Genomic DNA, 54,523 nt, shown 5'->3' on the forward strand with positions numbered 1-54,523 from the left:
GGCCGCGATCCCCGCGCCCGCCGCCGCCGCATCGGCGCCGTCGCCCAGCAAGGTCGCGCCGCGATCGTAGCCGCGCTGGTAGCCGGCGCCCGTCGCCGCCAGCCCCGCCTGCATTTCCTCATAGATCGCCGTGTCGTCGGGCGTGGCGAGGCCCGAGACGTTGAAGAAATCCTCATGCTGGCGGATGCGCAGCGCGCGGCTCTCGGCCGGCTCGCCGATGGGGGCGAGCGAGAACATCCGCATCTCGGTGGTGTTCACGTCGATCGGGCGGATCACCCGCAGGATCAGCGATTCACTGTCCGCCAGCTGCACGTTCGGGAACAGCACGAGGTTGCGGAAGTTGAGCATCCACTGCGCCCGGTGCGCGCCGACCCGCGCCACCAGCGCCTCGATATCGTCGTAGAGCGGCTTCTGCTCGGGCGTCATGTTGGTGATCCACACCGCGCCATGGCCGTGACTGAACTGGAGCGCGCCCGCCTCCGCCCCCACGCTGCGGCTGAAATCGCGCGAGCGGATCTTCGACAGGTCGGATGCGCGGGCGTTGCGCTGGGTCACGATCTGCATGAAGCTCTGGTGCGCCGAGGTCAGGTGATAGGGGTCCATCCCGTTCTCGACCTGCATCTTCCAATTGGCGCCATAGGTGTAGACGGTGCGGCCCGGCACCAGCTCCATGCCGTTCGCGCCCTGATCCATCACCAGATCGATCAGCGCGCGCGCCCCGCCCAGATAGTCGGCCAGCGGCGGCACGTCGGCCGAAAGGCTGCCGAAGATCAGCCCGCGATAGCTTTCCAGGCGGGCGAGCGGCGCCAGATCATAATCCTCGCCATCGAACTGCGGCGGCAGGTGGCCGGTGGATTTGTCCTTCACGCTCTTCAGCTTGCCGTCCGGCGCATAGCTCCAGCTGTGATAGGGGCAGACGAACAGGCGGGAATTGCCGCATTCGCGTGTCGTCAGCCGCGCGCCCTTGTGGCGGCAACTGTTGAGGAAACCGTGGAGCGTGCCGGCCTTGTCGCGCGTCACCAGCACCGGCTGGCGGCCGATCCAGCTGGCGATATAATCGTTCGGCCTTGCCACCTGCCCCTCGAAGGCGAGGAACACCCACGTCCGCTCGAAGATGTGGGTCATCTCCAGATCGAAGATTTCGGGCGAGGTGAAAACGTCGCGGTGGACCTTGAACAGCCCGTCCTCGGGGCGATCGACCACCAGTTTGTCGATGATCGCGTTCACCGGGCGTAATCCGATCCGGCGCGGTCGAGCAGGCGCATCTGCGCGGCGAGGTGCATCGTGGCATCCTTCAGGCGATTGCGGTTGATCTGGGCGTGGGTGAGGGCGGCGGTCTCGGGATCGACGAGGCGCACCCGCCCGCCGATCGCGCTCTGGACCGCGAGGGCCTGCGCGGCGCAGGCGACCTCGATATAATGCATGTCGTACAGCGCCTCGGCGACGGTGCGGCCGGTGGTCAGCACGCCGTGGTTGGCCATCATCAAGGTGGTGTTGCCGGCCAGCGCCGCCACCATCCGGTTGCCCTCTTCGGGGGCGAGGGCGAGGCCGCCATATTCGTCGAAATAGCCAAGCCGGCCGATGAAGCGAAGGCAATCCTGGCTGAGCGGCAGCAGGCGATTCTCCTCCGCGCAGGCCAGCGCCGTGGCGTGCGGCGGGTGGAGGTGCATCACGCAGGGCAGATCGGGGAAGGCGGCATGGACCCGCGAGTGGATGGTGAAGGCGGTCGGCTCCCACATCCCCTCGCCCCGGATCAGCGCGCCATCCAGAGCGACGACGATCAGATTGCTGGCGGTCACCTCGCAGAAGAGCAGGCCATGCGGCTTCAGCAGGAAATGATCGGTGCCGGGGATGGCGCAGGACAGGTGGTTCCAGATACCGTCGTCCAGCCCCTCCAGCGCGAGGATGCGATAGGCGGCGGCCAGCTCGACCCGCACCTGCCATTCGCCCGGCAGCATCTCGCGGCGGGCGACGGTCGCGGGGTCGGGGGTGGACATGAGGGCGGGCTCCGGTGGTCGATCGAAACCGATGTGCCGATTTCTCCGCCTAACGGGTAACGCGCCTCCTATTTATCCACCAGATGGATATTCGCGCCAGTCGTGGATGCCGAGTTGAATGGTCGCCCCGAGCAGATCGTCGCGCATGCCGGCTACCAGCTTGACTGGCCCGCCCGGCCCTAGCGCCGCCGCATAGAGCATCGCCTTGCCGACCAGCGCCATCGTCGCCCCCGCCGCCAGCAGCCGCGCGACATCCTCGCCGCTCGTCACGCCGCCATCCGCCAGCAGCGGGAATTCCGGGCCGACGGCGGCGCGGATCGCGGGGAGCATGGTGATCGCGGCGGGCAGGCTGGCCAGCTGCCGGCCGCCATGGTTGGAGACGACCACGCCGTCCACGCCGAGGCCGGCGGCGCGCACCACATCGTCGGGGTCGAGGAGGCCCTTCACCACCAGCGCGCCTTTCCAGCGGCGGCGGAGCGCGGCGATCGTGTCCCAGTCTGTCGTGGCGCTGCTCTGCGCGCGCATCATCTCGATCAGCGATCCGCCGCCGGCCGGGGCGGAGGGGGCGAGGTTGCGGAAGCCCGGCACCCCGCCGCGCGCCATCGTCAGCGCCCAGCGCGGCCGCAGCGCCATGTCGAGCAGCAGGCGCGGCCGGGGGCGGGGCGGGAAGGAAAAGCCGTTGGCCACGTCGCGCGGGCGGCGGCCCGGCACGGGCGTATCGACGGTCACGATCAGCGTCGTGATCCCCAGCGCCTCGGCGCGGCCGATCAGATGTTCGGTGATCGCCGGATCGCGCCCGATATAGAGTTGCAGCCACAGCGATCGGCCGGCGACGGGGGCCAGCGTCTCCATGCTCGTCGTCGCGGCGGTGGAGAGGGCATAGGGGATGCCTGCCGCCGCCGCCGCGCGGGCCAGCGCCGCGTCGGTGCCCGGCCCGACCAGATTGGCGAGCCCCATCGGCGCCACCGCGAACGGCGCGGCATAGGTCTCGCCGAACAGGGTGACGCCCAGGTCGGGCGCGTCGATGCCGGTCAGCGCGCGGGGCAGCAGGGTCGCGGCGTCGAGCGCGGCGCGGTTGCGGCGGATGCCACCCTCGTCGCCGGCGCCGCCGTCGATGAAGTCGAACACGAAGCGGGGCAGGCGGCGGCGGGCGGCCGCGCGCAGGCCCGGTCCGGTCAGGACCACCGCTGGACCCAAGCCTCCGCGATCTCCGGATTGCGCGTGCACGGCGGCAGCTCGCCCGCCAGCACCGCCTGCACATTGGCCAGCAACAGCTTGGGCATCGCCTCGATCGAATCGCGCGTATGGCTCAGCATGTGCTGCGTCAGGATGGCGTTGGGTAGATCGCGCAGCGGGCTGTCGGCGGGCAGCGGCTCCACCTCGAACACGTCGAGCGCGGCGCGCATCTGGGTCCGAGCGGCGAGGATTTCGGCCAGCGCCGCCTCGTCCACCAGCCCCCCGCGCGAGGTGTTGACGAACAGACAGTCGGGTTTCAGCCGCGCCAGACGCGCGGCATGGAACATATGCCGGGTCGAGGGGTTGAGCGCGGCCAGCACCATCAGGATGTCGGCTGCGGCGACCACTTCGTCGAGCGCGGCGAAGCGCACGCCCTCGGGCGCCGTATCCGGCACGGTGCGGGTGTGGATCAGGATATCGACGCCCCAGCCCGCCAGCTTGCGCACGACCGCCTTGGCGATGTCGCCATAGCCGATGATCCCGATCGTCTTGCCCGCCACCATCCGCGCGCGCGGCGGCATGGCGCGGGGAATGTCGCGGCGGAGGACGGCCTCGGTTCCGGACAGGTCGTACCAGGCGGCGAGCATCAGCAAGATCGTCGCCTCGGCCGTGCTTTCGGTGTTTTCGCGCGCCTGCCCGTTGGCGATCAGGATGCCGCGCGCGGTGACGCCGGGCGCGTCGAACCCCTCGAAGCCGGTGAAGGGCGACACCAGCGCGCGCAGCTTCGGCCAGTCGGCCAGATCGTCGCCCGATACCGCCAGATGCCCCGCCGCGATCAGCACGTCGGCCTCCGCCCGCACCGCCGGCTCGATCGCGTCGAGCGCGGCCACGAGATGGACGGTGGCCCCGCCCGCCTCCAGCGCGTCGATCGCGGGGCGGAAGATCGTGCGCAGCAACGGCTTGTCGAACACCACCGCCACCGTGCGGCCCGCCGACGGGTCGAGAGGCGCGGCGCTCATCGATGACACCATCTTCCTCTCTCCCCTTTTCCTGCGAACGCTGAAAGGCGAACGCCCGGATATTATCGGCCGATAAGACGCGCAGCCTTAGGCTGTGGCGAGGCTATCCGCTAGGTGGAGGAGTCTGGGGCACAGCCGTATCCGGCCGGGACATTGCGGCCCTAAGGCATTGAGATGCTATCGCTTGTCAGCGACGTGATGCGCGTTAACACATTCCACGATGCGATATGACACCCCCGCCACGCCCCGGCTCCTGCTGATCGTCGACGATGCCTTGGGCGCGATCGAGGGCGAGGCCCTGGCGGCGGCGGCGCGCGCGGATGTCCAGACCGTCTGGATCGGCGAGCCCTGCCCTGCCTTCGGTGCGGGCAAGTTCGATGCGGTGGCGGCCTACATCACGGAGGACGCCGGGCTGGCGTTGCACACCGTCATCGAGGCGATGGATCGGGCGGCGGAAGAGGGGCAGGGGGGCATCCTCGTTATCCCGCCGCCCCTGTTCGATCTCGCGTTGAGGCTGGCCCCGCATCCCGATATCGCGCTGGTGGCCCAGGGTGATACGCTCGGCCAGGCGGCGGCGCTGGGGCTCGCGCTGGCCCGCCGCCCGGTTGGCCTGGCCCAGGATTCGCCACCCAGCTTTCTGCGCGAGGAACGGCCATCGGCCGATCTGCGCCGGCTGAGCGAGGAGGCGGCGCGTATCGCCCAGATGCTGGCCTCGCTCGCCGGCACCAGCTGGGGGCCGATCGCCGAGCATTACAATCTGTCGGCGAAACCGCTGCCGCCTGATCCGCAGCGCCTGCGCGCCATGATCCACCAACGCCGCCTGCGTGATCGCTTCTTCGCGACCGACCTGTTCGCGGACCCCGCGTGGGACATGCTGCTCGATCTGATGGCAGCGCGGCTGGAGCGGGTGAACGTCTCGGTCTCCAGCCTGTGCATCGCCGCCGCCGTGCCGCCGACCACGGCGCTGCGCTGGATCAAGTCGCTGGAGACCGAGGGGCTGGTCGATCGGGTCGCCGACCCGGAGGACCAGCGTCGCATCTTCATCGTGTTGAGCGACGAGGGCTATGATCGGATGTGCGCCTATCTCTCGGCGGTGGACGCGCGCCGCTGATCGCGGCATGGTCGCAAACGACACGGTTTCAGCGAGGCCCCATGAACCTGCCCCCCTTTCGCACAGCCGCGATCCTCTTCATGATCCCGATCCTCGCTTATGTCGCGCTGGCGCTCTACGTCTGGTGGCCTTGGCCGTGGAGCGTATCGATCGCTGCCTTCTGACGCGAAAAGGGGGTGACCCGTGGCCGCCCGGATGCTACCGGCGCGGTCCCTTCGGGGGCGCTTAGCTCAGTTGGTAGAGCATCTCGTTTACACCGAGAGGGTCGGCGGTTCGAGCCCGTCAGCGCCCACCAGACAACCGGGATGGGTCGCGCCCGGCGTCCAGGCCCGAGGCCGGAAACTTTCCCGATCCTTACGCGGCTTCGCGCGGCCGTACCGTCAGTTTCTCGATCTGCTTCGAATTGATCGTGCACTGGATGATGCGGTTCACATATACGCCCGGCGTGTGGATGCAGTCGGGATCGAAGCTGCCGACCGGCACGATCTCCTCGGCCTCCACGATCGTCACCTTGCCGGCGGTGGCCATCATCGGGTTGAAGTTGCGCGCGGTCTTGCGGAACATAAGGTTGCCGGCCTCGTCGGCCTTCCACGCCTTCACGATCGCAAGATCGGCCTTCAGCCACGTCTCGCGCACATAGTCCTCGCCGTCGAACGTCTCGACCGGCTTGCCCTCGGCCACGACCGTACCCACGCCCGTCTTGGTGTAGAAGGCCGGGATGCCCGCCCCGCCGGCACGGATGCGCTCGGCAAGCGTCCCCTGCGGGGTCAGTTCCAGCTCCAGTTCGCCCGACAGATATTGCTTCTCGAACAATTTGTTCTCGCCGACGTAGGACGAGATCATCTTGGCGACCTGGCGGGTCTCCAGCAGCATCCACAGGCCGAAGCCATCGGCGCCGGCATTGTTGGAGATGACCGTCAGCCCCTTGGTGCCCGCCGCGCGGATCGCGGGGATCAGGCTCTCGGGATTGCCCGACAGGCCGAAGCCGCCCGACATGATCGTCATGCCATCGAACAGCACGCCTTCCAGCGCGGCTTCGGGGCTGTCGTAGATCTTGCTGGCCATGGCGCGTCCTCTCCGGGCGGTGACGATTCGGCAGGTTCCTTAGCGTGCCCCGACGGTGCTGAATATGGGGTGCGTTCAATCCTCCACGGCACGGGGAGGTGGCAGCCCGAAGGGCTGAAAGGGGGGAGGTTCACGCCGAAGCAGAGCGTGTGTGGCAAGCCCCTCCACCATGCTGCGCATGGTTCCCCTCCCCGTGCCGGGGAGGATCATATCGTCATCCCTCGTCGGGCGGGATCGCCGGCACGCCCTTGAAGCCCTGCGCGATCACATACCATTCGGACGAATCCTTGCGGCTCGCCGGCGGCTTGGCGTGCTTCACCGTCGTGAACAGGCGTTTCAGCAGCGCGACCAGATCATTGTCCGCGCCGCCGGCCAGCACCTTGGCCAAGAAGGCGCCGCCCGGCCGCAGCACGTCCGACGCGAAATAGGCGCCCGCCTCGACCAGACCCATCGTGCGGAGGTGATCGGTCTGGGCGTGGCCGACCGTGTTGGCCGCCATGTCCGACATCACCAGATCGGCCTTGCCGCCCATCGTTTCCGCCAGCAGGGCGGGGGCGGCGTCGTCCATGAAGTCCATCTCGAAGATGGTGACCCCGTCGATCGGATCGACCGGCAGCAGATCGATGCCCACGATCGCCGCCTTGGGCACGCGCCGGCGCACCACCTGCGCCCAGCCACCGGGCGCGATGCCGAGATCGATCACGCGGGTGACGCCCTTGAGCAGCGCGAACCGCTCGTCCAGTTCGAGCAACTTATAGGCCGCGCGGCTGCGATAGCCCTCGGCCTTGGCACGGCGGACGTAGGGGTCGTTCAACTGGCGCTCGAGCCACCGGGCGGAGGCGGCGGTACGGTTGCGCGCGGTCTTGACGCGCACATGGCCGCGAGTGGGGGTACGGCTCACCAGACGTGTCCGTCACGCGCCATCAGCAGGCGCAATATGCCCTCGCGGATGCCGCGATCGGCGACGGAGAGGCGTTCGGCAGGCCATATGTCCATGATCGTATCCAATATCGCGCAGCCGGCGACGACGAGGTCGGCGCGTTCGTTGCCGATGCAGGCGAGGGCCGCCCGCTCGGCGATGCTCATTTCCGACAGGCGGGTGGTGATATCGCGCATCGCGGCGGCCGGCACCACCAGCCCGTCGATCGCGCGCCGGTCATAGCTGGCGAGGCCGAGATGCACGCTGGCCAGCGTCGTGACCGTGCCGCTGGTGCCCAGCAGCCGGCCCGGCGTGGCGCCCATCTCGGCCAGCCGCGCGGTGAAGGGGGCGAAGGCGTTCGCCACCACGTCGCGCATCCGGCCATAGGCGGCCAGCCGATCCTCGACCGTGCCGCCGCCGTGCGGCTCCGATTCGGCGAGCGACACCACGCCCCACGGCGCGGAAAACCAGTCGATCACCGCCGGCGGGCCCTCGGCGCCGTCGAGCAGGATCAATTCGGTCGATCCGCCGCCGATGTCGAACACCAGCGCCGGCCCGTCGCCGGGCTCCAGCACCGCATGGCAGCCGGTGACGGCCAGCCGCGCTTCCTGTTCGGCCGAGATGATCTCCAGCGCGATGCCGGTCTCGGCATGGACCCGCGCGGCGAAATCCCGGCCGTTGTCCGCGCGGCGGCAGGCTTCGGTCGCGACCGAGCGGACCAGCGAGACATGACGGCGGACGAGCTTCTCGGCGCAGATCTTCAGGGCGGCGACGGCGCGGTCCATCGCCGCGTCGCTCAGCCGGCCGGTGGCGGACAGGCCCTCGCCCAGCCGCACGATGCGCGAGAAGGCATCGACCACGACGAAGCCGTCGGCCGAGGGCCGCGCGATCAGCAGCCGGCAATTGTTGGTGCCCAGGTCCAGCGCCGCATAGGTCCGCCGGAAAGGGGCCTGTGGGCGCGGTTTCCGCCCCGCCCGTTGCGCCACGCCGCCCGGCTTTCCCGCCGGGGGCGCCGCAGCCTTCGCCGGCCGCTCCGCCATCGTCTCGATACTCTTATGCTCGCCGATCGGCTGATGCCGCCGGTACTTGGGGCCGATGCTACGCGGGGGCGGGAGCGGCGGCAAGGGGGCGGCATCGGAGGCGTTGACAGGCCATGCCCGCTTGCCTATTTGGCGCGCCTCGCAGTTGCCCTGTCGTCTAAAGGTAAGACTACGGACTCTGACTCCGTTAATTGAGGTTCGAATCCTCACGGGGCATCCAGCGACTTTCGGACCATCGTTAAGCTCTTGGGCTCTGCGGCGTTGGTCGCTACGGCCGATGCCATGCCTGCCGTCGACCGTCGTGCCTTTCTCGCCTCCGCCGCCCGTCTGTCGGGTGGCGCGGGGCTGGCCACCTTCCTGCCAGACTGGGCGCGCGCCATATCGCCGGGGCTCGTCACGGCCGGTGGCGGCGTCCTTACCGGCGAGGATATCACCCTCACCGTCGATCAGGGCCATTTCATGGTGGATGGCCGGCATGGCCATGCGATCGCGCTCAACGGCACCTTGCCCGGCCCGTTGATCCGGCTGCGCGAGGGGCAAAGGGCCCGCATCACGATCGACAATCGGCTCGACGAGCCGACCTCGATCCACTGGCACGGCCTGCTGGTGCCGTTCGAGCAGGATGGCGTGCCCGGCGTCAGCTTCCCCGGCGTGCCCGCGCGCGGGCGCTTCACCTATGACTTTCCGCTGATCCAGGCGGGCACCTATTGGTATCATAGCCATTCGGGGATGCAGGAGCCGATGGGCCAATATGGCCCGCTGGTGATCGACCCCGCCGGCCCCGATCCGATCGCGTCGGATCGCGAGCATGTGCTGGTCCTGTCGGACTGGAGCCCCGTCCACCCCCACGTCATCATGACGAAGCTCAAGCAGCAGGGCGGCTATTTCAACTGGCAGAAGCAGACGCTGGCCAGCCTGATCGCCGGGCGCGACCAACGGCTGAAGGACCGGCTCGAATGGGGCCGGATGCGGATGGACCCGACCGACATCTCGGACGTGACGGGCTCCACCTACAGCTTCCTTGTCAACGGCCACGGCACCGGCGGCAATTGGACCGGCCTGTTCCGGCCGGGCGAGCGGCTGCGGCTGCGGATCGTCAATGCGGCGGCGATGACGATCTTCAACGTGAGGATGCCGGGGCTGAAGATGACTGTCGTGGCGGCCGATGGCCTGCCGGTGCGGCCGGTGGTGGTGGATGAATTTCAGATCGCCAATGCCGAAACCTATGATGTGATCGTTGAGCCCGCCGAGGATCGCGCTTATGCCTTCATCGCCGAGGCGGTCGATCGATCGGGCCTTGTCCGCGCGACCCTCGCGCCGCGCGCCAGAATGGTCGCGCCGGTGCCGGCCCTCCGCGCCCGCCCGCTCGCCACGATGCGCGACATGGGCATGGACATGGCGGCGATGGAGGGCATGGAGATGGACATGTCCATGCGCAATCCGGCCAACGCGCCGGGCGTGGCGATGACGCCGGGGGTGCAGACGATCGCCCCCATGCCGGCCGATCGCACCGCCGAGCCGGGGCAGGGGCTCCGCGAGGCCGGGCACAGGACACTCGTCTATGCCGACCTCGCCGCGCTCGATCGCAATCCCGACGTGCGCGTCCCCTCGCGCGAGATGGAGATCCATCTCACCGGCAATATGGAACGCTATATGTGGGCGTTCGACGGCAAGGCCTTCTCGCCGCTGCTGGCGCCGATCCCCTTCCGCCAGGGCGAGCGGGTGCGGGTGACCCTGGTGAACGACACGATGATGGCGCACCCGATCCACCTGCACGGCCATTTCTTCGAGCTGGTGACCGGCCACGGCGACCATGCCCCGCGCAAGCATACGGTCAACGTCGCGCCGGGCGGGGTGGTGGTGTGCGATCTCACCGCCGATGCGCCGGGCGACTGGGCGTTCCACTGCCATATGATGATGCACATGCACGCCGGCATGTTTCAGGTTGTGGCGGTGCGGCCGGAAGGTGCTGCGGCATGAGGCGCTGGTTGCCGGCGCTGGCGGGGCTGGCGGCGAGCCCGCTCGCGGCGCAGACCGACCCGCACGCGCATCACATGATGCCGGGCATGGCGATGCCCGCCGCCCCGGCGGCCCAACCGACCGAGGCGCCGCCGCCGCCCGCGCACGATCATGCGGCGATGGATCACGCGGCCCCCGCCGAGCCCGCCGCCCGCCCCGGCAGCGAACCGGCCCCCGCGCCCCCGACCGACCACGCCGCCGAGCGATTCTACCCCGCTGCCGCCATGGCCGCCGCCCGCCGGCAGCTCGCCCGCGAACATGGCGGCATGACCTATCACATGCTCATCGCCGACATCGCCGAGTGGCAGGTCCGCGACGGCCGCGACGGTTTTCGCTGGGAGGGCGAGGGCTGGTACGGCGGCGACCTGAACCGCCTGGTCGTCAAGACCGAGGGGGAGGGCACGCGCGGCCGCGCGCTGGAGGCGGGCGAGGTGCAGGCGCTCGACAGCCGCGCGATCGACCCATATTGGAATCTACAGGCCGGCATCCGGCAGGATGTCGCGCGCGGCCCGTCCCCCACCTATGCCGTGCTGGCGGTCGAGGGCCTCGCGCCTTTCTGGTTCGAGCTGGAAGGCTCGCTGTTCCTGTCGGACAAGGGCGACCTCACCGGCCGGATCAGCGGGTATGTTGACCAGCGCATCACCCAGGCGCTCGTCCTCCAGCCGAGGATCGAACTGAATCTCGCCGCGCAGGATGTCGCACGGCAGCGGATCGGCTCGGGACTGTCGTCGGCCGATTTCGATCTGCGGCTGCGCTACGAAATCGTCCGCGAATTCGCCCCCTACATCGGCGTCACCCACGAGCGTCGCTTCGGCGACACCGCCCACTTCGCGCGCGCGGCGGGCGATGGCGCGCGATCGACCAGTTTGGTGGTCGGGGTGCGGGCGTGGTTCTGAGTTGAGGCTTCGGCCGATGCGTTGGGCCGGCCGCCAAACCGCCGCTTTCGGTTGACCCGCAGGCCTCATCTGTGTATCGGCGCCGCTTCCCGGAACGGGCCTGCCCGTTGCCGTTTATATTCCAGCGAGATTCGAGGACGAGTAATGGCGAACACGCCGCAAGCAAAGAAGCGCATCCGCCGCAACGACAAGCGCGCCGACATCAACGGTGCGCGCGTCAGCCGCATCCGCACCTTCGTCAAGAAGGTCGAATCGGCCCTGCTGGCGGGCGACAAGTCGGTCGCGGCCGCGGCGCTTGCGGCGGCGCAGCCGGAACTGCAGCGCGGCGTCTCGAAGGGCGTGCTCCACAAGAACACCGTCGCCCGCAAGATCTCGCGCCTCAGCAAGCGGGTCGCCGCCCTCGGCTGATCCGCGCTTCGGCATCGCGCCGAACGAATATGACAGGCCCGTCGGAGGTGTCTCCGGCGGGCCTTTTTCGTGTCATCTTCGCTATCGCGCCTATGTCACGGAAATCATTCCGATTCGGTTTCGATTGTCGGGACCGCGATTTTTTTGTGTAACGAAATCATGACGTTAGCGGTGATTTGAGCCTCCCCTGAGGCGAAGGCCTGTCAAGCGTCTTTATTTCCTTTCAATGACAATTCTACGCCTTGATCGGGATCGCCGCCCGTTCCTAAAGTCCTCCCGTCCCGACGGTGATTCTCCGGCGGGCACCAGCGAAGCGTAAGAGTATCGCGGGCGCACACGGCGGGGACCGGGGGCGTTGTGAGGATTTTTGTGGCCAGTGATCGACCGGAGCGGCTGACCCCGTTTCGGCGACCGGAGGGGTGTGTTTCGAGTGAATGACGTATCGGCCACTGCAATGACGTCCGCCCGCACCGGAGCGCCTGCCATGCTGTGGGGCGAGGTCGCCACCGGCCTGCGCCGGACGATCGGCGCGCGCACGTTCGACGGCTGGCTCAAGCCCTTGTCGTTCGGCTCGTTCGATGCCGAGGAGGGGACGATTCGCCTGATCGCCCCGTCGGACTTCACCGCCGCCTGGGTCCGCACCCATTTTTCCGATCAGCTGCTCGTCGCGTGGCGCGCGACCATGCCCGCCGTCCGCCATGTGCTGATCGAGACCGGCGTGGCGATGCCCAAGGTGGCCGATTTCGCCGCCGTGCCCGCCGCGCCGCCGCCGCCCGCGCCTTTGGTTTCGCAGCCGTCGACCGCCACGGCCGGCGGCGACCGCACCGGCATCTCGCTCGAGGCGCGCTACACGTTCGACGCCTTCGTCGTCGGCAAGCCCAACGAAGTGGCCTATAACGCCGCCAGGACGATGGCCGAGGGCGGCGCGATCGCCTTCAACCCGCTCTTCCTCCATGGCGGCACCGGGCTGGGCAAGACCCACCTGATGCACGCGATCGGCCATGAATATCGGCTGCGCCACCCCAATGCGCGCGTCGTCTACATGTCGGCCGAGCGGTTCATGTTCGAATTCGTCGCCGCGATGCGCGCGAAGGACACGTTCAGCTTCAAGCAGTGGCTGCGCGCGGCCGATCTGCTGCTGATCGACGACGTGCAGTTCATCGCCGGCAAGGATTCGACGCAGGAAGAATTCTTCCACACGATGAACGAGCTGATCTCGGCCGGTCGCCGCCTGGTGATTTCGGCCGACCGCAGCCCGCAGGATCTGGAAGGGATCGAGGGCCGCATCCTCTCGCGCCTGTCGTGGGGCCTCGTCGCCGACGTGAACCCGGCCGATTTCGAGCTGCGCCTGAACATCATCATGAAGAAGATGGAGGCGATGCCGCAGGTGGACCTGCCGCGCGACGTCGTGATGTTCCTCGCCAAGCGGATCAGTGCCAGCGTGCGCGAGCTGGAAGGCGCGCTGACCCGCGTGGTCGCCTATGCCCGCCTGACCGGCAAGCCGATCGATCTGGCCTTCACCGAGGAGACGCTGGCCGATCTGCTGCGCGCCACCCAGCGCCGGGTGACGATCGACGAGATCCAGCGCCGCGTCTCCGATCACTTCCGCATCCGCCCGTCCGAGATGGTCTCGGCCCGCCGCGCGCGCGAAGTGGCCCGTCCGCGCCAGATCGCGATGTACCTCGCCAAGCAGCTGACGCCGCGTTCGCTGCCCGAGATCGGCCGCCGCTTCGGCGGGCGCGATCACACGACGGTGATCCACGCCGTCCGCCAGATCGAGAAGCTGCGCGCGACCGACGCGGAGCTGGACGCCGACGTGCGGCTGCTGCTGCGCCAGTTCGAGGGGTGAGGGCTGGCCGTGCTCCTGCGCAGGCAGGAGCATAGAGGAGCAGGCGCTGCGTTCCGTAACCCTGGGCTTTCGGCCTTGCCGGAGCGCGGTCGCGAGAGGGTAAAATCGCCCCACGCCACACCCCGTCAGCCCTATCTTAACGCCTTCGGTCGCAAAGCCCGTCTCAAGAGAGAAAGGGTTGTGGCCATGTGGCTATCGATTTCCGCGAAGATCGCCTTCTGCATCAGCTTCGGCTGTTTCGTCGCCAGCTGCGTCGTGGCCGATTTCGTGCCCGATCATGCGCTGGTCCTCGCTTACTCGCGGGGGTCGTTCTTCAGTTTCGCGATCGGTGTGGCGCTGGGGCTGGCGGGCCTGCTGGCGCGGCGAATCAGGCGCCCTCGCGCGATGCCGGGCGAGCCGATGCGTCCAGCGCCATGACGGGGGCGGGCGCCGGGCCGGTGGCATGGCGCTCCGCCTTCGATCGGCGGTCGCGCCGCCAGTGGCCGTCGCCGCCTTTTATCAGTGGTGCACCGCAATCGCGGCACGAACTGACATAGGCGCTTCCCGTGTCCCGCACGAGTCGGCCATCACGCTTGTGGCGGCCAAAGATACACTCCAACAACATGGCCGTTTCCTCGCTGCCTGCGCGTTCGGCTTCCGACTGGAGTGTTAACCATAATCTATCGTACCGCATCGCAGCAAGAGAAAATGGCGGTTTTCTGCCAAAATGGAATCTGATGACTGCGCCGCAACTTAGCCGATGATATCTGTAATTTACGGATAAGTGTGCGGGATTGTTGGGTGTGGGGTGCGCCTTTGGATGATCGCCCGCGCACCGATTGCAGATAAAGCAATTGCTGTCGCTGCCTTTCGCACTTGCATCATTTCGTGCTGCGGTGCACAAAGACCGTGCCTTTCAGGCATCCTCTCCTAAAACTTCAGGGCTGCCCTTGGGTGGCCCTTTTTTTTGCGTGCGATTCGGGCTAGGCATGCGCTGCTGCTCGCGACAAAAAATAATCGGAGTGGAGCCGCCGGCCAAACCGGCAAACGGCGAGCAGCGGGGATAGAGCCACCCTCCGGGGTGGCTCTCCCCGCGTCGGGGCGAGGACGGCTTCAACCAATATGGCGCAGGCGGCGATCGAGGACGATCCCGGCAAGGTTTTGCGAGCGGCGGACATGCCGCAGCCGCACGCGCGCCATATCGCCCGTCAGCGCCAGGAAGCGGGCGCGATGCGCCACGAACCGCGCATCGCGACAGGGCTGATCGCCGCCCGCCTGTGCGATCACCTGCGTCGAATCACCCAGGAACTCCACGTCGGGCGCGTCGGGCATGTCGGCCAGCATCGCCCGCGCGACGTCGGCGGCATGGATCAGTGCGAGCCACTCGGCATCGGCATTGTCGCCGATGCCGGCATCGCGTTGGACATGCTCGATCCCCCGTACCACCACTGCGGTCTCGATCGCGCCGGGATTGGGGCGGCAACCGCCGTCGAAATAGAGGCGCAGGCGTCTGGGCGGCATCGATACACGTCTAACACGGGAATGGCCCTGCGCCTTGCTCTGGCGAGGTCGGGCAGAGCGGGGGAGGCAATGCCGCGGCGCCGTCGTGACAAACGCCAAGCCTATGCGGTAGCGGTGGGCACATGGCCGAGATCGTCAACCTTCGCAGCGCCCGCAAGGCAAGGGCCACAGCCGAAGCGGAAAGCGCCGCCGCCGCCAATCGTGCGCGGTTCGGCCGAACGAAGAACGAGAAACGGCGGGACGATCTGGAGCAGGCGAGGGCCGAGCGGACACTCGACGGGGCGAAGCGGGAGGACTGAGCCTCTCCACCGCCGTCGTGAGCCGCGCGGGAGTTCACCGAATTCCCACGCGACGCCCGCCGGTTCGTCGCATCAATGCACGAAGCGCGCCACGACCTCGCGGTAGGAGCGGCTCACCTTCACCTGCGCGCCGGAATTCAGCACCAGGAAGCATTCGCCGTTGGTGTGCGGCTTCACCTGCTTGACCAGATCGAGGTTCACGATGGTCGAGCGGTGGACGCGCTGGAAGCGGCGCGGATCGAGGCGGCGTTCCAGATCCTTCATCGTCTCGCGCAGGATCAGCGTGTTGTCGCCGGTATAGATGCACATGTAATCGCCGGCCGCGTCGATCCGCTCGATCGTGTCGACGTCCACGCGGAAGATCTGGCCGCGATCCTTGATGTTGATGAGTTTCTCGTAGCGGCTGGCGGCGAGCTGGTCGGTCGCCTCGGGCATCGCCTCGGCCGCTTCCGGGGCATGTTCGGCCAGCACTTCCTTCAGCCGCTCGGCTTCCTCGCCCGCGCGCTTGGCGGCGAGGCGCTGGCGCACCCGCTCCAGCGTGTCGGCGAGGCGATCGGTATCGACCGGCTTCATCAGATAATCGACGGCGTCCGCCTCGAACGCGCGCAGGGCGTGATCCGAATAGGCCGTCACGAACACGAACAGCGGCGGCTCCACATCCATCAGCCCCTGCACCACCGAAAACCCGTCGAAACCGGGCATCTGGATGTCGAGGAAAACGAGGTCGGGCTTGTGAGTCTTGATCGCGCGGATCGCCTCGCGGCCGTTCATGCAGCGCTCGACGATCTCGACATCCTCATGGGATTGCAGGCGAAGTTCCAGGCCCTGGATGGCGAGCGTCTCGTCGTCGACCAGGATGGTGCGAATGCTCATTCGTGTTCCTTACGCTTACTCGGTCTGAAAGGGAATTTCGATCGTCACCACGAACCCTCCCTCGGCCCGCGCCTGAGCATCGAACCGCTGGTCCGCGCCATAGGCCTGCGCCAGCCTGTCGCGGATATTCGGCAGGCCGACGCCGGTGGAGGAGGTGGGTCGCGGAACGGCGTCGTTCAAGCCCGGCCCCGTATCGGATACGGTAATCACCACCCGCGCCGCCTCATAGCCGCCGCCCAGCAGCCGCGCCTCGACGGCGATATCGGCGCCGTCCTCCTTGGGCGTGACGGCATATTTGATCGCATTTTCGACCAGGGGCTGGAGCAGCAGCGAGGGCAGGCGCGCGGTGGAGACGCGCGGGTCGATCTCGAAAATGGTGCGCAGCCGCTCCTCGAAGCGCATCTTCTCGATATCGAGATACAGTTTGAGCGTTTCCACCTCCTGCGCGAGCGTCACCGATCCGGTCGGCTCGTTCACCAGCGTATACCGCAGGAAGGAGGACAGGCGCGACAGCATCGCATTGGCCCGGTCGGTCTGCTTGAGCAGCACCAGGGTCGAGATCGAATTGAGCGTGTTGAACAGGAAATGCGGGTTGATCTGGTAGCGCAGCATCGCGAGCTGAGCGGAGGCGGCCTGCACCTCCAGCGCCTGCATCCGATCGGCCTGTTCCTCGGCCAGCAGGTAGAAATTGATGCCGTAATAGAGCGCCGACCACGCCGCGAGCAGCGCGAAATCGAGCAGGATCGCCGAGAAATACTGGATACCCTCGGGCGCCGCGCCCTGGCGGTAGAAGGTGAATTGCGCCCAGGTCTCGATCGTGGAGAAGGTGGCCGAGGCCAGCACCGTCACGATGATCGAGCAGCTCCAGGTGATCGCCGGGCTCATCTTGAAGAGCTTGCGGTACATCGCCGACATCAGGAGCGTCAGCGAATAGCCCGTCGCCGTGGTCAGCGCGGTGGGCACGATGAACAGAAAGCCCATCGAATTGGCGATGCCGCCGAGCGAGCGAAGCACGAAATAGCCCGCCCAGCCGACCGACTGGAGGATCCAGAAGGCGCGATTCTTGTCGCCGAAGAAGGGCCGCGCGGGGACGGAGGGGGTCGCCATCGGCATATCCCCTACAGGATAGCGACATCATCGTGCAATTTCAGTTGGGGATAGTTGCTTCGCGCCCGCTTGTGTGATTCAGCGGAGCGGTTAGGGATTTAGAAAGCGCCGAGGAGCCGAGACGATGAAAAGCCCCTTTTCCGCCCCCGCGATCGGCCTGCTCGCCTCCTGCCTCATGCTCTCCGCCTGTGGCGGCACGAGCGACAGCGGCGACGTCAATTCGATCCTGACGCCCTCCACGGGCGCCAGCGGCACCAACAGCACGCTGACCGGCACGCTCGTGTCGGAGCGCTTCCCCGCCGTCGCCAACCGGCTGCAGGTGAGCACCAACACCGCCGGCGGCATCATCAACGCCAACACGCAGACCACCAGCTACGGCACGATGGCGATCTCGTATAATTCGGCGTCCAACAGCTACACCGTCTCGGATTCGGGATCGTCGAAGGTGACGGTGTTCACGCCGGCCGACCAGACCGCCTCCACCGCCGCCTTCCGCCACTTCCGCGTCGGCAACGAGGATCTGAGCATCCTCGCCAACCAGACCGGCAACCCGCGCGTAAACCTCAGCTACGTCACCTACGGCGTCTGGGCACAGGTCGCGGCGGCGGGCGGCACCTCCAACTATCGCACCCTCGTGGCGGGCGTGCAGACGCCCTACGGCAACGTGCCGCGCACCGGCACCGGCACCTATGTCGGCGCGGTCGACGGCTATTGGGTGGCGGGCGGCACGCAGCAGCGGCTGTTGGGCTCGGTCGGCTCGATGACGGCCAATTTCACCAGCGGCGTGGTCAATACCACCCTGTCGATCAGTGGCACCACCGACCTGAGCGACAATGGCGCGGGCCAGCGCAACATCCTCGGAACCTATTCGGGCGCCGGCACGATCCAGAGCGGCACCAACCAGTTCGGCGGCGTCCTCAACCCGGTCAACCAGGGCGATACCCGCTCCGACGCGAGCTATACCGGCAATTACACCGGCGCCTTCTACGGCCCCAACGCCAACGAGGCGGGGCTGAGCTTCAACCTGAACAGCTCGGCGCAGGATGGCGGCACGCTCTCCGGTGTGCTGGTCGGGCGCGGCACGATCGTCGCCGATCCGCCGGCCACCACCACGCCCGCGACCACTACCACCGGCCGCTGACCCACCGGGACCGACCTCGCTGACGATCGCCCTGTTCATCCTGGCCGCCGCAGCGAGCCCGTCCCCGGCGGCGGTGCAGCCGCTCGACTATTCGGTGCCCGATCATCAGGATCCGTGCCTCGCGGGCCAGGCCTGCGCCGAGGGGCTGTCGGCCGCCGGCGTGCTGGCGGTGGCCGAGGATCTGGTGCGCGACGGGCGGCGCGGCGAGGCCGAGGCGCTGCTGGGCGCCGTCACGGCCGACAAGGACGTGGATCTGCGCAATGAGGCCCGCTTCCGCCTCGCGGCGCTGCGCACCGCCGATGGCGCCTATGCGCCGGCCATCGCCCTGCTCCGCGCGATCCTCGACGAGAAGCCCGACGCGCATCGCGTGCGGCTGGAGCTGGCGCGCGTGCTGGCGCTGGACGGGCAGGAGACCGCCGCCCGCCGCCAGTTCGCCCGCGCGCAGGCCGCCGGCCTCCCCGACGACGTCGCCGCCAATGTCGATCGCTTCCAGACGGCGCTGCGCTCGCGCCGCCGGCTGGGCGCCACCGCCGAAGTCGGCATCGCGCCCGACAGCAACATCAACCGCGCCAATGGCGACGCGACCGTGCAGGTCGGCAACCAGATCATCTCGCTCGACGCCAACGCCACCGCGAAATCGGGCGTCGGCGTCACCGCCAAGGGGCAGGCCTTCTGGCGACCGCAGCTGGCCACCGATCTCGATGCGCTGGCGACCGTCTCGGTCAACGCCGACATCTACGGGCGCGGCCAGTTCAACGACATCGCCACCACCGTCGCGCTCGGCCCGGAATATACCAACGGCCGCTCGCGCTATCGCGCGCAGGCGATCGTCGGGCGGCGCTGGTTCGGTGGGGATCGCTATTCGGACACGCTGGGCGGCAGCGTATCGTGGCAGCGGCGCATGGGCCCCGGCCAACTCCAGATCGATCTCTCCGCGCTCGACGTGGATTATGCCCAGAATCCGGCGATGGACGGGATGAGCTATGCCGGCTCGATCCGCTACGAACGCGCGCTCGGCGCCCGCAGCTATGCGCGCGTGACGACGACGGCGCAGCGGCAGGACGCCAGGGCCGAGGCCTTCGCCACCTGGACTTATGGCGGCGAGCTGCTGGTGTCGCGCGACGTGGGCCGCATCGGCCTCTACGGCGCGGTCGGCTATTATCACACCAAGGCCGACGCCGCCTTCGTCTTCCCCGGCGTCGGCCGCGACGACGATCTGTGGACCCTGGAAGGCGGCATCGTGATGCGCCGCTTCGCCGTGGCCGGGATCGCGCCGGTGCTGAGGGTCCGCCGCATCCGCAACAGCAGCCCGGTTTTCTTCTACGATTTCACCCAGACGCGCGTGGAAATGGCCCTGACGCGGGATTTCTGAGACCCCCGACCCAAAAAAGAAGTCCGTTCATCCCGAGCGAAGTCGAGGGATCGGCCAGCATCGAGCGGAGCCGAGATGCGGATGTTCGGAGAGCCGCCCCTCGGCTTGGCTCGATCTTTTATGGTCCCTCGACTTCGCTCGGGATGAACGGGAAGGGATGGAGACCGGATTGGACATGACGGACGGTTGACGCCAGCCCCCCACCCGGAAACAACCACCCCATGCCCGACATCGCCACCATCGTCCGCGAGATCGCCGAGGAGATGGCGGCGGCGCCCGATCGCGGGCAGGTGGCGACCTATATCCCGCCGCTCGCCGCCGTCAGCCCGCGCCGCTTCGGCATGGCGGTGATCGAGGCGGACGGCACCGCGCATCTGGCGGGCGATGCCGAGGCGCCCTTCTCTATCCAGAGCGTCTCCAAGGTGTTCGCCCTCACCCTCGCGCTCGGCAAGGTCGGCGACCAGCTCTGGCAGCGGGTGGGGCGCGAGCCATCGGGCAGCGCCTTCAACTCGATCGTCCAGCTCGAGACCGAGAGCGGCATCCCGCGCAACCCCTTCATCAACGCCGGCGCGATCGTCGTGGCGGACATGCTGCTCGCCGGCCACGCCCCGCGCGAGGCGATCGGCGAGATCCTCCGCTTCGTCCGCGCGCTGGCGGGCGACGACACGATCTTCATCGACGAGGCCGTCGCCCGCGCCGAGCAGGAGACCGGCTATCGCAACGCCGCGCTCGCCAATTACATGCACGCTTTCGGCAATCTGGCGCATCCGATCGAGCGCACCTTGGGCGTCTATTTCCACCAATGCGCGCTGGCGATGAGCTGCCGCCAGCTGGCGCTGGCCGGCCGTTATCTGATGGCGCGCGGGCGCAATCCCGACACCGGCTTCTCGATCGTCTCGCCCCAGCGCGCGCGGCGGATCAACGCGCTGATGATGACGTGCGGCCATTATGACGGATCGGGGGAGTTCGCCTATCGCGTCGGCCTGCCCGGCAAGTCGGGCGTGGGCGGCGGCATCCTCGCGGTGGCGCCGGGCAAGGCGTCGATCGCGGTCTGGTCGCCGGGCCTGAACGAGCGCGGCAATTCGCTGCTCGGCACGCTCGCCCTGGAGCGGCTGGTGCAGCGCACCGGCTGGTCGGTGTTCGATCCCGGCGCGGACCTCGGCCGATGATCGAGCCATGGGTCGATTTCGCCGGCCCCGCGCTGGCGGCGGGCGAGCCGGTGGCGCTGGTGAGCGTGCTAGCGACCGAGGGCTCGGCCCCGCGCGGGCCCGGCACGCGCATGGCGGTCACCCGTGCGGGCATCGGCGGCACGATCGGCGGCGGCGCGCTGGAGCATCAGGCGATCGATCAGGCGCGCGCGCTGCTCGGCCTGCCCGCCGGCCAGTGGCGGGTGCAGGATTATCCGCTGGGGCCGCTGCTCGGCCAATGCTGCGGCGGGCGGGTGCGGCTGCTGGTGGAACATCTCGATGCCGCCGCCGCCGGCTGGATCGGCGCCACGGGGCTGCTGGAAACGCATTTCGCCGCCGACGGCCTTTCCCGCGCCCTGCTCGATGATCGCACCCCCGTGGCGCCCCTGCCGGCGCGCGGCCCCCGGCCGGAGGCGGGCGAGCGGATCGTCGAGCGGCTGGGGCAGCCGTTGCTGCCGGTCCATCTGTTCGGCGCGGGCCATGTCGGGCAGGCGATCGCCCGCGCGCTGTCCGGCCTGCCGATCGCATTGGCCTGGTTCGACAGCCGGCCCGAGATGGCCGCCATCCCCGGTGTCGTGGTGGACGAGGCCGCCGCGCTGGCCGAATGCGCCGCCGGCATCCCGCCCGGCGGCGTGGCGCTGATCCTCACCCACGATCACGCGCTCGATTACGACCTCACCCGCGCGGCCCTAGCCTCCCCCGCCTGCTTCGTCGGCCTGATCGGCTCGGCCACCAAGCGCGCCCGCTTCCTCGCCCGTCTGGCGCGAGACGGCGCGGACGCCACGCGGCTGACGTGTCCGATCGGCATCGCGGGCATCGCCGGCAAGGAACCGGCCGTGATCGCCGTCGCGGTGGCTGCCCAACTGCTGCAACTGCATCAGGCATTGGTATGAGCGCGATGGCCGGGCAGGGGGCCATTCGACTCACCGCGCCCTTAACCGCCCGGTAACCGAGCGGCCGTTAACCACCGTCCACCACCTAAGGACAGGTCAACGGACGTGGAACAACCCTGCAAGATCAAAGCCGAGGCGGCGCTGGACGGCGCCGCGCTGCGCGCCGAGGCGCGCGACAGCATCTTCGTGATGGCGACGATCGGTCGCCCCGGGGAGGACAAGGTCGCCGCCAAGGTACGCGACGTTTCGGCCGGCGGGCTGATGGCCGATTGCGCGGCGAGCTATTCCAAGGGCGAGCATCTCGAAGTCGATCTGCGCGGTGTGGGGATGGTCGCGGGCGTGGTCGCCTGGGTCGAGCCCGGCGGGCGAATCGGCATGGCGTTCGACCGGCGGATCGACGCGACGATGGTCCGCAAGCCCGTCGTCGCCCCCCCGGCGGCGCAACCCTCGCTCATCAAGACGGCGACGCGGATGCACCGGCCGGGACTCGGCGGCGGCGTGAGCGGACTTCCGCCCAGGCGCTTTCGGTAACAATATCCGGCGCCCCGGCGCGGGCCGGGGGCCTCGGGAGGTACGGGGACGGGTCGGGTGTGGCAGTCGCTCTAGTCTGGCCGATAGCGGCGGTTCACCGGGTATGGCGCTTCACTTCATGAGGCCCCGGCCTTCGCCGGGGCGACGGATGGGGTCGGGCCGTCAATCAATCAGGTCACCCACCATCGGGCCGCCGGGCGCATCGCACCCGGCTCGCCACATATCAGAGGCGCGAGAGCGCCTCCTTGATTCGCAATTTCTGTTTCTTCAGCGTGGCGATCAGCGTTCCGTCCGGCGAAGGCCGTGACCGCTCGGCGATGATTCGCTCGTCGAGCCCGGCATGTTTCGCCTGAAGGGCGGAAAAGTGGGAGGTCTGCATCAACTGCGCTCCTTTCTCTCTGCTCGGTATTTTGTGACTAAACCATGAAAGGCGAGTCGAGTCTCCGCCCGAATCATCCGCTTTCGACGGAATGAAATCCACAGCGGATGGACCGTTCGGCGCATCGCCCAAGCGTGCCGCTTGAGCGGCCGGGGGCTTGGCCTTAGAGACTGATCCGGCAAAGCCAGATAGGGCGGCACCGGCCCGCTCCTCCATTGGCCACCCGTAAGATACTGCCGTTGGGTGGCCGGGTAGGGGAAGCGGGCCGGTGCCGACGTCCGCCGTGAGGCGGACGGACAATCTGGCCAGCGTAGATCGCGGGGCGGGGGAAGTGCGTTGGACGAGGCCGAGCTGATCCACCGGATCGCGCTGCTGCGACAGGAACATCGCGATCTGGACGCCGCGATCGACGCCATGCTCTTCTCCGCCTCGCCGGACCAGTTGCAGGTCGCCCGGCTGAAGAAGCGCAAGCTGCTGCTCAAGGACGAGATCGCCCAGCTTCAGGATCAGCTGGTGCCGGATATCATCGCGTAACGACCCGACGCCATCTTTTCGTCTGCGAGCGCAGCGAGGCAATCCAGCGGCGGAACCTGGATGCTTCGCTGCGCCCGCAATGACGGTAAAACGCAAAAAGGCCCTCCCCGGGGGTGGGGGAGGGCCTCCTGCATTCATCCGCCGTTGCGCCGCACCGCTACTAGGGGGGGCACGCCACGGCGCGGCGGATGAAACCTTATGCGGCCTGGGGAACGGCCTCGATGGTCTGCGCGGCGGGCTCGGCACCGCCGATGGCGATGCGGCGCGGCTTCTTGTGCTCGGGCACCTCGCGGACCAGCTCGATGTTGAGCAGGCCCTTGTCGTATCCGGCGCCGGTCACCTTGATGGTGTCGGCCAGCTGGAAGCGGCGCTCGAAGGCGCGCTTGGCGATGCCGCGATGGATGAACTCGCGCTTCTCGCTCTCGGCCTCGCCCGCGCGGCCGACGACGATCAGCATATTGTCCTGCACGGTCAGATCGAGTTCGTCCTGGGCGAAGCCGGCGACCGCCATCGAGATGCGGTAGGCGCCGTCGCCCAGCTTCTCGATATTGTAGGGCGGGAAGGCATCGCCTTCGCCGCGGGTCGCGAAATCGACCAGCCGATTGAGGTTCTCGAACCCGATCGACGAACGGAGCAGGGGGGCAAAATCCAGAGTACGCATGTCTTCAATCCTCGAAAAATAAGCGATCGAACCATGGCCCGCAGGCAACCCGCCGGGCCGTGACGGCAAGCCCCGAACGGGCACCTGCCATCGATCCGGGAGATGGGCGGGGGGCGGGGGATTTCAAGGGTGGGTGCGGGCTCGTTAAGCATGTTTTGCGATGGTCGCCGGCCCGCCGCTGTGGCATCCATCGGCCGTGACCGATGGGGACGGACGATGGACGCGGGGCTGACGGGACGGCTGATCGATGCGCTCTATGGCGAGGCGATGCTGCTCGCCGACGAGGCGCGCAGCTGGTTCGACGCGCACAGCCGCGAGGTGCGCGAGCAGCTGCCGCCGCTCGCCCAGATCGGCCTGTCGTGCGAGGCGCTGAAGGTGACGACCCGGCTGATGCACGTCATCGCCTGGCTGTTCGATCGCCGCGCGGTCGCGCGGGGGGAGCTGGAATCGGGCGTCGTCCGCTTCCCGCCCGCCGCGTTGGCCGGCGTGGCGGATGGCGACGCGGACATCCTGGCGCAGTTGCCGTTCGAGGCGCTGACCCTGATCGAGGCGAGCCGCGACCTGTATGAGCGCGTCTCGCGGCTGGCGGGCGGGATCGAGCAGGCGGCGGCGGCGGAGAGCCCGGCGCGCGGGCTCTTTCAGCGGCTCGAGGACGCGTTCTGATTTCTTGACGTCGGGATGACGGCTTTGCTTCCCCGATGACAGCGCGCTTCGGCGGGCTTAGGACGGCACCATTCGCGCGGGGCGCTCGCTCCCGTGCACAGGGAGCCCGACACTTGATCCTCAACCGCACCCGCCGCGCCGCCGTCGCGGCCCTGCTCGCCACCGTCGCCGCCACGCCCGCCCTCGCCGACGAGGGCAAGTGGCTGCCGAGCCAGACGCCGCAGATCGCCGCCAAGATGAAGGCCGCCGGCCTCAAGCTTGATCCCGCGAAGCTGGGCGACCTCAATCTCGCGCCGCTGACCGCCATCGCGTCGCTCGGCGGCTGCTCGGCCTCGTTCGTCAGTTCGGAGGGGCTGCTGGTGACCAACCATCACTGCGTCTACGGATCGGTGCAGTATAATTCCAAGCCGGGGCAGGATTATCTGGCCGACGGCTTCCTCGCCCCGTCCTTCGCCGAGGAACTGCCCGGCGCGCCCGGCACGCGCATCTTCGTGATCGAGAGCCTCAAGGACGTCACCGCCGACGTAACCAGGGGCCTCAGCGACAAGATGTCGGGCCTGCTGCGCGCCGAGCGGATCGAGGCCAGTCGCAAGGCGCTGATCTCGGCGTGCGAGAAGCAGCCGAGCCGCCGCTGCGACGTGCGCGCCTATTATGGCGGCGCGACCTACTTCCTCCAGCAGCAGCTGGAGATCAAGGATGTGCGGCTGGTCTATGCGCCGCCCAGCTCGGTCGGCAATTTCGGCGGCGAGATCGACAATTGGCAGTGGCCGCGCCACACCGGCGACTGGGGTTTCTATCGCGCCTATGTCGCCAAGGACGGCTCGTCGGCGACCTATGCGAAGGACAATGTGCCCTTCCACCCCAAGGCGCATCTGACGATCGCGACCGATCCGCTGAAGGACGGCGATTTCGTGATGGTCGCTGGCTTCCCCGGCTACACCAACCGCCTCGCGACGGCGGCGGAGGCGAAGTTCCAGTATGGAACCTATTATCCGGCGTTCCAGAAGTTCCTGAGCGACTATTCGGACGCGATCATGGCGGCGACCGCCGGCAACAAGGCGACGACGATCGCTTACGCATCGATCGTGCGCGGCGCGGACAATTACAAGAAGAACGCGCTCGGCCAGATCGCCGGCGCCGAGGCGATCGGCCTCAACGAGAAGAAGGCCGCCGACGAGAAGGCCTATCGCGACTGGATCGCCGCCAGCCCCGCCAATGCGAAATATGGCTATGCCGCGCAGGCGCTCGACCGGATCGTCGCCGAGGAGGAGCAGCGCCAGATCGCCGACATGCGCCGCAGCGCGCTCAACCGCGCGCAGTTGCTGATGGCGGCGCGTACCGCGCTGCGCTGGGCGCAGGAGCGGGCCAAGCCCGATGCCGAGCGAGACATCGGCTTCCAGGATCGCGATCGCCAGTCGATCGTGGAGCGGCTGACCCAGATCGAGCGGCGCTACGATCCGAAGGTGGACCGCATCCTGTTCGAGCAGGCGATGCGCGAATATGCCGCCATCCCCGCCGACAAGCAGGACCCGGCGTTCCTGGCGGCGGTGAAGGCGGCGGGGATCGATACGCTCTATTCCGGCACCAAACTGGCCGACACGCCGACCCGCATCGGCTGGCTCGACAAGCCGGTGGCGGCGTTCGAGGGATCGGACGATCCCTTCATCAAGCTGGCCGTCGCGATGGCGCCGGGCGACGCCAAGGCGCGCGCCGAGGGCAAGGATCTGGAAGGGCGCGACCAGATGGCCCGCTCGGTCTACCTCAAGGGCCTGATCGCCTTCGCCGCCAGCAAGGGCGAGGCGGTGGCGCCCGACGCCAACAGCTCGCTGCGCTTCAGCTATGGCAACATCACCGGCAAGAGCCGCGACGGGATGCGCTGGATGCCCTTCACCACCGTGGAAGGCGTGGTGGAAAAGACCACCGGCCGCGAACCCTTCATCTCGCCTGACAAGCTGGTCGCGGCCGTGAAGGCCAAGGATTACGGCCGCTACGCCGATCCGATCCTCGGCACCGTGCCGGTCGATTTCCTCTCCACGCTGGACATCACCGGCGGCAATTCGGGTTCGGCGACCCTGAATGCCAAGGGCGAGCTGGTCGGCCTCGCGTTCGACGGCACGATCGAGGGCGTGGTGTCCGACTGGTATTACGAACCCTCGATCAACCGCTCGATCTCGGTCGACCAGCGCTACATGCGCTGGGTGATGGAAAAGGTGGACGGCGCGGGCCGCCTGCTGGCCGAGATGGGGGTGAAGTGACGGCTTTCCGGGCTTGATTACGGGCCAAGGCTTGTTTCAAGGCTGAAATACCGGAACAACGGGGCGTCGCTATGGGCGGCGCCCTGACCAATCGAGGTGTGTCGACTTGCATCTGCCCTTCCGCCGGAGCTTCGCTGCGCTCACCGCGCTTGCGCTCGTGTCGGGCTGCGCGGTCGGCCCGACCTACAAGCCGCTGACGCCGGCCGAGCTGAAGGTGCCGACCACCTTCACCGCGCAGACCCCGCGCACCCTGGGCGAGGCGGATATCTCGCGCTGGTGGGATTCGTTCGGCGATCCGTTGCTGGGCGATCTCGTCCGGCGTGGCCTCGCCGCCAATCTCGATATCGCGCAGGCCGGCGCCCGGCTGCGGCAGGCGCGGGCGACCTTGCGGCAGGCGCGCGCCGATCTGTTCCCCACGATCACCGCCAGTGGCGCCGTCTCGCGCACGATCGGGCAGGATTCGACGACCAGCACGATCAGCACCGGCGGGGCGGGCGGCACCGGCGTCACCACGGTCACGCGCGGCGGCGACGTGACGATCTATCGCGGCAATTTCGATGCCGCTTACGAAGCCGATCTGTTCGGCGGCATCCGCCGATCGATCGAACAGGCACGCGCCAACGCGCAATCGAGCGAGGCGCAGCTCCACAACACCCAGCTCTCGATCGCGTCGGAGATCGCGCTGGCGTACGTCAGCGCGCGGCTGGCGCAGGCGCAGGTCCAGGTCGCCGAGGAGACGCTGAACGCGCAGGACGAGACGCTGGATATCGTCGGCTGGCGGGTGAAGGCGGGGCTCGTCTCCTCGCTCGATCTGGAGCAATCGCGCGTGCTGCGCGCGCAGACGGCGGCGAGCATCCCCACCTTCCGCACCAATTATGTCTCGGCGGTCAACAGCCTGGCGGTGCTGCTGGGCGAGGCGCCGGGCGCGGTGACCGACGAGGTGGATGCGTTCAAGGACGTGCCGGTCGCCCCCGTCGCCATCGCCGCCGCCATCCCCGCCGACGTGATCCAGCGCCGCCCCGACGTGTCGGCGGCCGAGCGCACCGCCGCCGCGCAGACCGCCGGGATCGGCGTGGCCGAGGCGCAGCTCTATCCGGCGCTCCGCCTGTCGGGCTCGTTCGGCGGATCGGGCACGTCGGTCGGCGACGTTTTCTCCACCGCGATCGGATCGTTGCTGGGCAGCCTGTCCGCCCCGATCTTCCAGGGCGGGCGGCTGCGCGCGCAGGTCGATGCGCAGCGCGGGGCCGCCGCCGCCTCGCTCGCCGCCTATCGCCAGACGGTGCTGGTGGCGTTGCAGGAGGTGGAGAATGCGCTGACCGCGCTTTCCGCCGCCGAGCAGCGCGAGCAGCAGCAGATCGCCGCCGACGAAGCCTCGCGCGCGGCGCTGATCTATGCCGAAAGCCAGTATCGCGCCGGCCTGATCGATTTCCAGACCTTGCTCGAAAGCCAGCGCAGCCGGCTGTCCGCGCGCAACAGCCGCGTGTCGGCCCGCGCCGATCGCGCCACCGCCACCGTCCAGCTCTACAAGGCGCTGGGCGGCGGCTGGGAAAACGCCCCAATCCCCGAGACCGTGTCGGCGGCCGCCCGCGCCCCCGCGACCGAGAGGCCATGATGGACCAGCACAGCACGCAGCCCGATCAGGCCGAGCTCGATGAATTTCTCGGCGTGCAGCCGCCCTCGGCGCGCAGCCGCTACATCCGTTTCGCGCTGATCCTGCTGGGCGCGATCATCGCGATCATCCTGATCTTCCATTTCGCCAGCGGCGGAAAGGCGGAGGCGGATTATGTCTCCAGGCCGGTCGAGCGCGGCAGCCTGACGGTCACGGTATCGGCCACGGGCAACCTCCAGCCGACCAATCAGGTCGATGTGGGCTCCGAACTGTCGGGTCTGGTCGCGCAGGTGCTGGCCGACAACAATGATCGCGTCCGCAAGGGGCAGGTGCTGGCCCGGATCGACACGACCCGCTTCGCCGACACGCTGGCGCAGAGCGAGGCGGCGGTGCTGGCGGCGCGGGCGGCGGTCGGCACGGCGCAGGCGACCGAGGCGCAGTCGCTGGCGACCCTGGCGCGCTACCAGCAGGTCTACAAACTCTCCGGCGGCAAGGTGCCCTCGGGCACCGAACTGGATACCGCCCGCGCCGATTATGCCCGCGCGCTGGCGCAGGTGAAATCGGCCGAGGCGCAGGTCGCGCAGGCGCAGGCGCAGGCGCGGGTGGACAGTTTCCAGCTGAGCCGCGCCTCGATCCTGTCGCCGGTCAACGGCGTGGTGCTGTCGCGCCAGGTCGAGCCCGGCCAGACGGTCGCCTCGTCGTTCAACGCGCCGGTGCTGTTCACCATCGCCGAGGATCTCTCGCGCATGAAGCTGGAGGCCAAGGTGGACGAGGCCGACGTGGGCGAGGTGAAGCGCGGCCAGCGAGCCACCTTCACCGTCGATGCCTTCCCCGGCCGCCGCTTTCCGGCGCGGATCAACCGGGTCGACGTGGGCGCCAACGCCTCCACCACGGCGACCTCGACCAGCAGCACGACGACCACGGCCAGCTCGGTCGTGTCCTACACGGCCGAGCTTTCGGTGGTGAACAGCGACCTCCAGCTGCGCCCCGGCATGACCGCGACGGCCGATATCGTGACGACCGAGAAGCATGACGTGCTGCTCGTGCCGAACGCCGCGCTGCGCTTCACGCCGGGCAGCGGCGCGCGCGGCGGATCGTCGGGCGGGATGGCCAGCATGATGATGCCGCGCGGCGGCCGTCGCGGTGGCGGCGGGGCGCAGGAAGTGACGATCGGGCGGGGCAGCAAGCAGACCGTCTATATCGTCGGCAGCGGCGGCAAGCCCAGCCCCGTGTCGGTCACGGTGGGCGACACCAATGGCACGCTGACCGAGGTGACCGGCCAGCTCAAGCCGGGCGATCAGGTGATCGTCGGCCAGAAGGCGGCCAATGGCCAGTGAGGCGCGGCCTCTGATTCAACTGCGCGGCGTCACCAAGACGTTCGGGCAGGGTCCGGCGGCGTTCCAGGCGCTGAAGGGGGTCGATCTCGATATCGCGCAGGGCGATTTCGTCGCGGTGATGGGGCCTTCCGGATCGGGCAAGTCGACCACGATGAACATCCTTGGCTGCCTCGACATACCGACGGCGGGCAGCTTCACCTTCCGGGGCTTCCACGTCGAGACGCTCGATCGCGACCAGCGCGCGCTGATGCGGCGGCGCTATCTCGGCTTCGTGTTCCAGGGCTTCAACCTGCTCGCCCGCACCAGCGCGCTGGAGAATGTCGAACTGCCCCTGCTCTATCGCGGCGAGGAGAAGGGCGAGCGGCGGCGCTTGGCGATGGCCGCGCTGGAAAAGGTCGGGCTCGACAAATGGTGGGATCATACGCCGGCGGAACTGTCCGGCGGGCAGCAGCAGCGCGTGGCGATCGCGCGGGCGATCGTGACCTCGCCGGATGTGCTGCTCGCGGACGAGCCGACCGGCAATCTCGACAGCGAACGATCGGTCGAGATCATGGAATTGCTCACCGATCTCAACCGGGTGAGCGGCATCACCGTGCTGATGGTGACCCACGAACCCGACATGGCCGCCTTCGCGCGGACGGTGATCCATTTCAAGGACGGGCTGGTGGACCGGATCGAGGCGCAGCACCGCCAGGGCGAGGCTGTTCAATGATCGCCGCATCCTTCTACCGTCATTGCGAGCGCAGCGAAGCAATCCAGCCTATCGACCGGACACCAATGTCGGAACTGGATTGCTTCGCTGCGCTCGCAATGACGAGGCAAGGCTGAGATGCTCGGCACCACCATCCTGCTCGCCATCCGGGAAATCCGGCGGCACCTGCTCCGCTCGTTCCTCACGATCCTCGGCATCGTCATCGGCGTGGCGGCGGTGGTGACGATGGTGACGCTCGGCAACGGCACCACCGCCGCCGTGCAGAAATCGATCGCGAGCCTGGGCTCCAACATCCTCCAGATCCGCCCCGGACAGGGCTTCGGGCGGGGCGGCGGCGGGCCGATGCCGCCCGATTTCAAGCCGGAGGACGTGCAGGCCATCAAGGATCAGATCGGCGGCGTGCTGGCCGTCGCCCCGCAGGCGCAGTCGACCGGCACCGTCGTCCACAACGCCGCCAATTGGTCGACCACGATCAATGGTACGACGGCGGACTATTTCGTCGCCCAGCAATGGGAGCTGTCGTCGGGCCGCATCTTCACGGGTGCGGAGGAGCAGGCCGGCAAGACGGTGTGCGTGATCGGCAACACGATCGTCACCAACCTGTTTCGCGGCGAAAATCCGGTCGGCCAGCGCTTTCGCGTGAAGGATCTCTCCTGCGAGGTGATCGGCGTGCTGGTGCCGCGCGGGCAGGGCGGGTTCGGCAACGATCAGGACGATGTCGTCATCATGCCGATCAAGGCGGTGCAGCGCCGCTTCACCGGCAATCGCGACATTCGCGCGATCATGGTGGCGGTGGATGCCGGCTACGAGACGTCGGCGGTGCAGGCATCGATCAGCCAGCTGCTGCGCGAGCGGCGCAAGCTGGGCGACAAGCCGGATGATTTCAACATCTTCGATACCAAGCAGATCGCCGACACGCTTTCGGGCACGACGCAGATGCTCACCTCGATCGTGGCGGCGGTGGCGGGCATCTCGCTGCTGGTGGGCGGCATCGGCATCATGAACATCATGCTCGTCTCGGTGACGGAGCGGACCCGCGAGATCGGCATCCGCCTGGCGATCGGCGCGGTCGCGCGTGAGGTGCTGCTGCAATTCCTGGTGGAAGCGGTGGCGCTGTCCTGCCTCGGCGGGCTGATCGGGCTGTTGCTGGCGCTGGCGGCGACGTTAGCGATAGCGCCGGCCATGCAGATACCCTTCCTGTTCGACGTGAAGATCAACCTGATCGCCTTCGCTTTCTCCGCGCTGATCGGGGTGGTGTTCGGTTTCTTCCCGGCGCGGCGGGCGGCCTCGCTCAACCCGATCGACGCGCTGAGGCACGAATGACGCCGATCCTGCTGCTGCTGGCGCTCGCGGCCCCGGCCGCCAAGCCCGTGAAGCTGCCCAAGGACGCGCCTTTCTGCGCTGCGCCCGACGCGCCGCAGACCTTCGTGTCGCCGCTCGGCGAACCGTTCCGGGCGAAGGGTGGCGAGCCATACCCCTCGGCCACATGGTTCGCTCGCGCCGACACCAATGCGGACGGGCGGCTGAGTTCGGCCGAGTTCGTGGCCGACGCGGCGGGCTGGTTCAGGAAGCTCGACAAGGACAATGACGCCGCGCTGATCCCCGACGAGATCGCCGCCTATGAACGCGATACGCCCGAGATCGCGCTTTACCGCGTTCGCGAGCGCGGCCCGCGTCAGGAGAAGGATGCCGCGCGCGAGGAGCGGCGGCAGGAGCGTCGTAGCAGCGGCGGACCCCCGCGCGACACCACCTATGGCGGGGCGATGGGGGCGGGGCGCTACGGCTGGCTCAACATCCCGCATCCCTTGTGGGGTGCCGACACCGATCTCGACCGCGCCGTCACCGCCGCCGAATTCGCCGCCGCCGCGCGCAAACGCTTCGTGCTGCTCGACAAGGGCGGGCGCGGCTTCCTCACCCTCGCCGATCTCGGGCCGACCGCCGAACAGGCCGATCGCGCCGCGCCCTGCCGCCCGCGCCCGAGCATCACGGTCACGCCCGGCGAACCCGGCGCGAAGGACGCCCCTCGCCGATGAGCAATCCGCCCCGCATCCTCGTCGTCGATGACGACGCCGATCTGCGCTCGCTCGTGTCGGATTTCCTCGCCGCCAACCATATGGCGGTGGAGAGCGCCGCCAACGGCCGCGAGATGGACGAGAAGCTGGCCGTCGCGCGCTTCGATCTGGTCGTGCTCGATCTGATGATGCCCGGCGAGGATGGGCTGTCGATTCTGCGGCGGCTGCGCAAGCCCGGCGGGCCGGCGGTCATCATGCTCTCGGCGATGGGGGACGATACCGATCGCATCATCGGGCTGGAGGTGGGCGCCGACGATTATGTCGCCAAGCCCTGCAACCCGCGCGAACTGCTCGCCCGCGTCCGCGCCGTGCTGCGGCGGGGCGAGGAGAGCGGCGGCGAGGGTAGCGGCCCGCAGCGCCGCTTCGGCCAGTGGACGCTCGATCTGGTCAACCGCGAACTGAAGCGCGCCGGCGTGCCCAACGCGCCGCTCACCGACGCCGAATTCCGCGTGCTGGTCACCCTGCTCGATCGGCCGCAGCGGGTTCTGACCCGCGACCAGCTGATCGAGCATGGCAAGGGGCTCGACAGCGAGGTGTTCGATCGCGCGATCGACGTGACGATCAGCCGCCTGCGCAAGAAGATGGGGCCGGACGATCCCATCCGCACCGTGCGCAACGAAGGCTATATGTTCACGCTCAAGGTGGACGGATGACCGCCACGCGCGCCCGCCTCGGCGGTCTCTCGATCTTCACGCGCAGCCTGCTCGTGCTGCTGGCGGGCCTCGTCATCGCGCAGATGGTGGCGTTCGGGCTGATCTACAGCTTCGGCGCGCCCCGGCCCGATTTCACCCGCATGTCGGAGATCGCCGATACGCTCGGCGATCGCCCGCATGATCCGCTGCCCCGCCCGCTGATCGTGACCAGGGCCGCCGTCCCGCCGGTTCGCAATGGCGCGCTGACCGCCGATCCGGCCTTCACCGCGATGCTGGCGCGCCGGCTGGAGGTGCCGACGACGCGCGTGCGCCTGTTCTTCGAGCCCGAGCAGCATAGCGCCTTCTCCCCCTTCGCCGGCCGCCGCCGCGACGAGAAGCCGCGCCGCAAGCGCGAGCCGATCTTCTTCGATCGGGTGGTGGCCGCGATCGAGCAGGACGGGCGCTGGACCATCGCCGAAACCCCGCCGCCGCCGATGCTGGCGCCGTGGCAGAAGCGCCTGATCCTGTGGCTCAGCCTGTCCGCGCTAGCGATGGTGCCGCTCGCCTGGTGGTTCGCCCGCGCCATCACCAAGCCGATGCTGAGCTTCGCCGAGGCGGCCGACCGGATCGGCGCCGACCCGTCCGCGCCCTCCGTCCCCGAAAGCGGCCCGGCGGAGCTGCGCTCGACCGCGCAGGCGCTCAACCGGATGCAGGGGCGGCTGGCGGATTATGTCGCCGAGCGGACGGCGATGATCGGCGCCATCGCCCACGATCTGCGCACGCCGCTGGCGCGTATCGCCTTCCGCATCGAGACCGCGCCCGATCCGATGCGCGAGAAGGTGCAGTCCGATATCGAGCAGATGCGGGCGATGATCGCCGCCACCATCGGCTTCGTGAAATCCACCGCGCGCAGCGACGAGCGCAAGCCGGTCGATCTGCGGCTGCTGCTCGGCCGTCTCGTCGCGCAGGAGCAGGAAGTCGGCCGGCCGGTCACGATGCACGGCGAAGGGCCGCTGATGATCTCGGGCGACGCGCTGGCGCTGGCGCGGCTGTTTCAGAATCTGATCGACAATGGGATCGCCTATGGCGGCGCGGTCGCCATTTCCGCCGCGCACGAGGCGGGCGGGGTGGCGGTGCTGGTGCAGGACGACGGGCCGGGCATGGCGCCCGACTTCATCGCCCGCGCCTTCGTGCCGTTCGAGCGCGGCGATCCTTCGCGCAGCCGCGAGACCGGCGGCCTGGGCCTCGGCCTCAGCATCGCACGCACCATCGCCGAGGACCATGGCGGCACGATCGCGCTCGCCAATCGCAGTGTCGGCGGCCTCGAAGTGCGCTGCGTCTTTCCGGCGGCCTGATCGGGACCGAAACGAACCGGCGTGCGTTGCGGAAGCATGGACATGCTGCCTGCAAAGCAACCGGGTGCCGCACACCCCCTCGACCTTCTCGTCCGCAAGCTATCGCTGTCGGTGCCGCTGGACGAGGATGTCACGGCGGCGCTGCTGGCGCTGCCCCATGTCGTCCGCCCGATCGCGCCCGGCGATTATGTGATCCGCGAGGGCGAGCGGCCGACGCACAGCTGCATCCTCGTCTCGGGCTTCCTCTTCCGCCAGAAGATCGCGACCGACGGCGGGCGGCAGATCATCGGCGTCAACGTGCCGGGCGAGGCGGTCGATTTCCAGCATCTCTATCTCGATGTCGCCGATCACAATATCCAGGCGCTCACCCGCGCCGAGATCGCCTGCATCCCCCGCGCGGCGCTCCAGGCGCTGATCGAGGCGCATCCGCCGGTGGCGCGCGCGGCGATCGTGGCGACGTTGGTGGAGGCGTCGATCTTTCGCGAATGGCTGCTCAACATCGGCCGCCGCGATGCCCGCGCGCGCATCGCCCACCTGCTGTGCGAATTCGCCACCCGGCTGGAGGCGCTGCACCTGACCGGCACCTACGGCTACGAACTGCCGATGACGCAGGAGCAATTGGGCGACGCGCTGGGTCTCACCCCGGTCCACATCAACCGCACGCTGAAGGGGCTGGAAGCGGACGGCCTCATCACCCGCACCCGCCGCCACATCGCCTTCCCCGATTGGGCGCGGCTGCGCGAAGTGGGCGATTTCGACGAACGCTATCTGCACGTCGGGGTGCAGGGCGGGCAGCCCAATTGAGGCTCAGCCTTCGCGATCGAGGATGGTGACGACGCGGGCGGCCAGCGCGTCGATTGCTGCGCGTATGTCGGCCGTATCGACGATATGCGGGGTCGGATCGATGGCGCACAGCGTGCCGAAGAAGCCGCCGTCCGCCCGGATCAGCGGGACCGAGACATAGCTCTGGAAGCCGTAGAGGATCGGCGTCGGGTGCGTCCGCCAGGCCGGCGCGTTCGACACGCAATCGATGAACACCGCCTCGCGGCTCTCGCGGATCTCGTCGCAGATGGTGGTCTTGATGCGCAGTTCGTCGCCGGGCTTCAGGCCGAATTCGATGCGGTCGAGCAGGTGGCAGGCGATCCACCGTTCCTCGGTGACGCGGGCGACGGCGGAGAAGCCCATGCCGGTGAGGTCGCACATCTCGCGCAGGATCGCGTCCACCTCCGGGTTGCCCGACAGGCTGTCGATGTCTTGCTGGAAATCCACCTGTGCCCTCGTGCGCGATCGTGGGGATGCCTTGCGCCAACCGAGGCCGGTTCGCAACGGCAACAGAATCCTCCCTGAGCTTGCTCGGGGAGGGGGACCGCCGGCGAAGCCGGTGGTGGAGGGGCCTGCCCCACCCCGCAACCGTCGCTGACCCCTCCACTGCCTTCGGCGGTCCCCCTCCCCATGCGCGATGGGGAGGAACACTTTGCCTTTCCCGCTCCGCCCGGCCTAGAACGGCCCATCGCCGGTCTCGCAACAGGGGGCCGCGCACCCCATCTATCGGGAGTCCGATGTGCGTCATTTCCTTCTTGCCGCGAGTGCCTTGACCATGGCCACCCAGTCGATCGCCGCCGCCGCGCCGGCCCCCGCCAATCCGCTGCTGGCGCCGTGGCCGGGTGAATATGGCGGCCTGCCGCCGTTCGATACCGCCAGGCCCGAGATGTTCGGCCCGGCCTTCACGCAGGCGCTGGCCGAGCGGCAGGCGGAGATGGACGCGATCGCCAACGATCCCAAGCCCGCGACCTTCGCCAATGTGATCGAGCCGATGCAGCGATCGGGCCAGACGCTCCAGCGCATCTACGCGATCTACGGCGTCGAAACGAGCAACATGAACACGCCGGCCTATCAGAAGATCGACCGCGAATGGTCGCCCAAGTTCGCCGCCGCGCAGGATCGCATCACGCTCGATCCCAAGCTCTTCGCCCGTATCGCGGCGGTGTATGACAAGCGCGCCGGCCTCAACCCGATGCAGCAGCGGCTCGTGACCCGCACCTACGACAGCTATGTCCGCCAGGGCGCCAAGCTGGACGCGGCCGGCAAGGCGAAACTGTCGCAGCTCAACCAGCAGCTCGCCAGCCTGTTCAGCGATTTCTCGTCCAAGCTGCTCGCCGACGAGGGCAAGGCGATCTTCTTCGCCAGCGCCGATGATCTGGCCGGGCTGCCCGCCTCCACCATCGCGGGCGCCAAGGCGGCCGCCACGTCGCGCGGGCAGGCGGACAAATGGGCGATCGTCAACACCCGCTCGGCGGTCGATCCCTTCCTCACCTTCGCCACCAATCGCGCCAATCGCGAGAAGGTATGGCGCGCGTTCGTCAGCCGGGGTGACAATGGCGACGCCAACGACACCAATGCGATCATCACCCAGATCGTGAAGCTGCGCGCCGATCGCGCCCACCTGCTCGGCTACCCCACCCATGCCGCGTGGCGGATGCAGGACACGATGGCCAAGACGCCGCAGGCCGCGATGGACCTGATGATGCGCGTCTGGACCCCCGCTGTGAAGCGCGTCCACGAGGAGGTCGCCGACCAGCAGGCGATCGCCGACAAGGAAAAGACGAAGATCACGATCGAGCCGTGGGACTATCGCTTCTATCAGGAGAAGGTCCGCAAGGCGCGCTACGACATCGACCAGTCCGAGCTGAAGCCCTATTTCGAGCTGGACAACATGATCCAGGGCGCCTTCTACGCCGCCGGCCGCCTTTACGGCTTCACCTTCAAGGAGGTGACGCCCAAGGTGCCGGTGTTCGAGAAATCGGTGCGGGTGTGGGAAGTGTCGCGCGCCGGCAAGGTGATCGGCCTGTTCTACGGCGACTATTTCGCGCGGGACATCAAGCGTTCGGGCGCGTGGGCGACGGGCTACAAGAGCCGCTCGCGCTTCCTCAAGACCGAATATACCCTCTCGTCCAACAACAACAATTTCGCGCCCGTGGCAGAGGGTGAGAAGGTGCTCATCAGCGTCGACGACGCGCAGACGCTCTTCCATGAATTCGGCCATGCGATCCATGGCCTGGCGAGCGACGTGGCCTATCCGGGCCTCGGCGGCACGCCGCGCGACTTCGTGGAATATCCCAGCCAGGTGAACGAATATTGGTCGCTCAACCGCGACGTGCTCGATCGCTATGCCAAGCATTACCAGACGGGCGCGCCGATGCCGGCGGCGCTGGTGGACAAGGTGATCGCCAGCCAGAAGTTCAACCAGGGCTTCGCCACGGTCGAATATCTCGCCTGCGCGATCCTCGACATGGACCTGCATACGATCCCCGATGGCGCGTTCGATCCCAAGGCGTTCGAGAAGGCCGAACTGGCCAGGATCGGCATGCCGAAGGAGATCGCGATGCGGCACCGCCTGCCGCAGTTCAACCACCTCTTCTCGTCGGACAGCTATTCGGCGGGCTATTACAGCTACCTCTGGTCGGACACGATGGTCGCCGACACGATCGCCGCCTTCACCGAGGGCAAGGGGCCGTGGGACAAGGCGGTGGCCGACCGCTTCTATTCGGTGCTGCTGGCGACGGGCAACGAGACCGACCGGGCGGAAGCCTATCGCGCGTTCCGGGGGCGTGACCCCGATGTGCGGGCGCTGCTGGAGAAGCGCGGCTTCCCGGAGAAGTGAGGCGATCCGTCATTGCGAGCGCAAGCGAGGCAATCCAGCCTTTCGGCCTGATGCCGACGTTGGAACTGGATTGCTTCGCTGCGCTCGCAATGACGAGCACGGGGTAGGCGGCGCCCGGCACCCAAGAATCGCTTTGAAATAATATAACAGCCGCTTATAACGATTCTCGTCGGCCCCACCCGGCGCAGCCCAGCCCGGAACGATACCGGCAGGCAAGGATTGGAAGCCCATGGACGAGGATGCACGCCGCAATATGCGGCCGTTGAGCCTGCACGTACCGGAGCCCCGCTTCCGGCCGGGCGACGCGGTCGATTTCGCCGATTTCGACATTCCCGATGTCGCGGCCGCCCCCCGGCCCGACATCGGCGCCATGCCGGAAGAGATGCGCTCGCTGGCCTATGGGCTGGTGCGCGTGCTCGATCTGGATGGCGCGTCCGGTGGCGCCTGGGCGCCGCGCCTGTCGCCCGAACGCCTCGTCGCGATGCTGCGCCACATGGCGCTGGTGCGCGCGTTCGACGATCGGATGTACCGGGTCCAGCGGCAGGGCAAGACCAGCTTCTACATGAAGTGCACCGGCGAGGAGGCGACCTCGATCGCGGCGGCCTATGCGCTCGACCGCGATGACATGTGCTTCCCCAGCTACCGCCAGCAGGGCCTGCTGATCGCGCGCGACTGGTCGCTGGTCGACATGATGTGCCAGATCTATTCCAATCGGGGCGATCGGCTGAAGGGCCGCCAGATGCCGATCATGTATTCGGCCAAAGAGGCGAGCTTCTTCTCCATCTCGGGCAATCTCGCCACGCAGATGCCGCAGGCGGTGGGCTTCGCCATGGCCTCGGCCTCTCGCGGCGACACGCGCATCGCGGCCTGCTGGTGCGGCGAGGGATCGACCGCCGAGGGCGATTTCCACTCCGCCTGCACCTTCGCCAGCGTCTACCGAGCGCCGGTCATCATCAACGTCATCAACAACCAGTGGGCGATCTCCAGCTTCTCGGGCTTCGCCGGCGCCGAATCGACCACCTTCGCGGCGCGCGCGGTGGGCTACGGCATCGCCGGGCTGCGGGTGGACGGCAACGACGCGCTCGCCGTCTACGCCGCGACCGAATGGGCCGCCGAACGCGCCCGCAACAATTTCGGCCCGACCCTGATCGAACATTTCACCTACCGCGCCGAGGGCCATTCCACCTCGGACGACCCGACCAAATATCGCTCCGCCGAGGAGCGCTCCGCCTGGCCGCTGGGCGATCCGATCGCGCGGCTGAAGCAGCATCTCATCGCCATCGGCGCGTGGGACGAGGAACGCCATGCCGCGATGGACCGCGAGGTGGCGGAGGAGGTCAAGGCGGCGGGCAAGGAAGCCGAGAAACAGGGCGTGCTGGGCGACGGCCTGCACCAGCCCTTCACCACCATGTTCGAGGACGTGTTCGAGGAACTGCCCTGGCACCTCGAGGAGCAATCCCGCCAGATGGTGGAAGAGCGCAAGGCGGCGGGGATATGATGGCCTTCCAGCCCAATACACCGTTCGTCCTGAGCATAGTCGAAGGGCGTGCCCCAAGCGCGTGGCTCTCCCCGTGCTTCGACGCCGCTCAGCACGAACGGGTTCTCGGGGGGCGGGCGCGATGACCGACGACACCCCCACCAAGACCATGAACATGATCCAGGCGATCAATTCCGCGCTCGATATCTGCATGGAGCGCGACAAGGATATCGTCGTGCTGGGCGAGGACGTCGGCTATTTCGGCGGCGTCTTCAAGGCGACCGAGCATCTCCAGAAGAAACATGGCAAGACCCGCGTGTTCGATACGCCGATCACCGAATGCGGCATCATCGGCGTCGCGGTCGGCATGTGCACCTACGGCCTCAGGCCCGTGCCCGAAATCCAGTTCGCCGATTACATCTATCCCGCGCTCGACCAGCTCGTGTCGGAGGCGGCGCGGCTGCGCTACCGGTCGGCGGGGGAATATACCGCGCCGATGACGGTGCGCTCGCCCTTCGGCGGCGGCATCTTCGGCGGGCAGACGCACAGCCAGAGCCCCGAGGCGATCTTCACCCATGTAGCGGGCCTCAAGACGGTGATCCCGTCCAACCCCTATGACGCCAAGGGGCTCCTGATCGCCGCGATCGAGGACAATGATCCGGTGATCTTCTTCGAGCCCAAGCGCATCTACAACGGCCCGTTCGACGGCCATTACGGCAAGCCCGTCACCCCCTGGGCCAAGCATCCGTCGAGCGCCGTGCCCGAGGGCTATTACCGCATCCCGCTGGGCAAGGCCGCGACGGTACGCGAGGGCAATGACGTGACGATCCTGTGCTACGGCACGATGGTCCACGTCACCGCCGGCGTCGTCGCGGAAAGCGGGATCGACGCCGAGATCATCGACCTGCGCACGCTCGTGCCGCTCGATATCGAGGCGATCGAGGCGTCCGTGAAGAAGACCGGGCGCTGCGTGATCGTCCACGAGGCGACCCGCACCAGCGGCTTCGGCGCGGAGCTGTCGGCGCTGGTGCAGGAACGCTGCTTCCATTCGCTGGAGGCGCCGATCGAGCGCGTCACCGGCTGGGACACGCCTTACCCCCATTCGCTCGAATGGGCCTATTTCCCCGGCCCCGTGCGGCTGGGTCAGGCGCTCAAGCGCGTGATGGAGAGCTGAGATGGCGCGCATTTCCTTCAAGCTGCCGGACATCGGCGAAGGCATCGCCGAGGCCGAGATCGTGGCGTGGCACGTCAAGGTCGGCGATCGCATCGAGGAAGATGATCCACTGGCCGACATGATGACCGACAAGGCCACGGTCGAGATGACCTCGCCGGTGTCGGGCGTGGTCGTCGAACTGAACGGCGCGGTCGGCGACCAGGTCGCCATCGGATCGGTGCTGGCGGTGTTCGAGGCCGAGGGCGAGGCGGATGCGGAACCGACGGTGCAGGTGGCGCCGCCGGAAGCGGGGCAGGTGGCCTTGCCGGATCCCTTGCCCCAGCCGGTGGCCGAGCCCATTCCAGAACCGTTCATCCCGAGCGTAGTCGAGGGACCATCCCCGACCCCCGCGCCAGGTGCCTCGACTTCGCTCGGCACGAACGGTTCGGAGAAGGCTGGCGCGCCCGACCGCAAAGTCCTCGCCTCCCCCGCCGTGCGCGATCGCGCCAGGGCGCTTGGCGTGAACCTCGCGGACGTGAAGCCCGCGCAGGGTGATCGCGTCCGCCACGCCGATCTCGATGCCTTCCTGTCCTACAGCGACGGCTATCGCCCCGCCGGTGCTGCCCGCGCCGACGAGCAGATCAGGGTGATCGGCCTGCGCCGCCGCATCGCCGAGAACATGGCCGCCTCCAAGCGCCACATCCCGCACTTCACCTATGTCGACGAGATCGACGTGACCAAGCTGGAGGCGCTGCGCGAAGACCTCAACGCCACGCGCGGCGACAAGCCCAAGCTCACCATGCTGCCGCTGCTGATCGTCGCGATCGTGCGGGCGCTACCCGATTTCCCGATGCTCAACGCCCGCTACGATGACGAGGCGGGGGTGGTGACCCGCTTCGGCGCGATCCACCTGGGCCTCGCCACGCAGACCGATACCGGCCTGATGGTGCCGGTGATCCGCGACGCGCAGAGCCGCAACATCTGGCAGCTGGCGGGCGAAATCCGCCGCCTCGCCGAAGCCGCCCGCACCGGCAAGGCCAGGATCGAGGAACTGTCCGGCTCCACCCTCACGCTCACCTCGCTCGGCCCGCTCGGCGGCATCGCCACCACGCCGGTCATCAACCGGCCGGAAGTGGCGATCATCGGCCCGAACAAGATCGTCGAACGCCCGGTGTTCCGCGACGGGCAGGTGGTGGCCGCCAAGCTGATGAACCTCTCCATCTCGTGCGACCATCGCGTGGTGGACGGCTGGGATGCGGCGAGCTTCGTGCAGGCGGTGAAGCGGCTGGTCGAGACCCCCGCGCTGCTGTTCGTCGACTGATTTAAGCCCTTCCGTCCAACCCCTCTCCCATCAAGGGAGAGGGGTTGGACTTATTCCTCCTCCTTCCGCCGCTCCATCTCGATCAGCGTGCCCAGCCCCCGGCGCATCGCCGCGACATCCGCTTCGCCGATCCGCCCGGCCAGCGCCGCGTCGATTTCCTCCCGCACCCCCGCCTGCACCGCCGCCGCCGCCGCGCCACGCTCGGTGAGGGTGACGATCACCTGTCGGCGGTCGGCCGGATCGGGATCGCGGGCGAGATAGCCGCGCAGCACCAGCGTATCGACCAGCTGCCCCGCACCCTGCTTGGTGATGCCCAGATCGCGCACCAGCTGGCCGATCGGGATGCCGCCGTCGCCCAGCGCCAGCCCGCCGATCACGTAGAGGCCGTTGCCCGGAATATCGTCATAACCCTCCCGCGCCAGCGCCCGCCGCATCGCCGCGCCATAGGTGGTGCGGGCGTGGCGGAGCAGGGCGGGGAGGGTGACGCGATCGTACCAGCATTCGTCGGGCATCGGGAAATTTCCTTGATAGTCAATTATATTGACAGTCAATCTATGTGAGTGGCCATTTGATCGCAAGCGGCCACTTTCCCCATCCCGATCATCCTAAATTTTAACCCCTTCCGTCGTTAATCATCCCGACACGGCAAGGGGTTTCGGAATGTTCGCTGGTATTGGTTTGGTGATCCTGCTGCTGATGGTGTTCGGCGGCTTCGCGATCACCGGCGGCAGCCTCGGCCCCGTGCTGCACGCCATCCCGCACGAGATGCTCATCATCGGCGGCGCCGCGATCGGCGCTGTCGTGGCGGGCAATTCGATGAAGGAGATCAAGCAGCTGTTCGGCGGCTTCGCCAAGGTCTTCAAGGGCCCGAAGTACAAGAAGCAGGATTTCCTCGACGTGATCTTCCTGGTCTCGTCGCTGATGAAGATGCTGCGTACCGACGGCCCGGTCGCGCTGGAGCCGCATATCGAGGATCCGAACAGCTCGACCGTGATCGGCCAATATCCCAAGCTCCTGAAAGACAAGACCCTCATCCACCTCATCACCGACACGCTCAGGCTGGTGGTGATCTCGTCGGGCAATCTCGACGTGCATGCGGTGGAGGAGGTGATGGACCACAGCCTCAAGACCCACCACCACGACGACATCCGCCCGGCCGACATGATCCAGGGCTTGGCCGACGCGCTGCCCGCGCTCGGCATCGTCGCGGCCGTGCTGGGCGTGGTCAAGACGATGGGCTCGATCGATCAGCCGCCGTCCATCCTGGGCGAGATGATCGGTTCCGCGCTCGTCGGCACCTTCCTCGGCATTCTGCTGGCCTATGGCGTGATGGCGCCCTTCGCCCAGCGCGCCAAGCAGGTGATCGAAAGCGACGCGGCGATCTACGACGTGGTCAAGCAGATCATCATCGCCTCGCTCCACGGCCACCCGATCCCGCTGGTGATCGAGGCGGCGCGCGCCGGCATCACCCATTCGCTCCAGCCCGCCTTCGCCGACGTGTTCGACGGGATGCGCGGCCGGTGATCGCGCAGACCGCCCCGATCGTCCACCCGCGCCCGCTGACCCTGTCGGCCGAGGCGCGGACCCTGCTGGCCGACGACCATGCCGCCCCGCGCCTGTCGCTGCGGCTGAGCGGGCGCGGCCTGTTCGTACCCCTGAAGGGCTGAGACCATGGCCGCCGCACCGCCGAAGAAGGGCAAGAACGAGCCCGTCGCGCCGATCATCATCGTCAAGAAGATCATCGATGGCGGCCACGGCGGCCATCACGGTGGTGCGTGGAAGGTCGCCTATGCCGATTTCGTGACGGCGATGATGGCCTTCTTCCTGCTGCTGTGGATTCTCGGCGCCACGACCGAGAAGCAGCGCAAGGGCATCGCCGATTATTTCACGCCGACGCTGGTGGAGATGAAGCAGAAGAGCGCCGGCTCGTCCGGGCCATTCGGCGGCGATTCGATCATCAGCAAGGAGGATTACGCCCACAAATCCGCCCAGACTGGATCGCGCAGCCTGACCATCCCCAAGGATGCGACCGGCGGCGAGAAGGAAGGCGGGGCGGACGCCAAGCTGCGCGATCGCAAGCGTTTCCAGATCGCCAAGGCGAAGCTGGAGGAGATGCTGAAGAAGGATCCCGCGCTCAAGAACCTGCTGAAGAACGTGCGCTTCACCGAAACGCGCGAGGGGCTGCGCATCGACATCGTCGACGAGAGCGACTTCTCGATGTTCACGGTGGGCACCGATCGGCTGCTGCCCTCGGCCCGCGACCTGATGGGGCAGGTGGCCCATCTGATCCAGACGCTGCCCAACGGCCTCATCATCCGCGGCCATACCGATGCCCTGCCCTATGCGGGCGGGCGGACGGCGAACAACTGGACGCTCTCGGCCGCGCGCGCCGAGGCGACCCGGCGCGCGCTGGCGGAAAACGGCGTCTCGCCCGATCGCTTCGCCCGCATCGAGGGCGTGGCCGATCGCGAGCCCTATGTGCCGGCCGACCGCTACGACCCGCGCAACCGCCGCATGTCGATCACGCTCAGCTGGTCGAGCGTGGGGGACGAGGCGGTCGCCGGCGCGGGGCAGGATAATGCGCCGAAGGAGGGTGCGGAGGCCGTGCCTGCGCACCCGCACGGCTGACCCGAACCCCGCGATCCGCAATATCGGGAGTGCGACCCTGGCTGCGCGGCGATGCCCCCATCTGCCGCAGCGCCATCCCCCCTAGGCAACCCCCGACCACACGCTACATTGCCCCGCATGAGCGACTTCCCCTCGCTTGCCGGCCAGCTCCTGCTGGCGATGCCGGGCATCGGCGATCCCCGCTTCGATCATGCGGTGATCGCGATGTGCGCGCATGACGAGCAGGGCGCGCTCGGCATCGGCATCGGCGACACGCTGGAGGGCGTCGGCCTCCATGCGCTGATGCAGCAGCTCGATATCGATCCGGGCGCGGTGGCCGATGCGCCGGTGCATATCGGCGGGCCGGTGGAGATGCAGCGCGGCTTCGTGCTGCACAGCCTCGACTGGGCCGGTGAGGATACGCTTAAGGTGCAACCCACCTGGGGCCTCACCTCCACGCTCGACGTGCTGCGCGCGATCGCAGCGGGGGAGGGGCCGAGGGACTGGCTCGTGGCGCTCGGCTATGCCGGGTGGAGCGCCGGCCAGCTCGACGACGAAATGTGCCGCCACGGCTGGTTCTCGGCCCCCGCCAGCGAGGCTTTGCTGTTCCGCACCGGCCCGCGCCAGCGGTGGCGCGCGGCGTTCGAGGGGGTCGGAATCGATCCCGCCCTGCTCGCCGCCGGGGCGGGCACGGCCTGAGCCGGAACGCGACGTTGCATCCACGCAACGACTTGATCGCAAATGGTTTATTTTTACACAGCCACTTGACGGCAAGACTTTTTTAACCTCGATATACGATCTGTCGGTTGCGCCCGTGGGGGGCGTGCAACCGGCTGGGGGCTTCGAGTACTTATGCGCAAACTGTGGGGGGCGGCGTGCGTCGCCGCGGCGTTGGCGACCGCGCCGGTTCAGGCCGCGTGCTGGAACACGCAGGATGTGGCGGCGGCCCGCGTGCGCGATCTGCAGTCGATGCTGATGGTCGCCACCTTGCGCTGCCAGGCGGCCGGCATCGCCATCGCGGCGGACTACAATGGCTTCGTCGGCGCCAACAAGCAGGCGCTGCAGATGATGAACGACCTGCTCAAGCGCCACTTCTCCCGTGAAAAGGGCGTGCTTCAGGGCCAGAAGGAATATGATTCCTTCACCACCCGCCTCGCCAACACCTATGGCGCGGGCGGCACCTCCTCCTACGATTGCGAGACCTCCAGCCTTATCGCCCGCGACGCGCGGATGATGAACGGCAATGTCGATGGCCTCCTCCTGATCGCCGACCGCGCGGGCATCCGCACCGAGGTTCCCGGCGGCATGTGCGGCCCGATGGTGCTGGCGCAGGCGAGCGGCCCGCAGGAATAAGCCGACCCTCTACCAGCCAGCGAAGGGCGTCCCGACCAGGCCGGTCGGGGCGCCCTTCGCGTTTTCGGCGGGTGCGGTTGCCCGCTCTCCAGTGTGGCATGGCCCATGGCGGTGTGGAGTTGAAGTGCCTCCACCGACCTGTCATCCCCACCCGATGTCCGACCTCTACGAGCCAGAGTCCGACTTTCTGAAAGCCATCGTTGCCGAAGAGGTGCCGCTGTCCGGAAGTGAATGGGCAGAGGTGAATTTGTCTCGGCTCATCGCGATGACCGCTGACGGGGAAAAGGCCGATCGCGACTGGGCGACCTTCCTGCTCGCTCAGGAGGAATTGGACACGCAGGGCGTCAGAGATGCCCTGCTTCGGGCCGCGAGGGACGAAGATAATGTCGTCCGAGCGGAAGCTATCCTCGGGCTGGCGAGGCGTGACGTGCGTCTCGCTCTTCCACTCGTCCAGGCCGGATTGCGCGAGGATGTCGTTTCGATCCCCCTGCTGGAAGCCGCCGCGCTTTGCGCCCATCCGTCGCTTATCGCGGACCTGCGAGTGTGGGCGCAGCCTTCGGACGAATCCTATGTCGATGCGATCGCGGCGGAGGCTCTGGCGGCATGTGAGGCCGTGGCTACCGCCGATCCGTAAGACTCGCGCCACGCCGGCGCGAAGGACATAAAGATATCTTTATGTTTGCAATCCGATCGGACGGCGGCTAGGTCGCGGCCATGCGTTCGCCCCGAAAAGGCGGATGCCTCGACATCCAAGGAGACCATCGTGGCCACCGCCTTCAACGATTATGTCATCAGCGATATCGCGCTTGCCGATTTCGGCCGCGCCGAGATCCGCATCGCCGAGACCGAAATGCCCGGCCTGATGGCGCTGCGCGAGGAATTCGGCGCGTCGCAGCCGCTGAAGGGCGCGCGCATCACCGGTTCGCTGCACATGACGATCCAGACCGCCGTGCTGATCGAGACGCTGGTGGCGCTCGGCGCCGACGTGCGCTGGGCGACGTGCAACATCTATTCGACGCAGGATCATGCCGCCGCCGCCATCGCCGCCGCGGGCATCCCCGTGTTCGCGATCAAGGGCGAGAGCCTGGCCGATTATTGGGATTATGTCGGCGACATCTTCAACTGGGGCGCCGGCACCGACGGCACCACCGCCAACATCATCCTCGATGACGGCGGCGACGCGACGATGTTCGCGCTGTGGGGCGCCAAGCTCGAGGCCGGCGCCACGCTCGGCGAGCCCGAGAATGAGGAAGAGATCGAGTTCCAGCGCGCGCTGAAGGCGTTCATCGCAAAATATCCCGGCTACCTGACCGAGACGGTGAAGAACCTGCGCGGCGTGTCGGAAGAGACCACCACCGGCGTCCACCGCCTGTACGAGATCGCCAAGAAGGGCGAACTGCCCTTCCCCGCGATCAACGTGAACGACAGCGTCACTAAGTCGAAGTTCGACAACCTCTACGGCTGCAAGGAATCGCTGGTCGACGCGATTCGCCGCGCCACCGACGTGATGCTCGCCGGCAAGGTCGCCTGCGTCGCCGGCTTCGGTGACGTCGGCAAGGGCTCGGCCCAGTCGCTCCGCAACGGCGGCGCCCGCGTGATGGTGACCGAAGTCGATCCGATCTGCGCGCTTCAGGCCGCGATGGAGGGCTTCGAGGTCGTCACCATGGAAGAGGCCGTCACCCGCGCCGACATCTTCTGCACCGCGACCGGCAATGCCGACGTCATCACCGCCGAGCATATGGCGGCGATGAAGCCGATGAGCATCGTGTGCAACATCGGCCACTTCGACAGCGAGATCCAGATCGCCGCTCTGTCGAACTACAAGTGGACCGAAGTGAAGCCCGGCACCGACCTGGTCGAATTCCCGGACGGCAAGCAGATCATCGTGCTGGCCAAGGGCCGCCTGGTGAACCTCGGCTGCGCCACCGGCCACCCGAGCTTCGTGATGTCGGCCAGCTTCACCAACCAGACGCTGGCGCAGATCGAGCTGTTCACCAAGCCCGGCCACTACGCCAACGAAGTGTTCGTCCTGCCGAAGCACCTCGACGAGAAGGTCGCGGCGCTCCACCTCGAAAAGCTGGGCGTGAAGCTCACCAAGCTCAGCGAGAAGCAGGCGTCCTACATCGGCGTCAGCACCGAAGGGCCGTTCAAGCCGGATCACTACCGCTACTGAGCGAAGCCCGCCCGCTCTTGTGCTCCTGCGAAGGCAGGAGCCCAAAGGGGGCAGGCGCTACGCTTGGCAACTCTGGCCTCCTGCCTGCGCAGGAGCACGGATCGAAAAGAGGGGCCGTCGGTGCGAACCGGCGGCCCTTTCTGTGTCACCCGTCATTGCGAGCGAGGCGAAGCAATCCGGCGGCGGAACGTGGATTGCGTCGCTCCGCTCGCAATGAAGATTACCTCCTGTTGCCGCCCTGCCACGATCGCCGCACGTTCCGCCGCCGTATCATGGATCAAGGTTGGCGATCCTTAACCCTGTTGCGGTAGCGAAGGGCCACACGAGTCGGTCGGGGGATCGGAAGATGGTTGGTGCGGCGGTTTTCGCTTACGGGATGCTGGCGACGTTCGTTCACGCGTCGGCGGCGCGCAATCGCAAGCTGGGCATGAACCATTCGCCCACGCTGGAGGCGGCCGGCTGGACCCTGCTGTCGGGCTCGGCGGCGGGCGGTCTCCTCGCCATCGGCTATGGCGCCTGGATGGCGCTCAGCCCCACCTTCTGATCGATCCGGTCAGCCCGGCAGGCCGATCAGCGCGATCTGGCGGCCGTAGCCGGACTCGCTGCGGTGGGTTGCGCGGCGGAAGCTGAAGAAGCGGCTTTCGTTAGCATAGGTGTCGAGGCCGAGCGCCTCGACCCGGCCGATACCCGCGCCGGCCAGCCGCGCCGCGACATAGGCCTCGATATCGAACTGGTGGCGGCCGGGGCGCACGCCATCGGCGAAGAAGCGTTCGTTGGCGGGATCGTCCTCGGCGAAGCGGCGGAAGAAGCCGTCGTCCACCTCGTAGCTCGGCCGGGCGATGCACGGGCCGATCGCGGCGGCGATCCGCTCGCGCCGCGCGCCCAGCCCCTCCATCGTCGCGATCACCGCATCGGTCACGCCGCCGATCGCGCCCTTCCACCCGGCATGGGCCGCGCCGACCACGCCCGCCTCCGCATCCGCCAGCAGCACCGGCACGCAATCGGCGGTGAGGATGCCGATGAGCAGGTCGGGCCGGTCGGTCGCCAGCGCGTCGGCGTGGGGGCGGGCGTCGTCCGCGCCGGGTGTGGCGACCACGGCGATCGCGGAATGGACCTGATGCAACGTCACGAGCGTCGCGCCGGGCTTCACCGCCGCGACGGCGCGCCGGCGGTTCTCGGCGATGGCGTCGCGATCGTCATCCGATCCCAGCCCGACGTTGAGCCCGGCATGGATGCCGGTCGAAACGCCGCCCTCGCGGCCGAGGAAGCCGTGAGGCAGGGGGGCGAGGGCGGTGGCGCGGATCGGCTGGATCATGCGCTCGTCCTAGTCGGTGGGCGCGTCGGCGGAAAGGATAGTCCGTGGCTCATCCGATCGGCCTTGCCAGCACGACATCATCGTAATCGCGATCACCCACGCGGAAAGTACGTTCGGCGATCTGGACGAAGCCGCTATGCAGGTAGAAGGCCCGCGCCCGGACGTTTCCGGCGTACACGCCCAGCAGCAACCGCTGCCGCCCCTGCGCGGCCGCATGATCCACCGCCTGCCGCATCAGCGCGCCACCGACCCCGCCGCCGTGAAAGCGTGACAGGATGTAGATGCGCTTCAGCTCGATATCGCTGCCATCGGGCGCCGCGCCGGGCAGGTCGGGTTCGCCCACCAGCGCGAAGCCGATCGGCGCCCGCCCGGCGCGCGTCTCGACCAGCCACGCCGCACCACCCTCGTCGAGCGCCTCCCGATAGGCCGCCGCGCTATGCCGGCGCTGGCAATGGGCCACGATCGCATCGCCATCGAGGATGCCCGCGAACGTCTCGAGAAAGGTCGCGGCGCCGATCAGCGCCAGCCGGTCGACGTCCGCATGGGAGGCTGGGCGGATGATCCAATCCGATTCGTCCGCCATACCTGCGCCACCCTCAGCCGTTGACGATGGTGCCGCCGTTCGGATGCAGCACCTGCCCCGACATATAGCTCGAATCCGCGCAGGCGAGGAACAGGAAGGCGGGCGCCACCTCGTTGGGCTGGCCGGGGCGGCCCATCGGGGTCGTCTCGCCGAAGCCTTCCAGTTTCTCCGGGCTGGCCCCGCCCGAGGGGTTGAGCGGCGTCCAGATCGGCCCCGGCGCCACGGCGTTCACCCGGATGCCATGCTCGACGAGATTTTCGGAGAGCGAGCGGGTGAAGGCGGTGATGGCGCCCTTGGTGCTGGAATAGTCGAGCAGCTCCTTCGAGCCCTGATACATGGTCACGCTGGTGCAGTTCACGATCGCCGCGCCCGATTTCAGATGCGGCCGCGCCGCCTGCGTCAGGAAGAACATGCCGAAGATGTTGGTCTGGAAGGTGCGGCGAAGCTGATCCTCGGTTATATCGACGATATCCTTGTCGGGATGCTGCTCGCCGGCGTTGTTGACGAGGATGTCGAGCCGGCCGAACGCGCCGATCACCTGCTCGACGGCCGCGTCGCACCAATCCTTGTCGCCGACATCGCCCGCGATCGCGATGGCCAACCGGCCTTCGCTCTCGACGATCTCGACGGTCTTCGCGGCATCCTCATGTTCGCAGAGATACAGCACCGCGACATCGGCACCCTCGCGCGCATAGAGTGCGGCCACCGCCCGCCCGATCCCGCTGTCAGCCCCGGTCACGATCGCGACCTTGCCGGCGAGTCGCCCCGAACCCGGATAGCGCGGCGCCCAATCCGGCTTGGGCTCTAGCGTGGCTTCGGATCCGGGTAGCCCGTCCTGATGGATCATGGGATCGATATCGGCCATCCTGCTACGCTCCTCGACAGTTCGGGGAGCATAACGGGCGGGGCGGGCGAAGGTTCGCGGGTGCCCCGGTCGGTCAGACCCGCTCGACGGCGAGCGCCAACCCCATGCCGACGCCGATGCACAAGGTCGTCAGACCGCGCCTGCCGCCCGATTTCTCGAGCTGATGCACCAAGGTCATCGCGATCCGCGCGCCGGACATGCCGAGGGGGTGGCCGAGCGCGATCGCGCCGCCGTTGGCGTTGACGTGCGCGGCATCGTCGGGGAGGCCCAGCGCGCGCAGCGAGGCGAGCGACTGGCTGGCGAAGGCCTCGTTGAGTTCGATCGCGTCGAAATCGCCGATGGTAAGGCCGAGGCGCGCCATCAGTTTCTGGCTGGCCGGCACCGGGCCGATGCCCATCACGCGCGGCTCGACGCCGGCCGAGGCGAGACCGAGGATGCGGGCGCGCGGGGTCAGCCCATGCGCCTTCACCGCCGCCTCGCTGGCGACGATCATCGCCGCCGCGCCATCGTTGATACCCGAGGCGTTGCCTGCCGTGACGGTGCCGTCCGGGCCGAACAGCGGCTTCAGCTTGGCCAGCGTCTCGATCGTGGTGTCGGCGCGGGGATGTTCGTCGACCGACACCTCCACCGTCTCGCCCTTCTTCCGGCCGGGCACGCTGACGGCGACGATCTCCTCGGCGTGGAAGCCGCTCTGCTGCGCAGCGATGGCGCGCTGCTGGCTGCGGACGGCGAAGGCATCCTGGTCGGCGCGGCTGATGCCATGATCCTGCGCGACATTCTCGCCGGTGCGGGGCATCGTCTCGGTGCCGTAGAGGGCGTCGAGCGCGGGGTTGACGAAGCGCCAGCCCATCGTCGTGTCCTCGATCTTCTGGTTGCGGCCGAACGGCGCGTCGGCCTTGCCCATCACGAAGGGCGCGCGCGTCATGCTCTCGACCCCGCCGGCGATGGCGAGCGCCATCTCGTCGGCCTTGATCGCCCGCGCCGCCGCGCCGACCGCTTCCAGCCCCGACGCGCACAGCCGGTTGAGCGTCACCCCCGGCACGACATGCGGCACGCCCGCCAGCAGCAGGCTCATCCGCGCGACGTTGCGATTGTCCTCGCCCGACTGGTTGGCGCAACCGTAGAACACCTCCTCGATCGCCGAGGGATCGAGCGACGGATTGCGCGCCAGCAGCGCCCGCATGGGCAAGGCGCCGAGATCGTCGGCGCGGACCTTGGCGAGGATGCCGCCGTAGCGGCCGACGGGGGTGCGGATCGCATCGCAGATGAAGGCTTCGCTCATGGGTATATCCTCTCTCGTTCGGGCGATCAGGCGGCTTGCAGGGCGTTCGGCGCGTCGAGCGGCACGCCGGTCAGCCGGCGGAGTTCGTCGAGGCTGAGGCCATCGACCATCTCGACGACGCTGGCGCCCTCTGGCCCGACATCGAACACCGCCATATCGGTATAGACACGGCTCACGCAGCCGAGGCCGGTAAGCGGATAGGTGCAGGCCTCGACCAGCTTGCTCTCGCCCTGCTTGGTCAGCAGGTCCATCATCACGAAGGTCTGCTTGGCGCCGATGGCGAGGTCCATCGCCCCGCCCACCGCCGGGATCGCGCCCGGCTCGCCGGTGTGCCAGTTCGCCAGATCGCCCGTCACCGATACCTGGAAGGCGCCCAGCACGCAGATGTCGAGATGCCCGCCGCGCATCATCGCGAAGCTGTCGGCATGGTGGAAGAAACAGCCGCCCGCCAGCAGGGTCACCGCCTGCTTGCCGGCGTTGATGAGTTCCCAATCCTCCTCGCCGGCGGCCGGGGCCGGCCCCATGCCGAGCAGGCCGTTCTCGCTCTGGAGGAACACTTCGCGATCGACGGGCAGGTAATTGGCCACCTTGGTCGGCAGGCCGATGCCGAGGTTCACATAGGCGCCCTCGGGAATGTCGCGGGCGACGCGGGCGGCCATCTGGTCGCGGTTCAGGCGGTTCATCGGGCTTCCTCCGGGGTCAGGCGGCGAGGGCGGCGGGCGGAGCGGGGGCGATCTCGACGACGCGCTGGACGAAGATACCGGGGGTCACCACCCCCTCCGGGTCCAGCTCGCCGAGCGGCACGATGCCGCTCACCTGCGCGATCGTCGTCCTGGCCGCCATTGCCATGATCGGGCCGAAATTGCGCGCGGTCTTGCGGAAGGTGAGATTGCCCCAGCGATCGCCGCGATGCGCCTTGATGAGCGCGAAATCGGCGTGGATCGGCTCTTCCAGCACATAATGTTTGCCGCCGAATTCGCGGACTTCCTTGCCCGCCGCCAGCAGCGTGCCGTAGCCGGTCGGCGTGAAGATCGCGCCGAGGCCGGCACCCGCCGCCTGGATGCGCGCCGCCAGATTGCCCTGCGGCACCAGTTCCAGCTCGATCCGGCCGGCGCGATAGGCGGCGTCGAAATGGTGTGAGTCCGCCTGGCGCGGGAAGGAACAGATGATCTTGCGCACCCGGCCCTCGCGGATCAGCGCGGCGACGCCCTGTTCGCCGTTGCCGGCATTGTTGTTGATGATCGTCAGGTTGCCGACGCCGCGGGTGATGAGCGCGTCGATCAGCTGATCGGGCATCCCGGCCGTGCCGAAACCGCCGATCATCACCGCCGCCCCCTCGAAGATATCCGCGACCGCCGCCTCCGCACTGGCCACCGCCTTGTCGATCATCCTGCTCCCCCTCACGTTCCGGGCGTGTCGGGCGATCAAATTCTCCAGCGCCGATCTTGCGTCAATCGATAAACGGCATATTGTCCGATAATCGTTTGATGGAGTAGGCCCCGTGCAGGATCTCGCGCTGCTGGATGCCAATGGCGACCCGGATTTCATGACCTCGCTGGCGCGCGGGTTGGCGGTGCTGCGCTGCTTTTCGGATGAGCGGCGCCCGATGACGATCGCGCAGGCGAGCAGGCTCACGGGGCTCAGCCGCCCGGCGGTGAAACGCTGCCTGCACACGCTCGTAAGGCTCGGCTATGCCGCGCAGGAGGGGGTGCATTATGCGCTGCGCCCCAAGGTGCTGTCGCTCGGCTACGCCTATCTGTCGTCGAGCACGCTCGCGATGCGCGCCCAGCCGCTGCTCGATGAGCTGCGCGACGAACTGCACGAATCCTGCTCGCTCGGCGTGATCGAGGAGGACGAGGTCTATTATGTCGCCCGCGCGGAGGTTTCGCGCATCATGTCGATCGCATTGCGCGCCGGCAGCCGCCTCCCACTCTACTGCACCTCGATGGGCCGCACCCTGCTGGCCGGCCAGCCGCGCGCCACGCAGGAAGCCTATCTGCGCCGCACCGATCTCAAGCCGCTGACGGCGAATACGGAGACCGATCCTGCGATGCTTCTCGGCGTGCTTCGTCATGTCGCGGACGAAGGCTATGCGATCATCGACCAGGAACTCGAACTGGGC

General features: G+C 68.0%; 57 protein-coding genes and 2 tRNA genes (2 of these 59 cut by a window edge). 39 read left to right on the top strand and 20 right to left on the bottom strand.

The window, feature by feature from the left end:
* From PQ455_RS03745 to PQ455_RS03760, 4 genes are all read right to left on the bottom strand, one after another.
* On the bottom strand, nt 1-1,227 hold the 5' portion of the coding sequence (locus PQ455_RS03745) for an aromatic ring-hydroxylating oxygenase subunit alpha (RefSeq protein ID WP_273689331.1). 111 nt of this gene lie to the left of the window's left edge; only the first 1,227 of its 1,338 coding nucleotides appear in the window; its start codon is at nt 1,225-1,227; the stop codon falls past the left edge of the window.
* Nucleotides 1,224-1,997 carry a class II aldolase/adducin family protein gene (locus PQ455_RS03750; protein WP_273689333.1) on the bottom strand — a complete coding sequence of 258 codons (774 nt, stop codon included), beginning with the start codon at nt 1,995-1,997 and terminating at the stop codon, nt 1,224-1,226. The genes PQ455_RS03745 and PQ455_RS03750 overlap by 4 nt, the downstream gene beginning before the upstream one ends.
* Nucleotides 1,998-2,069: 72 nt before the next feature.
* Nucleotides 2,070-3,182, bottom strand: coding sequence for an alpha-hydroxy acid oxidase (locus PQ455_RS03755; protein WP_273689335.1), 1,113 nt, complete (start codon nt 3,180-3,182; stop codon nt 2,070-2,072).
* Nucleotides 3,173-4,192 carry an NAD(P)-dependent oxidoreductase gene (locus tag PQ455_RS03760; RefSeq protein WP_273689337.1) on the bottom strand — a complete coding sequence of 340 codons (1,020 nt, stop codon included), beginning with the start codon at nt 4,190-4,192 and terminating at the stop codon, nt 3,173-3,175. The genes PQ455_RS03755 and PQ455_RS03760 overlap by 10 nt, the downstream gene beginning before the upstream one ends.
* 220 nt (nt 4,193-4,412) lie before the next feature.
* Here PQ455_RS03760 and PQ455_RS03765 point away from each other — a divergent pair, with 220 nt between their 5' ends.
* From PQ455_RS03765 to PQ455_RS03775, 3 genes are all read left to right on the top strand, one after another.
* Entirely contained in the window at nt 4,413-5,303 is an 891-nt protein-coding gene (locus PQ455_RS03765; RefSeq protein ID WP_273689339.1) for a helix-turn-helix domain-containing protein, read from the top strand.
* Between the two features lie 41 nt (nt 5,304-5,344).
* Nucleotides 5,345-5,467, top strand: a complete 123-nt coding sequence (locus PQ455_RS03770) for a hypothetical protein (protein ID WP_273689341.1) — start codon at nt 5,345-5,347, stop codon at nt 5,465-5,467.
* A 55-nt stretch (nt 5,468-5,522) separates the two neighbouring features.
* A tRNA-Val gene (locus tag PQ455_RS03775) sits at nt 5,523-5,598 on the top strand.
* 59 nt (nt 5,599-5,657) lie between these two features.
* Here the strand turns inward: PQ455_RS03775 and PQ455_RS03780 are convergent.
* From PQ455_RS03780 to PQ455_RS03790, 3 genes are all read right to left on the bottom strand, one after another.
* Entirely contained in the window at nt 5,658-6,368 is a 711-nt protein-coding gene (locus tag PQ455_RS03780; protein ID WP_273689342.1) for a CoA transferase subunit A, read from the bottom strand.
* Between the two features lie 214 nt (nt 6,369-6,582).
* Nucleotides 6,583-7,269 (bottom strand): RlmE family RNA methyltransferase, encoded by a 687-nt coding sequence (locus tag PQ455_RS03785; protein ID WP_273689343.1) that lies wholly within the window; start codon nt 7,267-7,269, stop codon nt 6,583-6,585.
* On the bottom strand, nt 7,266-8,327 hold the full coding sequence (locus PQ455_RS03790) for a Ppx/GppA phosphatase family protein (protein WP_273689344.1): 1,062 nt from the start codon (nt 8,325-8,327) through the stop codon (nt 7,266-7,268). Before PQ455_RS03790 ends, PQ455_RS03785 begins: the two co-directional genes overlap by 4 nt.
* Nucleotides 8,328-8,473: 146 nt before the next feature.
* Between PQ455_RS03790 and PQ455_RS03795 the strand changes: the two genes are divergently transcribed.
* The 6 genes from PQ455_RS03795 to PQ455_RS03820 all read left to right on the top strand — a co-directional run bounded on the left by PQ455_RS03795 (nt 8,474) and on the right by PQ455_RS03820 (nt 13,916).
* Nucleotides 8,474-8,547: transfer RNA gene (locus PQ455_RS03795), tRNA-Gln, on the top strand.
* Nucleotides 8,548-8,609: 62 nt separating this feature from the next.
* Nucleotides 8,610-10,307 carry a copper resistance system multicopper oxidase gene (locus tag PQ455_RS03800; RefSeq protein WP_273689346.1) on the top strand — a complete coding sequence of 566 codons (1,698 nt, stop codon included), beginning with the start codon at nt 8,610-8,612 and terminating at the stop codon, nt 10,305-10,307.
* Complete coding sequence (locus PQ455_RS03805; protein ID WP_273689347.1) at nt 10,304-11,242, top strand: copper resistance protein B; 939 nt, start codon at nt 10,304-10,306, stop codon at nt 11,240-11,242. Before PQ455_RS03800 ends, PQ455_RS03805 begins: the two co-directional genes overlap by 4 nt.
* 144 nt (nt 11,243-11,386) lie before the next feature.
* On the top strand, nt 11,387-11,650 hold the full coding sequence (gene rpsT / locus PQ455_RS03810) for a 30S ribosomal protein S20 (protein ID WP_273689348.1): 264 nt from the start codon (nt 11,387-11,389) through the stop codon (nt 11,648-11,650).
* Between the two features lie 454 nt (nt 11,651-12,104).
* Nucleotides 12,105-13,499, top strand: a complete 1,395-nt coding sequence (gene dnaA / locus PQ455_RS03815; RefSeq protein ID WP_273689350.1) for a chromosomal replication initiator protein DnaA — start codon at nt 12,105-12,107, stop codon at nt 13,497-13,499.
* Nucleotides 13,500-13,685: 186 nt separating this feature from the next.
* Nucleotides 13,686-13,916 carry a hypothetical protein gene (locus PQ455_RS03820; RefSeq protein ID WP_273689351.1) on the top strand — a complete coding sequence of 77 codons (231 nt, stop codon included), beginning with the start codon at nt 13,686-13,688 and terminating at the stop codon, nt 13,914-13,916.
* Nucleotides 13,917-14,591: 675 nt separating this feature from the next.
* Here PQ455_RS03820 and PQ455_RS03825 read toward each other — a convergent pair.
* Nucleotides 14,592-14,999: a ribonuclease H family protein gene (locus PQ455_RS03825; protein ID WP_273689353.1), complete on the bottom strand. Its 408-nt coding sequence runs from the start codon at nt 14,997-14,999 to the stop codon at nt 14,592-14,594.
* Nucleotides 15,000-15,121: 122 nt separating this feature from the next.
* Here PQ455_RS03825 and PQ455_RS03830 point away from each other — a divergent pair, with 122 nt between their 5' ends.
* The gene (locus tag PQ455_RS03830; protein ID WP_273689355.1) at nt 15,122-15,298 is read left to right on the top strand and encodes a DUF4169 family protein; all 177 of its coding nucleotides are present in this window, start codon (nt 15,122-15,124) and stop codon (nt 15,296-15,298) included.
* Nucleotides 15,299-15,370: 72 nt separating this feature from the next.
* Here PQ455_RS03830 and PQ455_RS03835 read toward each other — a convergent pair whose 3' ends face one another.
* Together PQ455_RS03835 and PQ455_RS03840 are read right to left on the bottom strand one after the other, a co-directional pair.
* On the bottom strand, nt 15,371-16,171 hold the full coding sequence (locus PQ455_RS03835) for a LytR/AlgR family response regulator transcription factor (protein ID WP_273689356.1): 801 nt from the start codon (nt 16,169-16,171) through the stop codon (nt 15,371-15,373).
* 15 nt (nt 16,172-16,186) lie between these two features.
* Entirely contained in the window at nt 16,187-17,278 is a 1,092-nt protein-coding gene (locus PQ455_RS03840) for a sensor histidine kinase (RefSeq protein WP_273689357.1), read from the bottom strand.
* A 124-nt stretch (nt 17,279-17,402) separates the two neighbouring features.
* Between PQ455_RS03840 and PQ455_RS03845 the strand changes: the two genes are divergently transcribed.
* The 5 genes from PQ455_RS03845 to PQ455_RS03865 all read left to right on the top strand — a co-directional run bounded on the left by PQ455_RS03845 (nt 17,403) and on the right by PQ455_RS03865 (nt 22,402).
* The gene (locus tag PQ455_RS03845) at nt 17,403-18,419 is read left to right on the top strand and encodes a HupA family protein (RefSeq protein WP_273689360.1); all 1,017 of its coding nucleotides are present in this window, start codon (nt 17,403-17,405) and stop codon (nt 18,417-18,419) included.
* A 73-nt stretch (nt 18,420-18,492) separates the two neighbouring features.
* Nucleotides 18,493-19,791: a surface lipoprotein assembly modifier gene (locus tag PQ455_RS03850; RefSeq protein WP_273689361.1), complete on the top strand. Its 1,299-nt coding sequence runs from the start codon at nt 18,493-18,495 to the stop codon at nt 19,789-19,791.
* 221 nt (nt 19,792-20,012) lie between these two features.
* Nucleotides 20,013-20,960 (top strand): glutaminase, encoded by a 948-nt coding sequence (locus PQ455_RS03855; RefSeq protein WP_273689362.1) that lies wholly within the window; start codon nt 20,013-20,015, stop codon nt 20,958-20,960.
* On the top strand, nt 20,957-21,871 hold the full coding sequence (gene xdhC, locus PQ455_RS03860; RefSeq protein ID WP_273689365.1) for a xanthine dehydrogenase accessory protein XdhC: 915 nt from the start codon (nt 20,957-20,959) through the stop codon (nt 21,869-21,871). Before PQ455_RS03855 ends, xdhC begins: the two co-directional genes overlap by 4 nt.
* A 105-nt stretch (nt 21,872-21,976) precedes the next feature.
* Nucleotides 21,977-22,402 (top strand): PilZ domain-containing protein, encoded by a 426-nt coding sequence (locus PQ455_RS03865; RefSeq protein ID WP_273689366.1) that lies wholly within the window; start codon nt 21,977-21,979, stop codon nt 22,400-22,402.
* Between the two features lie 223 nt (nt 22,403-22,625).
* On the opposite strand, the gene PQ455_RS03870 is transcribed toward PQ455_RS03865, so the two are convergent.
* A complete protein-coding gene (locus PQ455_RS03870) occupies nt 22,626-22,781 on the bottom strand; it encodes a YdcH family protein (RefSeq protein WP_273691220.1) in 156 nt (51 codons plus the stop codon).
* 336 nt (nt 22,782-23,117) lie between these two features.
* Here PQ455_RS03870 and PQ455_RS03875 point away from each other — a divergent pair, with 336 nt between their 5' ends.
* Nucleotides 23,118-23,315 carry a YdcH family protein gene (locus PQ455_RS03875; protein WP_273689368.1) on the top strand — a complete coding sequence of 66 codons (198 nt, stop codon included), beginning with the start codon at nt 23,118-23,120 and terminating at the stop codon, nt 23,313-23,315.
* 196 nt (nt 23,316-23,511) lie between these two features.
* On the opposite strand, the gene PQ455_RS03880 is transcribed toward PQ455_RS03875, so the two are convergent.
* The gene (locus PQ455_RS03880; RefSeq protein WP_273689370.1) at nt 23,512-23,976 is read right to left on the bottom strand and encodes an Hsp20 family protein; all 465 of its coding nucleotides are present in this window, start codon (nt 23,974-23,976) and stop codon (nt 23,512-23,514) included.
* Nucleotides 23,977-24,192: 216 nt separating this feature from the next.
* On the opposite strand from PQ455_RS03880, the gene PQ455_RS03885 reads away from it, so the two are divergent.
* The 10 genes from PQ455_RS03885 to PQ455_RS03930 all read left to right on the top strand — a co-directional run bounded on the left by PQ455_RS03885 (nt 24,193) and on the right by PQ455_RS03930 (nt 35,415).
* The gene (locus PQ455_RS03885) at nt 24,193-24,639 is read left to right on the top strand and encodes a DUF1465 family protein (RefSeq protein WP_273689372.1); all 447 of its coding nucleotides are present in this window, start codon (nt 24,193-24,195) and stop codon (nt 24,637-24,639) included.
* A 113-nt stretch (nt 24,640-24,752) separates the two neighbouring features.
* Nucleotides 24,753-26,894 carry a S46 family peptidase gene (locus PQ455_RS03890; protein WP_273689374.1) on the top strand — a complete coding sequence of 714 codons (2,142 nt, stop codon included), beginning with the start codon at nt 24,753-24,755 and terminating at the stop codon, nt 26,892-26,894.
* Between the two features lie 106 nt (nt 26,895-27,000).
* The gene (locus PQ455_RS03895) at nt 27,001-28,506 is read left to right on the top strand and encodes an efflux transporter outer membrane subunit (RefSeq protein WP_273689376.1); all 1,506 of its coding nucleotides are present in this window, start codon (nt 27,001-27,003) and stop codon (nt 28,504-28,506) included.
* The gene (locus PQ455_RS03900) at nt 28,506-29,840 is read left to right on the top strand and encodes an efflux RND transporter periplasmic adaptor subunit (protein WP_337958560.1); all 1,335 of its coding nucleotides are present in this window, start codon (nt 28,506-28,508) and stop codon (nt 29,838-29,840) included. Before PQ455_RS03895 ends, PQ455_RS03900 begins: the two co-directional genes overlap by 1 nt.
* Nucleotides 29,830-30,552: an ABC transporter ATP-binding protein gene (locus PQ455_RS03905; RefSeq protein ID WP_273689380.1), complete on the top strand. Its 723-nt coding sequence runs from the start codon at nt 29,830-29,832 to the stop codon at nt 30,550-30,552. Before PQ455_RS03900 ends, PQ455_RS03905 begins: the two co-directional genes overlap by 11 nt.
* Nucleotides 30,553-30,669: 117 nt before the next feature.
* Nucleotides 30,670-31,875, top strand: a complete 1,206-nt coding sequence (locus PQ455_RS03910) for an ABC transporter permease (RefSeq protein ID WP_273689382.1) — start codon at nt 30,670-30,672, stop codon at nt 31,873-31,875.
* Nucleotides 31,872-32,585: an EF-hand domain-containing protein gene (locus PQ455_RS03915; protein ID WP_273689384.1), complete on the top strand. Its 714-nt coding sequence runs from the start codon at nt 31,872-31,874 to the stop codon at nt 32,583-32,585. Before PQ455_RS03910 ends, PQ455_RS03915 begins: the two co-directional genes overlap by 4 nt.
* On the top strand, nt 32,582-33,277 hold the full coding sequence (locus PQ455_RS03920) for a response regulator (protein ID WP_273689386.1): 696 nt from the start codon (nt 32,582-32,584) through the stop codon (nt 33,275-33,277). Before PQ455_RS03915 ends, PQ455_RS03920 begins: the two co-directional genes overlap by 4 nt.
* The gene (locus tag PQ455_RS03925) at nt 33,274-34,611 is read left to right on the top strand and encodes an ATP-binding protein (RefSeq protein WP_273689388.1); all 1,338 of its coding nucleotides are present in this window, start codon (nt 33,274-33,276) and stop codon (nt 34,609-34,611) included. Before PQ455_RS03920 ends, PQ455_RS03925 begins: the two co-directional genes overlap by 4 nt.
* Nucleotides 34,612-34,653: 42 nt before the next feature.
* On the top strand, nt 34,654-35,415 hold the full coding sequence (locus tag PQ455_RS03930) for a Crp/Fnr family transcriptional regulator (RefSeq protein WP_273689389.1): 762 nt from the start codon (nt 34,654-34,656) through the stop codon (nt 35,413-35,415).
* A gap of 3 nt (nt 35,416-35,418) precedes the next feature.
* Here PQ455_RS03930 and PQ455_RS03935 read toward each other — a convergent pair whose 3' ends face one another.
* Nucleotides 35,419-35,880: a GAF domain-containing protein gene (locus PQ455_RS03935; protein ID WP_273689391.1), complete on the bottom strand. Its 462-nt coding sequence runs from the start codon at nt 35,878-35,880 to the stop codon at nt 35,419-35,421.
* 328 nt (nt 35,881-36,208) lie between these two features.
* Between PQ455_RS03935 and PQ455_RS03940 the strand changes: the two genes are divergently transcribed.
* The 4 genes from PQ455_RS03940 (at nt 36,209) to PQ455_RS03955 (ending at nt 42,223) form a co-directional block, all read left to right on the top strand.
* Complete coding sequence (locus tag PQ455_RS03940; protein WP_273691223.1) at nt 36,209-38,272, top strand: M3 family metallopeptidase; 2,064 nt, start codon at nt 36,209-36,211, stop codon at nt 38,270-38,272.
* Between the two features lie 229 nt (nt 38,273-38,501).
* On the top strand, nt 38,502-39,770 hold the full coding sequence (locus PQ455_RS03945; RefSeq protein WP_273689393.1) for a 3-methyl-2-oxobutanoate dehydrogenase (2-methylpropanoyl-transferring) subunit alpha: 1,269 nt from the start codon (nt 38,502-38,504) through the stop codon (nt 39,768-39,770).
* Between the two features lie 148 nt (nt 39,771-39,918).
* Nucleotides 39,919-40,923, top strand: coding sequence for an alpha-ketoacid dehydrogenase subunit beta (locus PQ455_RS03950; protein ID WP_420542856.1), 1,005 nt, complete (start codon nt 39,919-39,921; stop codon nt 40,921-40,923).
* Between the two features lies 1 nt (nt 40,924).
* The gene (locus PQ455_RS03955) at nt 40,925-42,223 is read left to right on the top strand and encodes a dihydrolipoamide acetyltransferase family protein (protein WP_273689396.1); all 1,299 of its coding nucleotides are present in this window, start codon (nt 40,925-40,927) and stop codon (nt 42,221-42,223) included.
* Nucleotides 42,224-42,273: 50 nt separating this feature from the next.
* Here the strand turns inward: PQ455_RS03955 and PQ455_RS03960 are convergent, their stop codons facing one another.
* A complete protein-coding gene (locus tag PQ455_RS03960; protein WP_273689398.1) occupies nt 42,274-42,735 on the bottom strand; it encodes a MarR family winged helix-turn-helix transcriptional regulator in 462 nt (153 codons plus the stop codon).
* Nucleotides 42,736-42,883: 148 nt separating this feature from the next.
* Between PQ455_RS03960 and motA the strand changes: the two genes are divergently transcribed.
* From motA to PQ455_RS04000, 8 genes are all read left to right on the top strand, one after another.
* Nucleotides 42,884-43,747, top strand: a complete 864-nt coding sequence (gene motA / locus PQ455_RS03965) for a flagellar motor stator protein MotA (RefSeq protein ID WP_273689400.1) — start codon at nt 42,884-42,886, stop codon at nt 43,745-43,747.
* Nucleotides 43,744-43,890: a hypothetical protein gene (locus PQ455_RS03970; RefSeq protein WP_273689401.1), complete on the top strand. Its 147-nt coding sequence runs from the start codon at nt 43,744-43,746 to the stop codon at nt 43,888-43,890. The genes motA and PQ455_RS03970 overlap by 4 nt, the downstream gene beginning before the upstream one ends.
* 4 nt (nt 43,891-43,894) lie before the next feature.
* The gene (locus tag PQ455_RS03975) at nt 43,895-44,851 is read left to right on the top strand and encodes a flagellar motor protein MotB (protein ID WP_273689402.1); all 957 of its coding nucleotides are present in this window, start codon (nt 43,895-43,897) and stop codon (nt 44,849-44,851) included.
* A gap of 117 nt (nt 44,852-44,968) precedes the next feature.
* Nucleotides 44,969-45,529: a YqgE/AlgH family protein gene (locus tag PQ455_RS03980; RefSeq protein WP_273689404.1), complete on the top strand. Its 561-nt coding sequence runs from the start codon at nt 44,969-44,971 to the stop codon at nt 45,527-45,529.
* 153 nt (nt 45,530-45,682) lie between these two features.
* Nucleotides 45,683-46,183, top strand: coding sequence for a hypothetical protein (locus PQ455_RS03985; protein WP_273689405.1), 501 nt, complete (start codon nt 45,683-45,685; stop codon nt 46,181-46,183).
* Nucleotides 46,184-46,337: 154 nt separating this feature from the next.
* Nucleotides 46,338-46,817: a HEAT repeat domain-containing protein gene (locus tag PQ455_RS03990; RefSeq protein ID WP_273689406.1), complete on the top strand. Its 480-nt coding sequence runs from the start codon at nt 46,338-46,340 to the stop codon at nt 46,815-46,817.
* 129 nt (nt 46,818-46,946) lie between these two features.
* Nucleotides 46,947-48,356: an adenosylhomocysteinase gene (ahcY, locus tag PQ455_RS03995; protein WP_273689408.1), complete on the top strand. Its 1,410-nt coding sequence runs from the start codon at nt 46,947-46,949 to the stop codon at nt 48,354-48,356.
* A gap of 346 nt (nt 48,357-48,702) precedes the next feature.
* Complete coding sequence (locus PQ455_RS04000; protein ID WP_273689409.1) at nt 48,703-48,900, top strand: hypothetical protein; 198 nt, start codon at nt 48,703-48,705, stop codon at nt 48,898-48,900.
* A gap of 9 nt (nt 48,901-48,909) precedes the next feature.
* Here PQ455_RS04000 and pgeF read toward each other — a convergent pair whose 3' ends face one another.
* The 6 genes from pgeF to PQ455_RS04030 form a co-directional block, all read right to left on the bottom strand.
* Nucleotides 48,910-49,671, bottom strand: a complete 762-nt coding sequence (pgeF, locus tag PQ455_RS04005; protein WP_273689410.1) for a peptidoglycan editing factor PgeF — start codon at nt 49,669-49,671, stop codon at nt 48,910-48,912.
* Between the two features lie 49 nt (nt 49,672-49,720).
* On the bottom strand, nt 49,721-50,254 hold the full coding sequence (locus PQ455_RS04010) for a GNAT family N-acetyltransferase (RefSeq protein ID WP_273689411.1): 534 nt from the start codon (nt 50,252-50,254) through the stop codon (nt 49,721-49,723).
* Between the two features lie 13 nt (nt 50,255-50,267).
* On the bottom strand, nt 50,268-51,119 hold the full coding sequence (locus PQ455_RS04015) for an SDR family oxidoreductase (RefSeq protein ID WP_273689413.1): 852 nt from the start codon (nt 51,117-51,119) through the stop codon (nt 50,268-50,270).
* Between the two features lie 73 nt (nt 51,120-51,192).
* Nucleotides 51,193-52,401 carry a 3-oxoadipyl-CoA thiolase gene (gene pcaF, locus PQ455_RS04020; protein ID WP_273689414.1) on the bottom strand — a complete coding sequence of 403 codons (1,209 nt, stop codon included), beginning with the start codon at nt 52,399-52,401 and terminating at the stop codon, nt 51,193-51,195.
* Nucleotides 52,402-52,427: 26 nt separating this feature from the next.
* Nucleotides 52,428-53,084: a 3-oxoacid CoA-transferase subunit B gene (locus PQ455_RS04025; protein ID WP_273689415.1), complete on the bottom strand. Its 657-nt coding sequence runs from the start codon at nt 53,082-53,084 to the stop codon at nt 52,428-52,430.
* A gap of 16 nt (nt 53,085-53,100) precedes the next feature.
* Nucleotides 53,101-53,790 carry a 3-oxoacid CoA-transferase subunit A gene (locus PQ455_RS04030; RefSeq protein ID WP_273689416.1) on the bottom strand — a complete coding sequence of 230 codons (690 nt, stop codon included), beginning with the start codon at nt 53,788-53,790 and terminating at the stop codon, nt 53,101-53,103.
* A gap of 112 nt (nt 53,791-53,902) precedes the next feature.
* Between PQ455_RS04030 and PQ455_RS04035 the strand changes: the two genes are divergently transcribed.
* Nucleotides 53,903-54,523, top strand: the 5' portion of a protein-coding gene (locus PQ455_RS04035; RefSeq protein WP_273689417.1) for an IclR family transcriptional regulator domain-containing protein. It continues 168 nt past the right edge of the window; only the first 621 of its 789 coding nucleotides appear in the window; the start codon lies at nt 53,903-53,905; its stop codon lies beyond the right edge, outside the window.

Source organism: Sphingomonas naphthae, assembly GCF_028607085.1.
In the GTDB taxonomy this organism is placed as follows: Bacteria; Pseudomonadota; Alphaproteobacteria; order Sphingomonadales; family Sphingomonadaceae; genus Sphingomonas_Q; species Sphingomonas_Q naphthae.

What these genes read in the sequence shown, in the direction of transcription:
- PQ455_RS03750 (WP_273689333.1), bottom strand. Translation starts at nt 1,997, where the DNA reads ATGTCCACCCCCGACCCCGCGACCGTCGCCCGCCGCGAGATGCTGCCG.
- PQ455_RS03760 (WP_273689337.1), bottom strand. Translation starts at nt 4,192, where the DNA reads ATGAGCGCCGCGCCTCTCGACCCGTCGGCGGGCCGCACGGTGGCGGTG.
- PQ455_RS03765 (WP_273689339.1), top strand. Translation starts at nt 4,413, where the DNA reads ATGCGATATGACACCCCCGCCACGCCCCGGCTCCTGCTGATCGTCGAC.
- PQ455_RS03770 (WP_273689341.1), top strand. Translation starts at nt 5,345, where the DNA reads ATGAACCTGCCCCCCTTTCGCACAGCCGCGATCCTCTTCATGATCCCG.
- PQ455_RS03780 (WP_273689342.1), bottom strand. Translation starts at nt 6,368, where the DNA reads ATGGCCAGCAAGATCTACGACAGCCCCGAAGCCGCGCTGGAAGGCGTG.
- PQ455_RS03790 (WP_273689344.1), bottom strand. Translation starts at nt 8,327, where the DNA reads ATGGCGGAGCGGCCGGCGAAGGCTGCGGCGCCCCCGGCGGGAAAGCCG.
- PQ455_RS03800 (WP_273689346.1), top strand. Translation starts at nt 8,610, where the DNA reads ATGCCTGCCGTCGACCGTCGTGCCTTTCTCGCCTCCGCCGCCCGTCTG.
- PQ455_RS03805 (WP_273689347.1), top strand. Translation starts at nt 10,304, where the DNA reads ATGAGGCGCTGGTTGCCGGCGCTGGCGGGGCTGGCGGCGAGCCCGCTC.
- rpsT (WP_273689348.1), top strand. Translation starts at nt 11,387, where the DNA reads ATGGCGAACACGCCGCAAGCAAAGAAGCGCATCCGCCGCAACGACAAG.
- dnaA (WP_273689350.1), top strand. Translation starts at nt 12,105, where the DNA reads ATGACGTCCGCCCGCACCGGAGCGCCTGCCATGCTGTGGGGCGAGGTC.
- PQ455_RS03820 (WP_273689351.1), top strand. Translation starts at nt 13,686, where the DNA reads ATGTGGCTATCGATTTCCGCGAAGATCGCCTTCTGCATCAGCTTCGGC.
- PQ455_RS03825 (WP_273689353.1), bottom strand. Translation starts at nt 14,999, where the DNA reads ATGCCGCCCAGACGCCTGCGCCTCTATTTCGACGGCGGTTGCCGCCCC.
- PQ455_RS03830 (WP_273689355.1), top strand. Translation starts at nt 15,122, where the DNA reads ATGGCCGAGATCGTCAACCTTCGCAGCGCCCGCAAGGCAAGGGCCACA.
- PQ455_RS03835 (WP_273689356.1), bottom strand. Translation starts at nt 16,171, where the DNA reads ATGAGCATTCGCACCATCCTGGTCGACGACGAGACGCTCGCCATCCAG.
- PQ455_RS03840 (WP_273689357.1), bottom strand. Translation starts at nt 17,278, where the DNA reads ATGGCGACCCCCTCCGTCCCCGCGCGGCCCTTCTTCGGCGACAAGAAT.
- PQ455_RS03845 (WP_273689360.1), top strand. Translation starts at nt 17,403, where the DNA reads ATGAAAAGCCCCTTTTCCGCCCCCGCGATCGGCCTGCTCGCCTCCTGC.
- PQ455_RS03855 (WP_273689362.1), top strand. Translation starts at nt 20,013, where the DNA reads ATGCCCGACATCGCCACCATCGTCCGCGAGATCGCCGAGGAGATGGCG.
- xdhC (WP_273689365.1), top strand. Translation starts at nt 20,957, where the DNA reads ATGATCGAGCCATGGGTCGATTTCGCCGGCCCCGCGCTGGCGGCGGGC.
- PQ455_RS03870 (WP_273691220.1), bottom strand. Translation starts at nt 22,781, where the DNA reads ATGCAGACCTCCCACTTTTCCGCCCTTCAGGCGAAACATGCCGGGCTC.
- PQ455_RS03880 (WP_273689370.1), bottom strand. Translation starts at nt 23,976, where the DNA reads ATGCGTACTCTGGATTTTGCCCCCCTGCTCCGTTCGTCGATCGGGTTC.
- PQ455_RS03885 (WP_273689372.1), top strand. Translation starts at nt 24,193, where the DNA reads ATGGACGCGGGGCTGACGGGACGGCTGATCGATGCGCTCTATGGCGAG.
- PQ455_RS03900 (WP_337958560.1), top strand. Translation starts at nt 28,506, where the DNA reads ATGGACCAGCACAGCACGCAGCCCGATCAGGCCGAGCTCGATGAATTT.
- PQ455_RS03905 (WP_273689380.1), top strand. Translation starts at nt 29,830, where the DNA reads ATGGCCAGTGAGGCGCGGCCTCTGATTCAACTGCGCGGCGTCACCAAG.
- PQ455_RS03910 (WP_273689382.1), top strand. Translation starts at nt 30,670, where the DNA reads ATGCTCGGCACCACCATCCTGCTCGCCATCCGGGAAATCCGGCGGCAC.
- PQ455_RS03915 (WP_273689384.1), top strand. Translation starts at nt 31,872, where the DNA reads ATGACGCCGATCCTGCTGCTGCTGGCGCTCGCGGCCCCGGCCGCCAAG.
- PQ455_RS03920 (WP_273689386.1), top strand. Translation starts at nt 32,582, where the DNA reads ATGAGCAATCCGCCCCGCATCCTCGTCGTCGATGACGACGCCGATCTG.
- PQ455_RS03925 (WP_273689388.1), top strand. Translation starts at nt 33,274, where the DNA reads ATGACCGCCACGCGCGCCCGCCTCGGCGGTCTCTCGATCTTCACGCGC.
- PQ455_RS03930 (WP_273689389.1), top strand. Translation starts at nt 34,654, where the DNA reads ATGCTGCCTGCAAAGCAACCGGGTGCCGCACACCCCCTCGACCTTCTC.
- PQ455_RS03940 (WP_273691223.1), top strand. Translation starts at nt 36,209, where the DNA reads ATGGCCACCCAGTCGATCGCCGCCGCCGCGCCGGCCCCCGCCAATCCG.
- PQ455_RS03945 (WP_273689393.1), top strand. Translation starts at nt 38,502, where the DNA reads ATGGACGAGGATGCACGCCGCAATATGCGGCCGTTGAGCCTGCACGTA.
- PQ455_RS03950 (WP_420542856.1), top strand. Translation starts at nt 39,919, where the DNA reads ATGAACATGATCCAGGCGATCAATTCCGCGCTCGATATCTGCATGGAG.
- PQ455_RS03955 (WP_273689396.1), top strand. Translation starts at nt 40,925, where the DNA reads ATGGCGCGCATTTCCTTCAAGCTGCCGGACATCGGCGAAGGCATCGCC.
- PQ455_RS03960 (WP_273689398.1), bottom strand. Translation starts at nt 42,735, where the DNA reads ATGCCCGACGAATGCTGGTACGATCGCGTCACCCTCCCCGCCCTGCTC.
- motA (WP_273689400.1), top strand. Translation starts at nt 42,884, where the DNA reads ATGTTCGCTGGTATTGGTTTGGTGATCCTGCTGCTGATGGTGTTCGGC.
- PQ455_RS03975 (WP_273689402.1), top strand. Translation starts at nt 43,895, where the DNA reads ATGGCCGCCGCACCGCCGAAGAAGGGCAAGAACGAGCCCGTCGCGCCG.
- PQ455_RS03980 (WP_273689404.1), top strand. Translation starts at nt 44,969, where the DNA reads ATGAGCGACTTCCCCTCGCTTGCCGGCCAGCTCCTGCTGGCGATGCCG.
- PQ455_RS03985 (WP_273689405.1), top strand. Translation starts at nt 45,683, where the DNA reads ATGCGCAAACTGTGGGGGGCGGCGTGCGTCGCCGCGGCGTTGGCGACC.
- PQ455_RS03990 (WP_273689406.1), top strand. Translation starts at nt 46,338, where the DNA reads ATGTCCGACCTCTACGAGCCAGAGTCCGACTTTCTGAAAGCCATCGTT.
- PQ455_RS04000 (WP_273689409.1), top strand. Translation starts at nt 48,703, where the DNA reads ATGGTTGGTGCGGCGGTTTTCGCTTACGGGATGCTGGCGACGTTCGTT.
- pgeF (WP_273689410.1), bottom strand. Translation starts at nt 49,671, where the DNA reads ATGATCCAGCCGATCCGCGCCACCGCCCTCGCCCCCCTGCCTCACGGC.
- PQ455_RS04010 (WP_273689411.1), bottom strand. Translation starts at nt 50,254, where the DNA reads ATGGCGGACGAATCGGATTGGATCATCCGCCCAGCCTCCCATGCGGAC.
- PQ455_RS04015 (WP_273689413.1), bottom strand. Translation starts at nt 51,119, where the DNA reads ATGGCCGATATCGATCCCATGATCCATCAGGACGGGCTACCCGGATCC.
- pcaF (WP_273689414.1), bottom strand. Translation starts at nt 52,401, where the DNA reads ATGAGCGAAGCCTTCATCTGCGATGCGATCCGCACCCCCGTCGGCCGC.
- PQ455_RS04025 (WP_273689415.1), bottom strand. Translation starts at nt 53,084, where the DNA reads ATGAACCGCCTGAACCGCGACCAGATGGCCGCCCGCGTCGCCCGCGAC.
- PQ455_RS04030 (WP_273689416.1), bottom strand. Translation starts at nt 53,790, where the DNA reads ATGATCGACAAGGCGGTGGCCAGTGCGGAGGCGGCGGTCGCGGATATC.